The organism is Gilliamella sp. Choc5-1 (assembly GCF_001690595.1).
Lineage (GTDB): Bacteria > Pseudomonadota > Gammaproteobacteria > Enterobacterales > Orbaceae > Gilliamella > Gilliamella apicola_M.
Genome location: NZ_LZHH01000122.1, coordinates 1 through 57,671, shown reverse-complemented (window position 1 = coordinate 57,671; position 57,671 = coordinate 1). Strand labels below are relative to the sequence as shown.

Here is a 57,671-nt window from a genome sequence, read left to right as displayed (position 1 = left end):
CGGCTGTCTGCCCCAATAATAGGCTGTTCTCCCGCCGAATAAACATCTAACATTACAAGCGTATCGACTTGAGAAAGGACTTGTGCAAAATCATCAAATAGATCGCGAGTACGTGTATATCGATGGGGTTGAAATAACATTACAAGCCGTCGATCAGGCCAACCATTTTTTGCGGCCTGAATTGTTGCATTAACTTCACTAGGATGATGACCATAATCATCAACCACCATAATATCACCACCGTCAACATGAGGAAATACACCTAATACATCAAAACGTCGGTTAGTGCCAGCAAATTTAGCCAGTGCGTTGATAATTGATTCATCATCAATGCCATCTTCAGTTGCAGCAATAATTGCGGCTACCGAATTTAAGGCATTATGTTTTCCGGGCGCATTTAGTTTAATCTGCAAATCTGGGCAGTTTGGGCGACAAACGGTGTAATAACTGACTCCTTGTTTTTGACGATAATTTTTAATGACAACATCAGCTTCTTCACTAAACCCATACGTAATAATTTTACGTCCCACAATCGGTAATAATTCACGATTAATAGAATCGTCGTAACACATAATAGCTAAGCCATAAAATGGAAGATTACGTAAAAATGAAATAAATGTTTGTTTAAGATTATCAACACTTCCTTGATATGTATCCATATGGTCTGGCTCGATATTTGTTACAATAGAGGCCATTGGTTGCAAATGAAGAAATGATGCATCGCTTTCATCTGCTTCAGCAATAAAATAACGACTATTACCTAATCTAGCATGTGTTCCTGCCGCCTTAACTAAGCCACCATTGACAAATGTTGGATCAAGTTTGGCTTCGGCATAAATAGCAGTAACCATTGCGGTAGTGGTGGTTTTTCCATGTGTACCAGCAATAGCTATTCCATAACGAAAACGCATTAGTTCAGCCAACATTTCAGCTCGTTGAATCACAGGGATACGCGCTTCACGTGCTGCAATTACTTCAACGTTATCTTGTGAAATAGCCGAAGATATAACAACAACACTAGAGTTAAGCACATTTTCAGCAGCGTGACCAATAACAATTTTTGCACCTAATGTTTCAAGATGTTGAGTGACCGCATTTTCTGCAATGTCTGAACCACTGATTTTGTAACCTTCATTAGCTAGAACCTCAGCAATGCCTCCCATACCAGCGCCACCAATCCCCACAAAGTGAATATGTTTGACTCTCTTCATTTCAGGAATGATTGCTCTTAACTCCGCTAAATCCCTTGTATTCACTATTGGACTCCTAAATTCTTCTTTTTATTGTGTAGTGTAATGCCTTATATCATCATGGCTTATTTGTATTGCAATTATTTTTCTTAGCTTAAACAAATTATTGCCCTAGCCACACAGCAACCCTAAATTTTTGAGCAAAAAGCCACATAAAATTTATATCTAAAGCTTATTATTTTATCACTGAATCAAGGTTTTTCGCTACTTTTTCAGTGGAATTTACAATAGAAAGGCTTTTAGCTTTAATTGCCATTTCAAGTAATTTGTTGCGAGGTAAATTTAATAATAAATTTGATAGTGATTCAACGTTAAAATCTGGCTGTTCTATAATATGGGCAGCTCCTATATCTGATAGTGATTTTGCATTCCAAAACTGCTGGCGATCTTTATGCATAAATGGTACGAAAATAGCGCCGATACCAACAACCTCAATTTCACTAACAGTTAAAGCGCCACTTCGACAAATCACAATATCAGCCCAATTGTATGCATCAGTAACATTTGATATAAATTCAGTTACTTTATTATTTGTCATATCACAATTTTGATAAGACTGAATTACTGAATCTAACATTCCTTTACCTGTTTGATGCCACACCTCATATTTATTTGATAATTTTGTTATTACTTGCGGCACTATATCATTAATAATTTTGGCACCTTGGCTTCCCCCCATAACTAATATCCTGATTGGTCCATTACGGTTTTTAAATCTTTCTTCTGGTTTTGCCACAGTTAAAAGATCACTGCGTACAGGGTTACCAACTACTTCAGCCTTAGGAAAAGCGGTAGGAAATGCTTGCAAAACTTTAGTTGCAATTTTAGCTAGCCACTTGTTGGTTAAACCGGCTATACCATTTTGTTCATGCACTACAACCGGTATGCCAAGTGTTTTAGCTGCGATTCCTCCAGGACCAGAAACATATCCCCCCATGCCTAAAACAACATCAGGACGATATGCTTTTAAAATTTTTCTAGCTTGTAAAACAGCTTTTAGAATTTTATAAGGCGCTTTTAATAATGCCACCACACCTTTGCCTCGTAGCCCTGATATTTCGATAAAATCGATTTTAATACCATTTTCAGGAACTAGCTGTGCCTCCATTCGGTCAGCGGTACCTAACCATCTGACTTGCCAACCTTGCTTCATTAAATAATGTGCAACAGCAATACCGGGAAAGACGTGTCCGCCTGTTCCACCAGCCATAACTAACAACTTTTTCATTATTTTATTAACCTTATTCGTGCTTGTGCTTGTTGTTGTCTAAATTCAAAATCTATTCTGAGCAGTATTGCAACTGCAATACTGCTCAGAATAAGGCTTGAACCACCATAACTGATAAATGGTAATGTTAATCCTTTGGTTGGTAACATACCAGATGTAACACCAACGTTAACAAATGTTTGAAAGCCAAACCATATACCAATTTCACAGGCTAAATACCCCGAAAACAGTAAGCCCTCATTTAACGCTCTATAACCAATTGCAAGCGCTTTAAATGTCAGAAAGAAAAGCAGTGACAATAAAGCAACTACACCTATATATCCATATTCTTCAGAAATAATCGAAAAAATAAAATCGGTATGGCATTCAGGTAGGTAACCTAATTTTAGGATGGAATTACCCATACCTTGCCCGGTAATACCCCCATTACCAATTGCCATTAATGATGCAACTAATTGATAACCAGAACCTGTTGCATCTTGCCAAGGGTCAAGAAAGGTTAACAGTCGTGTTAAGCGGTAAGACTCATACAAAATCAAACAAATCACTGCTCCAACGCCCGTTAACAAAATAGCAATAAATTGCCACAATTGTGCGCCAGCAATAAATAAAATACCGATAGTTACCATAAATAAAACGATAACTGTACCTAAATCGGGTTGTTTAAGTAACAAAACTGAGAGTACTGCCATAACAACCATTGGTTTAAAAAAACCCCAAAAGCCATTTTTTACTTCTTCAAATTTACGTGATAAATAACCAGCTAAAAATAAAAATAAAGCTAACTTTGAAAGCTCTGCTGGTTGAAAATTAAACACACCTAGAGGTATCCAACGAGAAGCCCCATTAATTGAAGAACCAATACCAAGTACAACAACTAACATAATAATAGCAACAATCAGTAATGCAGAGCTAAACTGTTGCCAACGTTGCATCGGAATATACAGTGTAATAAACATTAAAAATAACGATAGTCCTAATTGAATAAGCTCCCGTTGTGTATAAAAAAAAGGATTGCTTTCATTAAATGACATTGAAGCTGATGTCACCATAATCAAACCAAATATCATTAAACCAAGCACAGTCCAAAGTAATTGGTTATCAAATGGTATATGTGGGTTAACTTGTTTTTTTAACCAAAAGAATGTCATTTTTTACCTCTTTGAGCATATTTTTTGGCTAATTTTGCAAATTGATTTCCTCGTTCAATATAATTTTTAAATTGATCTAAACTTGCACAAGCAGGGGAAAGTAATACTACATCATTTGATATTGCTTTTTGAGCAATGATTTGCATCGATTCAGCCATTGTTTCAGTTATTGTTGTTATATTAGGAGCTAATTTACCAAGCAAATAACGATCTCGCCCAAAACAGAAAACCTCAAGATTGTTATTTTGTAAGTAAGGTAATAGAGGAGAAAAATCAGCTGATTTGCCATCACCACCTAATAATAAGTATAGTTTACCGTGGCAAATAACACTTTTTAGCGCCGCTTCCGTACTACCTACATTGGTCGCTTTAGAATCATTAATCCACTTTACACCATTTTGCTCAAAAACCAGTTCAAAACGATGTGGCAAGCCTTGAAAGGAGGCTATTGTTGCTAAGCTTGATTGTCGTGGAATATTTAATTTATCTGCAATTGCTAAAGCAGCTAACGCATTAAGATAGTTATGACACCCAATTAGTTTTATCATTTTAGTATCTAACACGCTTTGTTTTTGTGCAATTAGGTGTTCATAATGGACATCTAAATGATAATCACCTTTATTCACACCGAATGAAACACATTTGCTTTGTTTATCAGTTGGAATAGTTAATTTATCATCATGGTTAATTACACAATATTTTGCATTATGATAAATACGTTGCTTAGCCTCGACATATTGCATTAAACCAAGAGGATACCGATCCATATGATCTTCTGAAATATTTAAAATTGTTGCAACAGTCGCCTGCAAACTATATGTTGTTTCTAGCTGGAAACTTGATAATTCAAGAACATATACATCATATTCCTGCTTTAAAAGGGATAATGCAGGTTCGCCTATATTTCCACCAACACCCACTTTAATACCGGATGATTTAATTATATCACCAACCAATGTTGTCACCGTTGTTTTACCATTAGCTCCAGTGATCGCAACAATTTTTTTATTTGGTTGCAGATTAACTTCACGACAAAAAAGTTCTATATCACCAATAATTTCGATACCTTTTTCAGCTGCTTTTTTCAATTCTGGAGTTGATAATGCAATGCCTGGGCTAGTGATAATTAAATCAGCTTTTAACAACCAATCAATATTTAAGTCACCTAAATGATAATTAACACGATTATCTAATTGCTCTAATCCTTGTGGTTTTAAACGAGTATCAATTACCTTTGGGATAACGTTTTGATCAAGAAAATAATCAACACAAGAAAGACCTGTAATGCCTAATCCAATAATTACAACATTTTTGCCCTGATAGCTAACCATGATTCAATCCTGATCTATGTTTAAATTAACGTAATTTTAGAGTTAATAATCCAATTAAAACTAACATTAATGAAATAATCCAAAAACGCACAATAACTCTAGGCTCTGGCCAACCTTTTAATTCATAGTGATGATGAATCGGTGCCATCTTAAATATCCTTTTACCTCGTAATTTATATGAGCCTACTTGTAAAATCACGGATAAAGTTTCGATAACAAAAATTCCACCCATAATTAGTAATAAAAATTCTTGTCGTAATAAAACAGCAATAATTCCAAACACACCACCTAAAGCTAATGAGCCAACATCCCCCATAAAAACCATAGCAGGATAGGTGTTAAACCATAAAAAACCAAGTCCAGCACCAATAATTGCGGTACAGACAATCATTAATTCGCCACTAAATTTGATATAAGGAATATGTAGGTAAGCTGCAAAATTAACATTACCTGTTGCCCAAGATACAAGCGCAAAACCAGCAGCAACAAAAACAGTTGGCATAATGGCAAGCCCATCAAGTCCATCAGTTAAATTAACGGCATTTCCAGCCCCAACAATCACAATGTAACTAAGTAGAATAAATAATAATCCTAATTGAGGCATAACATCTTTAAAAAATGGTAAAACGAGTACTGTTACCGTGCTATCTTTTCCGTAAACATAAAGGCCAAAAGCAACAATTAACGCAATAACCGATTGCCAAAAATACTTCCATTTTGCAATAAGGCCTGCACTATTTTTGCGGATTACCTTTAAATAATCATCAATAAAGCCAATAATGCCATAACCAATTAAAACAAATAAGGTTACCCAAACATAAGGATTACGAAGATCTGCCCATAAAAGTACCGATAATACGATAGATGCTAAAATAAGCACTCCTCCCATAGTGGGAGTTCCCTTTTTACTTAAATGTGATTCTGGTCCATCATGACGGATGACTTGCCCAATTTGCAATTTTTGCAACCTATCAATAACTTTCTGACCAAAAAATAAAGAAATTGCTAAAGAAGTTAATAACCCTAAAATAGCTCTTACAGTTAAATAAGAGATAACATTAAAAAAGGTAAAATGTTTCACTAAATATTCTGATATCCACACCAACATAATTTTAATCCTAACGCTTTATTGCTTAATTTGAATTTTTTCGATGATTTCTTCCATTTTTGCACTACGAGAACCTTTAACTAGCATAGTTAAAGTTGGGTGTTGACGTAATAACGTTAACAGAAAATTTGCTGCATCTTGTTTGTTATTAAAATGGTGACCCTCACCACTATACAGACTAATAAATTGACTTAATTTGCCAATACTTACTACACAATCAAGCTTTTCATCGCGAGCAAGTTCGCCTATTTGTCGATGATATTTTTCAGATTCAGGCCCTAGTTCCCCCATATCGCCAACGACCAAAACTCGATAGCCTGGCTGTTTTGCCAACACTTTTATTGCTGCCGACATTGAGCCAACATTAGCATTATAAGAATCATCCCAAATTAATTGGGTTTGATTTAATCTTATTGGGAATAATCGACCTTTTACTGGTTTTAAATTGGCTAAACCTTGCTGTATCTGATTAAATGTTGCACCAACAGAGAGTGCTAAAGCTGATGCTGCGATAGCATTTGAAACATTATGCTCACCAATTAAAGGTAATATAATAGGACATTCACCGTTTGGTGTATGTAATGTAAAAGTTGTATTTTCAGCATATTGAATGTTACTTGCGTAAAAATCGGCCGACAAGTTTGCCAACGAAAATGTCCAAACAGTCTTATTTGTTAACTGAGTAGACCATTTATCAGAACAACTATCCAAATTAATGATAGCAATACCATCTTTAGATAAACTTTCAAAAATCTCACCTTTAGCCACTGCCACGCCATCAAGTGAACCAAAGCCTTCTATATGTGCTTCAGCAATATTATTAATTAAAGCACTGTGTGGTTTAACAATATTTGTAGTATAGGCAATTTCACCGATATGATTTGCACCTAATTCTATTACGGCAAACTGATCTTGTTTAGTTAATCTCAACATTGTCAATGGCACGCCAATATCATTATTGAAATTACCTTGTGTATAGAGGGTTTGCCCGCAATTTTGTAAAATGGCAGCAGTCATTTCTTTAACTGATGTTTTACCTGATGAGCCTGTAAGTGCCACAATTTTTGCAGTACTTTGTTGGCGAACAAAATTCGCAATTTTCCCTAAAGCTAGGCGAGTATCTTTGACAACAATCTGCGGTATTGTTTTATTAAGTTTATGATCTACGATCACAGCTATAGCACCATCTTTAATAGACTGCACTGCAAAAGCATGTCCATCAAAATGATTACCAACAAGTGCAATAAATAAAGATTGTTTAGTAATCATTCGAGAATCGGTACAAATAGAGTTAATAACACTATTTTCGTCTTGAATATAATAAGAGTTACCATTCACTATTTCTTTTATTTGTTTAATTTTTACTGGAATCATGATTGATTCTCTACTCCTAGAAGTTTTTTCACTGTTTCTTGATCTGAATAGTGATATTTGATTTTACCAACTATTTGGTAGTCCTCATGTCCTTTACCTGCAATTAAAATTACATCATTTGGTTCTGCTTGATTCAATGTTTGTTTAATAGCTTCAACCCTATCGGTAATGATTTGTATGTTGCCAGTACGATGTAAACCTTGTTGAATATCATCAATGATCTTCATTTCATCTTCAGTGCGTGGATTATCATTAGTCAAAACAATTTTATCAGCAAATTGTTCTGCTACCTTTGCCATCAAAGGTCTTTTACCTGTATCCCTATCACCACCACAACCAAAAATCACCCATAGCGTTCCTTGGCAATGAATTCGGCTTGCTTGCAACGCTTTTTGTAAAGCATCTGGGGTATGAGCATAATCAACAATAACTGTTGGATTATCTTTTACATGTAAAACATCCATTCGTCCACAAATGGGAGTCAAAAAAGAGGCCATATTCACTACAGAAAAAAATGGATAGTTCAATGTTAAAAGTGTCGCTATAGCCAATAACAAATTAGAAACATTAAATTCACCTAATAACCGGCTATTGACAATAGCATTTCCCCAACTTGAATCTATATGAATTTTAGCACCTTTATCATGATATTCGATCATCGAAACTCCAACATAAGACTTGTTTAAAGACTTCAACTGGCGCAATGATTTAGGCTGGCATGATACTGCCGTTACATCTCGTAGTTTATCAATCCATCGTTTACCATATTTGTCATCATAATTAACAATTGATTTACCTGAGCTTAAAACTTGTTTTTCTTTTTCATCAGAACTAAATAACGACCATTTTGCTTTTGCATATTTACTCATTGTCTTATGGTAATCAAGATGATCGCGACTCAAATTGGTAAATACGGTAGCTGCACAATTTAGCCCTTTAACCCGATCCATGGCGAGTCCATGTGAGGAAATTTCCATCGTTACAACTTTGACCTGTTTCTCTACAAATTCAGCTAATAAAGTTTGCACATCTACTGCTGATAACGTTGTATTAACTGATGGCTCAAGTTCATTATAAATTCCATTACCAATAGTTCCCATTAGTGCTGTTTTTTTATTTAACAATGTTGTGCATTGAGCAATAAGCTGACTAACGGTTGTTTTTCCATTGGTTCCTGTTACCCCAATAACAGATAATTTTTTTGATGGAGAATGATAAAACTCATTAGCAATCACAGATAGGCGTTGTGAAAGCTGGAAAACACTAATTTGTGGAATTGCTGATTTATTATCGTGCTCAAGATACTTAATTGTTAAATTACTTGATTTTCGATTTGTTTCAACTATAACAGCAACCGCACCAGATGAAATGGCTTGAGGAATAAATTCTCGTCCATCAACCGTATGTCCTTTGATAGCAACAAACACATCACCTTTTTCTACTTTACGACTATCAATGCGTAAATGATTAAGCGGAAAGTCCTCTAATTTTAGTTGATTACTTCCGCCTAACAATTCAAACAATCTCTTAAAAGTGCTTATAGCTATCATTTCCTACCTATTAATAAATAATCATTTGACCATCAACTTGACGATCGGGTTTTACATTCATTGTTCTTAATACTCCGCCCATAATACGGCTAAAGACGGGGGCTGAAACCGAACCACCATAATATTGACCCGCTTTAGGATTATCAATCACAACTACAAGGGAGTATTTTGGTCCTGTTGCTGGTGCAATACCTGCGGTATACGCTAAATATTGGTTAACATATCTGCCACCAGCTAATTTTTTAGCTGTTCCTGTTTTAACACCTACGCTATACCCAGGAACTGATGCTTTGGTACCCCCCCCTGTTACAGCTACCGCTTCCATCAATTGCACAACTGTTTTAGCTACTTTTTCTGAAACCACACGTTCACCTTTAACAGGTTTGTTGACTTTTAAAATAGAAACAGGCCGATATATACCATAACTACCAATGGTCGCATAAGCTCTTGCCAATTGTAATGGAGTCACACTTAATCCATATCCAAACGCAAATGTTGCTCGTTCAATATCCGCCCATTTTCTGGTTCTATCTGCTGCAATAGAACCGCTCACTTCCCCACCTAGACCAAGCCCTATTGGTTGCCCCAATCCAAACCGGCTATAGAATTCTACCAGATCACCCTGCTGCATTTGCAAAGCGAGCTTACTTACGCCAACATTACTTGATTTTTCTAAGATACCAGCCAAATTTAATGTTTTTTGATATGACACATCTTTAATTTCATAGCGATTAACATAAAACGGTCTAGTATCGATAATAGTATTTAAGTTAGCAATTTTTTTTTCTAAAGCAGCCATTACAACTAGCGGTTTAACCGTAGAGCCTGGTTCAAACGCATCAGTAACTGCTCTATTTCTCAATAAATTATAATCAATTGATGAACGATTATTAGGATTATAAGATGGACTAGTTGCCATCGCTAAAATCTCACCAGTATGTACATCAATCAATACAGCTGTTCCACTGTCTGCTTTATTAAATTCAACAGCTTGATTAAGTTCACTATACACTAGCGATTGTAAACGCTCGTCTATACTTAATGTTAAGTCTGATGCCTTTTCGCTTTCCGTACGTTGCAATTCCTCAATTACACGACCTACTCGATCACGTCTTACAACTCTTTGCCCCGATTCACCTATTAACCATTTATTAAAACTTTTTTCAATACCTTCAGAACCTTTTTCAGTACCATTTTCATCAATATCTGTGAGCCCAATTAATTGGGCTATATTTTCTGCTGCTGGATAATAACGTTTAGATGTTTTCGCAAAGGATATCCCTGGCAATTTTAGTTTTTTTAAATAATCAGATATTGTTGGCGTTACTTGCTTAGATAAATAAACAAATCTCATTGATGGGTTGTTTAATTTTTGTTCTAGCGTTGACATTGGAATATTTAACGTTTGAGCTAATCCTTGCCATCTAATATCATCCGCTTTAACTCCACCTTTTTGTACAACAATTTTGGGATCTGCCCAAACGTCAAACATTGGCACACTTACGGCTAACGCACGCCCATTACGATCAGTAATCATTGCTCTTGGAGCATCCATTTCCTGATGACGAAGTGAACGTTTATTACCTTCAGCAATAAGTTTGTCAGGCTCAATAATTTGTAACAGTGCCATTCGAACAATAAGACAAATAATCGCAAAAATAATTAAACCATATATAATATAAAAACGATTGGGTGTAAAAAATTGCTTTTTACTGTTATTCAACTTATTGGCTTTAGTTGTTTTGGTAGCCTTTTTTATTTTGTTTTTCTTATGTTTAGTGACAGATTTCATTATTTACTCTTTATCACAACAACTGTTTCATTTTGTGGCGTTACATAAGACATGCCTAATTGATTCTTTGCTCTTTCTTCTACTCTTTTAGGATCAGCTAGGACATTTTCTTCAATAACTAGATTCCGCCATTCGCTTTCTAATACATCTTGTTCTAATAAAAGTTGCTCACGCTCAAATAACTGCTTACGAACCTGCTGAGTTGTTATTAATACCGCACCAGCTGAAATAACTATCATTACAAGTAATAATAATGAAAGTTTTTGATGACCAAATAAATCACTAATAATTAAGCCACATAAACTTCTATTTGGTCTTTTTTGAATCTCTTTATCAATATAGGTGTTATTTTGAAAATTATCATTGTATTGGTTGCTATTCATTTTTCCTTTCTGCTACCCTTAATATTGCACTTCGAGAGCGCGGGTTATTTTTGATTTCAATAGTATTTGGCTTGATTTTACTAATAGATTTTAATTTAGCACTACCATATTGTTTAATTTGCTGCTCTGTTAGTGGTAATCGAGCAGGTAAATTAGGACCTTTACTATGCTTACCAATAAATTGCTTTACAATTCTATCTTCTAGTGAATGAAAGCTGATAACCGCTAATCTTCCTTGACCTGCAAGTACGGATAAACTACTATTTAGTGCTTGCTCAACTTCTTCCAATTCGCTATTAATATAAATACGAATAGCCTGAAAACTACGTGTAGCAGGGTGCTTATTTTTATCTTTTCTTGGTGTTGCTCTTTCAATTAAATTAGCCAACTCTAAAGTACGGGTGATTGGCGAAACTTTATTTTGCTCCACGATCGATCGAGCAATACGTTTGGCAAATTTTTCTTCACCAAATGTTTTTAACACCCATGAAATATCATCTTCATCACTGCTAAGTAACCATTCGCTTGCTGTTAAACCTTTATGGTTATTCATGCGCATATCAAGCGGTCCATCTCGCATAAAAGAAAACCCTCTTTCAGGATCATCAAGTTGTGGGGATGAAACACCAAGATCTAACAAAAGTCCATCAATCTTACCTAATAGTTCAAAATTATTAATATATTGGTAAATATTTGAAAATTCGCCCCTAATAAAAGTAAATCGAGGATCTGTTATTTGTAAAGCAACTTGCTCAGCACGCTCATCACGATCAATCGCAATTAATCGACCTTGTGGACCAAGTTGTTCAAGTATTAAACGAGAATGACCGCCTCGCCCAAAGGTACCATCAACATAAATGCCATCTTTTTTTATATTTAGTGCGTTTACAGCTTCGTTTAATAAAACCGTTTTGTGTTGGTAATCCATCAATCTTTTACTCTTATTAAATAGTTAAATTTTTTAAATTATCTGATAAGTTTTCAATATCCGTTGGTAATGCGGCAATATCGTCTTTAATTTGTTGATACCAAATTACCTCATCCCAAATTTCGAATTTATTAGATTGACCAACAAACATTGTATTTTTTTCTAATTTAGCATAAGTACGTAACGTAGGTGGTAATAAAATTCGACCTGAATTATCCATTAAACACTCAGTTGCATAACCCAATAATAGTCTCTTAATTCTACGTTCAGCTTCTACAATCGTTGATAATGTCGCAAGTTGCTGCTCTATACATTTCCATTCAGATAAAGAGTAGAGAGTTAAGCAAGGATGGTATAAACCAATTGTGCAAACCATACCTTCAGATAAAGATTCACGGTAGCGAGTAGGAATAGCTAACCGCCCTTTATTATCTAAATTGATTGAAATTGCACCACTAAACATAAAAGAATTGTTATTTATAAATTTTTTGTCATTTTTTAATTAAAAAAATCAAAATGTTAATTAAAAGTTCATTTTCACCACTTACTCCCACTTTTTACCACAAAATCTCACAAAATAATAGGTTGTTAATTAATTATTTATAATGCATTGATTTTATTACCAAAATAAACAAAGTCTATAATAAAGTATAGCAGAGGGAATATATAAAAATTCCTCGTGTTGTTTACAGTAATTTGAGAAATGGCTGTAATAAATATTCATAAAAAAACAAAATTAACGCTCTATCACAAATAAACGATAGAGCGCTGATATCATAAAGAAAATAACCGTTACTAATTTGGCTAGGCGCGTTATGGTTTCCCAACCATTTATAGCGTACTAAATAAAGACCGATTAGAGTTTTTGTCTTTTTAAGTAGTAAAAATGAATTTTATAAAACCATCAGTTAGGGTATTAACTATCTGGTTAAATTCGAAAAATCTATTGAAAATAAATTAAGACGGTAAGCTAAAGGCGATAACAAAACCTTTCTGAGCGAAATACTGCAGGTTGATACTAAAGGTTTACCTTTACTTAAAAATCAAACTAAACGGCAAATTAGAGAATATTTATTCATGAGTAACATAGTGATTTTTTTATTTTTTTTACATAAACGTGGTGCGTTCCTGAAACTTTTTGACAAAATGGAGCAGCTTTTATTTGTTTAGATAAACAGCGTATCAGAATCGACCCTGTAAATAAATTTGTGTATTTACAGGATCAACATTAAAAGTATTTATTTAAACGAATAGGTTTTCGTACCTTTATTTGTTGCAACTTTAACTTCAAGAACTGAACATCCAATAATTGGTGTTACCCGTACACGTTGCCCGTATTTTAGTGTAACTCTATACTCTCTAGGTGACGTACCTATTCTACAATTTCCTTTATTGATTGTTACGCCGTTTATTGCAACCGAATTTTCCATAGAGGTAATATAAACATGTTGGCTATACATTCCAGCTAAGCTATTGTAGTAGTTTTGAACATTCACTTTTAATTGAACAGCAAAAGAATTGAATGTACTTCCAACTAATATTAGCAGTAATAATATCTTTTTCATCATTGTTTTCTTTTCATTTTATTTATAGATAGATTTAATAACGTTACTAATTGTGCCACCAATAGCAGCCGATACAACAAAACTAGTTATTACTCTAGCCGCTATATTTTGGTTTGTTGATAATGCATATTCATTGCATTTTTTCCCTACAACTTTTTGAGCTTCATAAATAGAAGAAACGGTTAATATAAGTCCAGAGGTAATACTAATAATTCTAAAAATAGACATTTTTATTTCCTTTAAATGTTATGTTTGTTAATTTTGTGAAAAATCTTAGCCGTATAATTAAAATGAGGAAGTGATTGTATAAAAGCATCCTCCTGAATTGTTTCAGAAATATTCAAATCAAACTTAAAAAAAGTTTTAATTTCTTTTACATGCTCAATAACGTCATACGCTATAACAAAAATATGTTTCTCCAATTCTCCTACTAGATACCAATGCCCCTTAAAATGAATGAGTTTATAAGGAGCAAAGTTATTACATACATCATTCTTCATTTTTATTGTAATTAACGATCTATCAATGATAGATCGAACAATGGTAAGAAAAGGAGCATACATACTTGGTTGTTCATCTAACGAATCAGTATAAATAATACATGGTGAATGATTTTTATTTGAAAGTAGAATATCAATAAACTTATGATCAAAAGCATGTTTAGGGAATAATTTATCAATATCAATTATTCGACTAAAATGTAATATGTCTCTATAAGTTTTTAATGAACCTTCAGAATACTTAGATAATTTAAAATATCCTTTTTTAACATCTTCAATTTCTATATCAGGAATCATCTTTATGCGATTATTGAAATCTCTACTTATCGTTCGTTTAGAAACGTTAAATTCATGAGCTAAATCTGTTACTGAAAGTATTTCCCCCAAGAAATAAACGCACTAATATCGTATAAATTCTCATACATAATGGATCATGTTCAGACATGTTATATTCCCTAAATTTGTGCCTCAATTCTTATTGATAATTTCCTTATTTAGATACTTTTGTCTCATATATGCGACAATTACACATGCAGGAACTGTGACCCTAAAAGCAGGAGAAGCAAAATCACTTGCTAGCCAAGATGCAGTTATTCCCCAACCTATTGGACCTGCTAAAAAACTCATCGCTGTGGTTAAGGAAGTATAAACAACAAAAGGAACTTTCATACCAAGTTGACTTAGTACCATAGCAAGAGTGCGAGTAGCAAAAGTATAGGCAGCAAAACCTGAAAGATTAATAGCTGATTGAATTGACATCAAAATTAACTCAGGAGTGGGATTCATTAAATCCATTTGCATATCTTTTGATACCTGATTAAGTTGTTCTGTTGTCATTTCTTTTAATGACTCTTCTAGCATTTTTAAAAGCAAATTCATTTCAATAACTTCTATTGAAGAATTTTCATTAAAATTCACTTTTTTCTTTTTACAAACATCAATTAAAATCTCGCGATAAGAAACACCTTTCCCCCCTCTAAATAGTTTTGTGACAAATGTATTAGCTCCATAGGTTTGTAGCTCAGCAGCAATACTTTCCCAATATCGGTTATGATTGGGATAATATCTTTTATACATCTCACATCCTGTTAATTCTTCTGTATATCGAGGTTTATTATCAGTAGGATCAACGGTTAAAATAGAAACCAACAATTCTAAATCGTCATTACTACAGTGTTTTAAAAAAGCAAGATCTGTGTCAGAACGGTAAATAGCCATTTTTCTCTCCTTAATATTGATATAATAAATATTCAGAGATAATTTAATGGATGTTATGGACAGGTTATGACCATTTAAAAAAATAATTAAAAATTTTTTTATTTCCAAAATAACAATAAAACATAACATGTATTATGTTGATTTTTAATAAAATTTATTAAGAATGAAAAAGTGAGAATATCAGCATTTCAATATAATTAATACTGAAATAAAGAAACACAAAAAAAGACATGCTTTAGATAAAATAGTGCTAAAATCCTTTCAAAGCTGACTAGTTTCAACAAAGTGTAAATAAGAGAAATAGCCTATCGTTCAAAAACAAGAATGGAATTGTTGCTTTGCAAACAGGGCTATTTGATAAGTGATAATTTATTTATTGGCATTGATGATTTTTCATGTGAGCTTTATGCCGGTATTTACCCTGATAAATCCCAATTTAGTGCAGCACAATTTTTACAAAACGATGTGTTAGCCCAGTGTCCTTATACCACTACATGTATTTATTCCGATAATGGACGTGAATATCAAGGCACCAGTGAACACCTATTTGTTAAAACGTGCCATAGCCATCGTATTAATCAAAAATTCACCAAGCTCACCTGCCCACAAACGAATGGGAAAGCCGAAAGAGTGATATGAACTTTGAATTGCTATGTACATAATCAGCATATATTTAACGATTCAAAAGATAGAAAACAAAAACTGAAACGCTTTATTAATTTTTATAATACTGTTAAACCACATAAAGCGATTTTTGGAAAAACGCCTTATGAGTTTTTAGAGGATTATTTTAACCATGAAGTGTAAACAACTCGGCGTTTTCCTACATACGTAAGCTGTACTATTGGCTATTTACTCAACTATTTGCTTTTTCAGGTAAATATTTTTGTAAAAAATATTCAGGAGTCTATACCGTCTGGAGATTAAAAAAATAATAATATTGAGACAAAATTTGAATTAAGGTTTGGCATTATCGCAAATATTCAACAATTTAAAGAATTGAAAACAAATATTAAGCCATTTTGGGAAAAACGGGTTATGCCCGTTCTAAGAATTATTTAATCATGAAATGTAAACAACTCGATGTTTTCCTACATGTTGTATCGCTAGATTATTTTTAACTGAGCTATCGGTCTGGAAAGCCTGTGTTTCTTGATGCTATAGCGAATAAAAATGTTTAAATCCTCTTTTACATTTATCATAGAGAATTTTCTACTTTCGGGTCGTATTATTTAGGGGATAGTTAAAAATAGAATAGTACGATTTGGTTTTTAAATGATCTTTGTAGGAAGATGGCGGAAGCGCAGAGATTCGAACTCTGGGAGGGTCGCCCCTCGCCGGTTTTCAAGACCGGTGCTTTCAACCGCTCAGCCACACTTCCGCAATGGCTGTGAATATTAAAGGAGACTTGCTTATTTGTAAATAGCTATTTTAAGATTTTTTATTGTTTGCTTTAAATTTCATCAAATTTTATGAGGATCAGGCAAGCGATGGTGCATTAGTCATCAAAATTAGTGTTGGTTTTTGATTAATTGAGTATAATATAACGCAAATTAAATAATATGCTTTAAAAAATGTTAGATCAGATAGAAACCGATGATAAAGGTTATTTAAATAATTGGCAGGATTGGACTGTTGAGTTGGTTCCTGAATTGGCCACCAAAGAAGGCATTGATTTAACCGATGCTCATTGGGAAGTTATCTTATTTGTTCGTGATTTTTACTTAGAATATAAAACCTCGCCGGCTATACGTGCGTTAGTTAAAGCGATGGAAAAGAAATTTGGTGCAGAAAAGGGCAATAGTCGTTATTTATATAAGTTATTTCCAGATGGTCCAGCCAAACAAGCAACTAAACTTGCTGGTTTACCAAAACCCGTTAAATGTATATAGATAAAGGATAATATTAAGCTAATGATAAGATGGAAGCTCCCTTTATTATTACTCGTCGTGTTTGGTTATCTGCAATATGCTTTATGGTGTGGTAAAAATAACGTGTACGATTATCGAGATAATGTCGAAATGTTAGTCAATTTGCGTGCTGATAATGAAAAATTAAAGGCTCGTAATGAGCAAATGTTTGCTGAAATTAATGATTTACAACGAGGTTATGAAGCAATAGAGGAGCGTGCACGTAGTCATTTAGGGATGGTTAAAGCTAATGAATCTTTCTATCGAATTATTATTGATTCGGATACAAAAAAACAATAATGCATAACGTAAATAATCTTAATAATATTATTGCTATTGTGCCGGCAGCAGGAATTGGTAGCCGTATGAATAGCCAAATTCCCAAGCAATACCTAAAAATCGGTTCAAAGACGATTTTAGAACATACGTTACATAAATTATTAACGCATCCTCAAATTACTCAAGTTATTGTTGTAATCAGTCCTGAAGATCATCTATTTAACACCCTTTCGATCGCCTTGCATGATAAGATTAAAATGACGTTAGGCGGTGAAACTCGTGCTGATTCTGTTTTAGCCGGATTAAAATTGCTGAATGATGAACAGTGGGCATTAGTTCATGATGCTGCAAGGCCTTGTGTTGATCATGATGATATTACGCGCTTGATTGAAACAGTAACAAATAAAAAGCAAGGTGGCATATTAGCTACTCGTATTAGTGATACGGTTAAGCGAGCTTATCAAGATAATGATACGGTTATTGATTATTCTCAAGACCGAACTTATTTATGGGGAGCTGCAACGCCTCAACTGTTTAATGTGGGCGAACTAAAAACATGTTTGCAACAAGCATTAAATGATCGTGCTGTTATTACTGACGAAGCTTCAGCCATTGAGTATTGTGGTGGTCATCCTTTATTGGTTGAGTGCCGCCGAGATAATATAAAAATAACTCGGCCTGAAGATTTAGCATTGGCTACTTTTTATTTAACTAAGCAGATTCCAAATAGGTAAAAGTATGAGAATAGGTCATGGATTTGATGTTCATAAGTTTGGTGGAGAGGGTCCTATAACTCTTGCTGGGGTAAAAATTCCTTATCAATATGGCCTTGTTGCTCACTCTGATGGTGATGTTGTGTTACATGCAATAACCGATGCTTTAATTGGCGCATTGGCATTAGGTGACATCGGTAAGCTATTTCCTGATACAGATCCTAAATATAAAGGTATAGATAGTCGAATATTATTGAAAGATGTGTATACCCTTGTTCAAGCTAAAGGTTATGAATTAGTTAATTTAGATACTACTATTATTGCCCAAGAACCTAAAATGCGACCGCATGTTGATCAAATGCGAGTTAATATAGCAGAAGATCTGAAAGTTCATTTTGATCAAATTAGTGTAAAGGCAACAACAACTGAACAATTAGGCTTTACTGGGCGTAAAGAAGGCATTGCTTGCCAAGCGGTAGTGTTATTAAGTAAAAAATCCGAAACAGTTTAAATTATACAATAGGCAATAATAGTGTTAGCACAACTTAATTATTTATATGGCAAACCGACCACTAAAGGACAATACAAGCAACAATACGAAGATTTTAATGTGACAGAAGATCTTGGCTTTGAGTTGACTGGTGAAGGCGAACATGTTTTAGTTTTTTTGCAAAAACGTGATTGTAATACCCTATTTGTGGCTGAACAGTTGGCTAAATATGTTGGTATTTCACCAAAGTTAGTGAGTTATGCAGGGTTGAAAGATCGTCATGCAGTAACTCAGCAGTGGTTTAGTTTACATATGCCTGGTCAACAAACACCTGACTTTTCGGCATTTGATTTAGCAGGTTGTGAAATATTAGACGTTACTCGGCATAATAAAAAATTAAAAATTGGTGCTTTAAAGGGTAATTATTTTAAAATTATTTTAAGAGATTTAAGTAATCAATCCGAAATCGCATCTAAATTAGCATTAATCAAACAACACGGCGTACCTAATTATTTTGGCGAACAGCGTTTTGGCCGTGATGGAAATAATGTTACTCAAGCCATAAGTTGGGCTAAAGGCGAAATTTCGGTAAAAGATCGCAAAAAACGCAGTTTTTATCTTTCAGCTGCACGAAGTGCAATTTTTAATGATATTGTCAGCCAACGAATTGCACAAAACTTACAGCAAACCGTGCTTGATGGCGATATATTACAATTAGCACAGCGCAATAGTTGGTTTGTTGCACAGAATGATGAATTAACACTGTTACAACAGCGCTTAGATATCGGTGAACTTAATATTACAGCACCTATGATCGGCGATTCCCCACTCGGTACTTTGTGTAAAGCACTAGAGTTTGAGCAAAAATGTTTAGAAACTTGGTCTGAATTTAATGATTTATTTAAAAAAGAGCGAGTAGAAACAGCAAGGCGATCCATATTGTTACGAGCACATCAGCTTAATTGGCAATGGTTAGATTGCTGCACTCTTGAGCTTGATTTTTATTTGTCATCAGGTTGTTATGCAACAAGTGTGATTCGTGAATTAATAATGGAAAATGAGTAGCCCAAATGCAAAGTTTAAAAATGCAATCCTTAATTAAATTCTTGCGTCAACAAGGCATAAAAGATGAGCGCGTTTTAAATGCTATTGCCTGTGTTCCTCGGGAACATTTTGTTGATGAAGCGCTTTCGCATCAAGCTTATGATAATCGTCCATTGCCAATTGGCAGTGGTCAGACCATTTCTCAACCTTATATTGTAGCAAAGATGACAGAGCTATTAAGATTAGAACCACACTCCAAAGTGCTTGAAATCGGCACAGGGTCAGGGTATCAAACTGCCGTTTTAGCTAAATTAGTTGAAAATGTCTGTTCAGTAGAACGAATAAAAAGCCTACAATGGAATACCAAGCGCCGTTTAAAGCAACTTGATATTCATAACATTGCAACGCGCCATGGTGATGGTTGGTTAGGTTGGCCTGAGCGTGGACCATTTGATGGCATCATTGTTACCGCCGCCGCATCTGAAGTACCACAAAGCCTATTAGAACAGCTAGCCGATAAAGGTCGATTAGTGATTCCAGTTGGTGAAGATAAACAAGCTTTACAACTAATTGAACGTGTTGGCGATAGCTTTGTAGCTAAAAATATGGGCGAGGTAATATTTGTACCTTTAGTTAAAGGCGATATAGAATAATGACTTCTCATCACAAATTAAATAGTTACTCATTTTAGCGGATAGTTTGGTTAACTTATTATTTTATTTATAAATTGAAAGAATAATGATTTACCTAACTGCCCACTAAAATAGTATAACTGATTATTTATAACTTTTATTAGTTTTTGCCTTAACTTCTTGCATTGACTGCAAAATTCGATGATAGTTATCTAACCTTGATTGAGCAATTTCACCATCTTGCACGGCTTTTTGTAGTAAACACCCTGGCGTATCAAAATGGTTACAATCACGAAAATGGCAACCGCCCAAATAATTATTAAACTCTTTAAAACCACTAATCACTTGCTGTGGCTCTAAGTGCCATAATCCGAATTCACGGATCCCTGGAGAATCAATAATATCACCACCGTTTGGTAAGTGATAAAGCCGAGAGGATGTGGTTGTATGTTGACCAAGTCCTGATATTTCTGAAATATCCCCTGTCATGGCTGATTGTGATTGATGCGGTAACAGCAAATTAATAATACTTGATTTACCCACACCAGACTGCCCAACTAAGATAGAAATCTTACCTTGTAAAATATCTTGTAATACCGCAATACCTTGTTGATGCAGGCATGAAACATACAACACTTGATAACCAATTTTAGTATAAATAGCTAACTGGCTTTCAACATTTGCTCGCTCGGCATCGTTTAATAAATCAATTTTATTTAAAACAATAATTGGTTTTATCTCTGTTGCTTGACAAGCAACTAAATAACGGTCAATAATATTAAGAGATAACTCTGGCAATACTGCCGATATAATCACAATTTGGTCCACATTTGCCGCAACGGGTTTAACGCCATCATAAAAATCAGGTCGAACCAATTCAGAATGTCTAGGATGAACCGCTTCAATCACACCATTGGTATTAGACTCTAAACTTTCACGCCACACCACTTTATCGCCAGTGACTAATGAAGGCAAAGTTCGACGAATACTACATCGATAAATATTGCCGGTATTATCTTCAACATCAGCCGATTTACCAAAACGACTAATAACCACGCCATCGCGCGGTGATGAAAAGTTAGATAAACTTTCATCTTGCTTTGTTGCTAACCGTTGTTGATGTTTAGCTGCCATGCGTCTTTTTTGATTATTGGATAATTGAATTTTTGCCATAGTACTCATTTTTTACTAAAACAGATTGCCAGTTATGCTACACTACTCAGTATCAAAAAGAAATTATCTATCACATATTATGACCAAACAAACACAAATTAATAGCAACAATCTAATTTGGATTGATCTTGAAATGACTGGCCTAGATCCTGCCGTTGATCGCATTATTGAAATTGCAACGATCGTCACCGATTCCGACCTTAATATCCTTGCTGAAGGACCTGTCATTGCCGTTCACCAATCTGATGAGCAATTAGCACTAATGGACGAATGGAACCAAAACACACATGGCAAATCAGGATTAATTGATCGTGTTCGCCAAAGTACCATCGGCGAACAACAAGCCGAATTACAAACCATTGAGTTTTTAAAACAATGGGTGCCAGAAAACAGCTCACCAATTTGTGGCAACACCATAGGGCAAGATCGACGCTTTTTATTTAACTATATGCCTAATTTAGAAAGCTATTTTCATTACCGCTATTTAGATGTCAGCACAATTAAAGAGCTAGCCAAACGTTGGAATCCCGAAATATTAAAAGGCATCAGCAAACAAAGCTCACACCAAGCACTTGAAGATATTCGTGATTCGATTGCTGAATTGGCTTATTATCGCCAACACTTTTTTAACATAACCATTTAACTCGTATGCAAATTTTATATACTATTTTATTGTATTTGCTACAACCCTTTGTCTGGCTAAGGCTACTCTGGCGTAGCCTTAAAGCGCCAGCTTACCGCAAACGTTGGCTTGAGCGTTATGGTTTTTGCAAAAACAAAGTCAAGCCCAACGGCATTTTAGTTCATGCTGTATCGGTAGGCGAAACCATCGCCGCAATACCACTTATCCAAGCACTTAAGCAACAGTATCCGCATTTACCCATTACTGTCACCACCATGACACCAACAGGATCTGAACGAGTCAAATCGTTACTTGGTGATAGTGTCAGCCATGTTTATTTACCTTATGATTTACCTTGTGCAATTCATCGGTTTCTAAAAACAGTACAACCAAAGTTAGTAATTATTATGGAAACCGAACTTTGGCCTAACATTATTAGCCAATGTCATAACAAAAACATCCCCCTAATTATTGCCAATGCTAGATTATCTGAGCGATCAGCCAACCGATACCGAAAACTCGGTTCAGCCATTAGCTACTTATTATCAAAAATCAGCACTATTGCCGCACAAAATAAGCAAGACGGCGAACGGTTTATATCATTAGGCTTACCGCCTGACCACTTAACCGTCACAGGCAGTATTAAATTTGATATTGAGTTAACCGAACAACAACAGCAAAAAATTGCTACGCTAAAACAGCAATGGCCATTAAATCGCCCAATATTTATTGCCGCAAGTACCCATAATGGTGAAGACGAAATTATTTTAACGGCCTTTCAACGGTTATTACTCAAACATCCTGATTTATTATTAATTATTGTTCCTCGTCACCCTGAGCGCTTTAAAACCGTCGAGAAATTAATTAATGATTGCGGATTAAATTATATAAACCGCAGTCACAATAATGCTCCAACGCAGCAAACACAAGTTATATTGGGCGACACAATGGGTGAACTGATAGAACTTTATGGCATTGCCAACATCGCCTTTATTGGGGGAAGCTTAGTAGAGCATGGCGGACATAACCCACTAGAGCCAGCACTCCATCACATCCCAATTATTAGTGGCAAACACTTTTTCAATTTTAAAGTGATTGGTGAACAACTCATTTCAGCGCAAGGAATGCAAGTTTGTCAAAGCTCGGCTGATGCACTTTATGCAACTATTGATGCATTGTTAAACAACCAACATAATCGCCAACAAATGGGTGAAAACGCCTATCAAGTATTAAAACAAAATCAAGGAGCATTAGGTCGGCTTCTTGCAATTATCAGCCGATATCTTAAAAATAAGGATTAATAGTGAACCAAAAAGAAGGGCTATTACTTGTAAACCTAGGTACTCCAAACGCCGCAACGCCTAAAGCCATAACGCAGTATTTAACTGAATTTCTGCTTGATAGGCATGTTGTTGATCTGCCTAAACTACTTTGGTATCCACTTTTAAAGTACCGTATAATCCCCAAACGGGTACCTTATATTATTAAGCATTACCAAAAAATCTGGATAGAGGGTAGCTCGCCATTATTGCATTATAGCCAATTATTATGTAACAAGTTACAGCAGCGTTTACCTAATGTGCAATGCGAATTAGCCATGACCTATGGTGAGCCCTCTATGCAATCGGCATTGAATAATCTTAGCTCATGTACCAAAATTACGGTATTACCTCTTTTTCCGCAATACTCAACCACCACAACACTTGCGGTAATAGATAAACTTAACCAACTCATCGCCCTAAATCAAATAACGGCTGAGGTTAACTACATTCGTCATTATGCTGATCATCCAAGTTATATCAATGCGCTTTATTTACAAATTAAGCAAGCTTTTGAAGATCAAGGCGAGCCTGAAATGCTCGTGCTGTCTTACCATGGTATTCCTGAACGTTATATTCACAAACGAAAAGATGATTATATAAAACACTGTAAACTAACCACCCAATTATTAATTGAAAAGTGCCAGAAAAATGACATAAACCTGCCGATTGAAATGGCTTACCAATCCAAATTTGGCAAAGGCAAATGGGTCGAACCCAATACCAGTGATGTATTAGAACAGCTAGCCAAGCAAGGCATAAAAAACGTGCACGTTATTTGTCCGGGTTTCTCGGTAGACTGTATTGAAACCCTTTATGAAATTGATGAAGAAAATCGAGAACTGTTTTTTAATGCAGGCGGAAAAACGTTTTATTATATTCCTGCATTAAATGATACGGATTTGCAGGTTGAGTTGGTAGTGGATTTATTGGTTAATAATTAGGGAGTAAGGTGTTCATAAGTTGGATTGCCCATGCTTTATTCATAGTAAGATATTGGCTTGGGCTTTTTTATATAGATAAATTTAGTGTTCAGTCATCTTTTTCATGTCTAAATTTTCTTTTATTTTTATTATAGATAATTTTCTACTTGTTGACTGTACTATTTTGAAGGGAGTTATTGTTCCATAAACCACCTTTAAGTACTGTAAAATTAATTAACGTTGATCATCAACAGTTACACCTGCTGGCGGAGTAAATTTAAATTTATCTAATGCGACTTTACCTAGTGTTTGTCGAGACAAGTCATAAAAACTACGTTGGCCATCTTCTTCTATAATAGTAAAGTTAGAAATCATACCTGTAGGTAATACCGAAATAATAAAGTCTTGATTAGACCCATCTGTTGGTTTTAGGGTAAACGAATCTTGTTTACGAGTGACATTATAAACATTCCAAATTGGGTTCTGACTGTCAGTAATTAGTAACATTAATCGGTTATCAATCGCTTTTTTCAAGTCCATTACACTAACTTGTTGAACTGCTGGTGTATATACCCACATATTCTTTCCATCAGAAATAATCGATGTTTCATCAGGTTCATTCATCGTCCAATTAAAATAGTAAGGTCTACTAACCCATAGATCGCCTTTACCTTCTTGTACTTGTTGATTATCGGCCGTTTTCACATCTTGCGAAAACCTTGCATAAAACCCGTCAATTTTATCTAAACGTTGTTGTAATACTTCTTTATCGCCAGCCCATGCAGATAAACTAACTAATGCTCCAATTAAAAGTAAAAACTTTTTCATAGCCAATCCTTATGTATTTCTTCTATAAAAATATGTTAAATATATTTTGATTACTATATAAGATTGAAATATTACCGTTTTTATTCTAGTGGGGAAAGATATTTTCTTTTCTTTTTTCACTTACAAAATAACAAGTATATAATAGGTTTTATTTTACAAATGCGGATAAATACCTGCCATGCCGAGTATGTCTTTTGAATTTACTACTGATGAATTTAAACCATTAGCAGCTAGAATGCGCCCACGTAATCTAGCTGAATATATAGGTCAATCTCATCTATTGGGGAAAGATAAACCGCTACCAAAAGCAATTGAAGCTGGAAATTTACACTCAATGATCCTTTGGGGGCCGCCAGGCACGGGCAAAACAACTTTAGCTGAAATTATTGCTCATCATGCTAATGCTAAAGTTGAACGAGTTTCTGCCGTTACATCTGGCATAAAAGATATTCGTGAAGCAATTGAACGTGCTAAAATTAATCAGCAAGCAGGGATCCGCACTATATTATTTGTTGACGAAGTTCATCGTTTTAATAAAAGTCAACAAGATGCGTTTTTACCTTATGTCGAAAACGGCACTGTTACGTTTATTGGAGCAACAACTGAAAATCCATCATTTGAATTAAATTCTGCATTATTATCTCGTGCAAGAATCTATTTGCTCAAATCATTAACCAACCATGACATTGAGCAAATTTTACAGCAGGCAATGGACGATCCTAACCGTGGTTATGGTAATAAAAACATCAATCTACCCGAAGAAACAAAAAAACAAATTGCAGAATTCGTTGGTGGCGATGCGAGGCGAGCACTCAATACTCTTGAACTATTAATTGACATGTCAGATGGGCATGAACTTACACCTAATTTACTCAAAGAAGTTATGGGAGAACGTAGTGCGAGATTCGATAATCAAGGCGATCGTTTTTACGATTTAATTTCCGCGGTACATAAATCAATACGTGGTTCCGCTCCTGATGCCGCTCTTTATTGGTATGCCAGAATTATCTCTGCTGGGGGGGATCCGCTTTATGTTGCACGTCGATTATTAGCCATTGCTTCGGAAGATGTTGGTAATGCCGATCCTAGAGCTATGCAAGTCGCGCTTGCGGCATGGGACTGCTTTACAAGAGTTGGTCCTGCTGAAGGTGAACGTGCAATTGCACAAGCAATCATCTATCTTGCTTGTGCACCAAAAAGTAATGCAGTTTACCTTGCATTTAAACAAGCAATGACTGATGCCAAATCAAAACCTGATTACGATGTTCCTGAGCATTTACGCAACGCTCCAACAAACTTAATGAAAAACTTAGGTTATGGCGCTGAGTATCGTTACGCCCACGATGAACCCAACGCTTTCGCAGCAGGTGAAAATTACTTCCCGCCAGAAATGGCTAATACAAAATATTATCGCCCAACAACTCGTGGTGCTGAAAAAAATTATACTGAAAAATTAGCATGGATAGAAGAACAAAACCTCTCAAGCTCTATTCAACGTTATAAGTCTAAAAAATAGAGGCTATGTTTATTTTTTATAAAAATATTCTGAAAGAATTTGATCTAATGAAATACTAAATCAATAATCTTCAACTAAAAATAAAAGAAGATAACAAAAATACTTGTAAAATAGAGAGTAGTATTTCTATGTACTAATTTGTGTACCCTACTTTCAAATCTTAAAAGAATGTTAAAAACTTTCAGGAAAGTATGTGTTTGAGTATAAAATATTAAATAATAAAGTACTATTTATCTAAAAATAGCAATCAAATTCTTGTACAAAAAGTACATTTTAACTCATGCAAATTTTTACTTTGTCGATAATCAGTTAAATGATATCGATAGCACGACGTTAACTTGCATAAGTTATTCTTATCATTTTTTATGAAAAATAAATTTTAACTATTAAAATCAATAACGTTTTATTTTAATTAATAAATTTGAACCATTGATTAATAATACTACATATAGTGACAAATTCAATTAATAGGTACTATATATTGTATATTTTGATAAATATCAATTATCATAACAAAAAATATATATTAATATTGGAAAGAAAGAATGAATAAATCAATACTCGTTACTAAAAGAAATGGAAAGAAAGAACCTATCAACCTTGATAAAATCCACAAAGTTATTACGTGGGCTGCTGAGGGGTTAGACAATGTCTCGGTATCGCAAGTTGAACTACGTTCTCATATTCAATTTTATGATGGCATTCGTACTTCCGATATTCATGAAACAATTATTCGAGCTGCTGCCGACCTTATTTCACAAGATGCGCCAGATTATCAATACTTAGCAGCTCGTTTGGCCGTTTTTCATTTACGTAAAAAAGCTTATGGTCAATTTACTCCACCATCACTTTATGATCATGTGAAAAAACTAGTTGATAGTGAGCGTTATGATAGGCATTTACTTGAAGATTATACTCAAGAAGATTTTGAACAGATGGACAAAATTATTGACCACTGGCGTGATATGTCGTTTTCGTACGCTGCGGTTAAACAACTTGAAGGTAAATACTTAGTACAAAACCGTGTTACAGGTGAAATATACGAAAGCGCACAGTTTTTATATATTTTAGTTGCGGCTTGTTTATTTGCCAACTATCCCAAAGAGACACGGCTTAACTATATCAAACGCTTTTATGATGCAGTTTCAACTTTCAAAATTTCGCTACCAACGCCAATTATGGCGGGGGTTCGTACTCCTACTCGACAGTTCAGTTCTTGCGTATTAATTGAATGTGATGATAGTTTAGATTCTATTAACGCCACAGCAAGCGCTATTGTTAAATATGTATCACAAAGGGCTGGAATTGGGGTTAATGCAGGGCGAATTCGTGCGTTAGGAAGCTCAATTCGTGGTGGTGAAGCTTTTCATACAGGCTGCATTCCATTTTATAAATATTTCCAAACAGCGGTTAAATCTTGTTCGCAAGGTGGTGTGCGAGGAGGAGCAGCAACTGTTTTCTATCCTCTTTGGCATTTAGAAGTTGAAAGTTTATTAGTATTACGTAACAACCGTGGCGTTGAAGAAAATCGTGTCCGTCATTTAGACTATGGCGTACAAATCAATAAATTAATGTATCAACGTTTAATCAAAAACGAAAATATTACTCTATTTAGCCCATCGGACGTTCCTGGACTTTATGATGCCTTCTTTGCCGATCAAGATAAGTTTGAAACGCTTTATCACCAATACGAACAAGATCCAAATATTCGTAAACGCGAAGTTAAAGCCGTTGAACTCTTTGCATTATTAATGCAAGAGCGAGCATCAACTGGACGTATTTATATCCAAAATGTCGATCACTGTAATACTCACAGCCCATTTAATGCACAATTAGCACCTGTTCATCAATCTAATTTATGTATGGAAATCGCACTGCCAACAAAACCGCTTAACAACGTTAATGATGAACATGGCGAAATTGCCCTTTGCACATTATCAGCCTTTAATTTAGGTAAAATAGAATCTCTAGATGACTTTGAAGAGTTAGCCGATTTAGCGGTACGCGCTCTTGATTCACTACTTGATTACCAAGATTACCCTGTACCTGCAGCTCGTCATTCTTCATTAAATCGTCGTACATTAGGTATTGGTGTTATTAACTATGCCTATTATTTAGCAAAACATGGGGTTAAATATTCCGATGGCAGCGCCAACAATTTAACTCACCGTACCTTTGAAGCCATGCAATACTATTTGCTAAAAGCATCGAATAATCTAGCTAAAGAAAAGGGAACCTGCCCATTATTTAGTCAAACCACATATTCGCAAGGTATTTTACCTATTGATACTTATAAAAAAGATTTAGATACCATTACTAAAGAGCCATTACACTATGACTGGGAATCACTACGAGCATCAATTAAAACCTATGGACTTCGTAATTCGACATTATCGGCATTAATGCCATCAGAAACTTCGTCACAAATTTCCAATGCAACAAATGGTATTGAACCACCACGTGGTTTTATTAGTGTAAAAGCATCAAAAGATGGTATTTTAAAACAAGTGGTTCCTGAGTATAACCATCTGAAAAATTTTTACGAATTACTTTGGCAAATTCCAAATAACACTGGTTATTTACAATTAGTAGGCATCATGCAGAAATTTATTGATCAATCAATTTCTGCTAATACTAATTATGATCCGGCTAAGTTCCCAAATAATAAAGTACCCATGAAACAGCTATTATCAGACTTATTGACTGCTTATAAATTTGGCGTAAAAACACTCTATTATCATAATACACGCGATGGCGCTGAAGATATTCAAGGTGATATTGTTCCAACAACCCATTCGGATGATGGCTGTGAAGGTGGCGCTTGCAAAATTTAACCTTGATTAAAACTAAATAGCTACACGCTAAAATTCAATTTTTTATCGGGGAAAACTAGTAATTTCCCCATTAAACTTGCCTTTTACACTGTCAAAAGGAAGCGGTAAAAGCAACAGTAAATGAGTAGGAGTTCTTTTATGAGTATGAATTACAGTACCTTTTCGCAAGTGCATAACGACCAGCTTAAAGAACCAATGTTCCTTGGACAATCAGTGAATGTTGCGCGTTATGATCAACAAAAATATGAGATGTTTGAAAAACTAATTGAAAAACAACTTTCCTTTTTTTGGCGCCCTGAAGAAGTTGATATCTCACAAGATCGCATCGATTATGCTGCGTTACCAGAACATGAAAAACATATATTTATCAGTAATTTAAAGTATCAAACGTTACTTGACTCAATTCAAGGTCGTAGCCCTAATGTGGCTTTACTGCCACTTATTTCAATACCTGAATTGGAAACATGGGTAGAAACTTGGTCGTTTTCTGAAACCATTCATTCTCGTTCATATACTCATATCATTCGTAATATCGTTAATGATCCATCTGTGGTTTTTGATGATATTGTCACTAATAAAGAAATTCAAAAACGTGCAGGTGACATTGCAGGTTATTATGATGATCTTATTAGCTATGCAAGTTACTATAATTTATTTGGTGAAGGTAAGCATAATATCAATAATCGCACTGTTTGCATTAATTTACGTGAACTTAAAAAGAAACTTTACTTATGTTTAATGAGTGTTAATGCACTTGAGGCTATTCGCTTCTATGTTAGTTTTGCCTGCTCATTTGCTTTTGCTGAACGAGAGCTCATGGAAGGGAATGCCAAAATTATTAAACTTATTGCCCGCGACGAAGCGCTGCATTTAACTGGCACTCAGTTTATGATCAACACACTACGTAGTGGTGAAGACGATCCCGAAATGGCTGAAATTGCCAAAGAGTGCGAACAAGATTGTTATAACTTATTTTTACAAGCCGCGAATCAAGAAAAACAATGGGCAGAATACCTGTTTGAGGGTGGATCAATGATTGGTTTAAATAAAGATATATTATGCCAATATGTCGAATACATCACTAATATCCGTATGCAAGCAGTCGGGCTAAAATTGCCGTTTGAAGCTAAATCCAATCCAATCCCATGGATTAATAACTGGCTTGTTTCTGATAATGTGCAAGTAGCACCTCAAGAAGCTGAAATGAGCTCATATTTAGTTGGCCAAATTGATGCTGAAATTAATGAAGATGATTTAAGTGATTTTAAATTATAATTTTATATTCAAACACATGCTTTTCCTGAAAGTTTTTTACAAAAGGAATAAATTATTTGTAGATAAAGTTATCTAATAACCACTTGTTGTTTTAGACAATAATTTGATTTTATAGATAAAAATAATTTTTAGTGCCTATTTTTTAATTTATTTACTTTGATGGTAACTACACATTGAAGCTTGTAAGATCTGCATCGTAAATGTTTTTTTTAAATAAAACCCACGTGGGCGAGTTAAAATAATTTGCCCATTTTCACCAATTGCTTCGGTAAGGGCTTTTCCGTTGGCGGCTTTAGGTCTAATTTGTAAATAAGTACCATATCGAGCAGTAATTTTTTCAACTTTGCCAAGCGTTACCATATCCATTAATTCTTCCCAGTCTTGTTTTAGCTGTTGTTCTTGTTCTTGATTTGGTTCCCATAAAATCGGTTTTCCAACTTTTCGCTCTACAAGAGGAATTGTTCTGTCACCTTCAATTGGAATCCAAAGTACCTTGGCAAGTTTGTATTTAACATGACTTGTTTCCCAAATAACGCCATGATTAGCCATTAATGGCGTAACACTGACAAACGTTGTTTCTAATGGCTTTCCTTGTTTATCAACAGGGATTGTTTTTAACTCTATACCTAGTTTAACAAAGTCTCGTTCGGCTTTACTGCCTGCATTTGCGCCTAAAAAAGTTTCGATGAGGTTACCAACCCAACCTTTTTGTTTGTTTAAATTAGCAGGTATGGGAATGTTTAAATATTGTGCTATTTCACCAAAGCTATAACCTGCAACTAACTCTGCCCGATTTAATAATTCTTGCTCGCTTGTTGGAATAGATAAAATCATTACAAAAAATCTGAATTAGTTATTAATAAAAAAACAGCCAAAAAATTTGGCTGTGAATATAAAAATCTATATCAATTAGCTTAACTTTTCAATCCAAGCAGCATAACTATTGATAAATAATGATAAAAATTCTTTGCTTTTTTCGGTAATATTGCCTTGTTCATCAAAGGCAGTACTTACTCCACCAAAATAAGCTTCCGGTTGCTGTAAGGTAGGCATATCAAGAAACACTAATGATTGACGTAATTGATGATTTGCACCAAATCCACCAATTGCGCCCGGAGAAACAGAAATAATAGCCGCTGCTTTTTTTGACCAAACACTTTTACCATAAGGACGTGAGCCTACATCTATGGCATTTTTAATAACAGCAGGTAAACCTCGATTGTATTCAGGTGTGACAAATATAGCACCTTGGCATTCAGCTATTTCTTGGCGAAAACGAGTATACGAGGCAGGAGGGGTATCAATATCAATATCTTCATTATATAAAGGTAGATCCCCAATTTGAATAATTTGTAACGAAAGTGATGGTGGTGCAATTTTCTGAAAAACTTTTGCCACTTTTAAGTTATAAGAGTCTTTACGTAAACTCCCAACTAATACAGCAATTTTTTTACTCATCTTAAATCTCCACGTAATTTTAATAAGAGGCATTGAATATACCTCTTATTATTGTCATTAATAATTAGTTATTAATGTCCTGATGAGTCGACTTTTCGGCCAGCTTCAAATAAGAACCATGCACGCTGTTCAGTTTGATCTATCCACTCTTCAATTAAACTTGCAGTTGCAGTATCGTTATATTTATCACAGATATCATGGGCAACACGCATACGTTCAGTGAGCCTTACATTATCTTGACAAAGTTCAGCAAGCATATCTGATGGTTCGACAAAATCAGCATTATTATCTTCAATGCTTTGTAATTTAGCAATATGACCAATTGAACGTAGTGTTGTGCCACCTAATTTACGTACTCGCTCTGCAATTGGATCTGTCATAGCAAATAACTCATCACCATGATCGTCTAACATCAAGTGGTAATCACGAAAGTGAGGGCCACTAACATGCCAGTGGAAGTTTTTAGTTTTTAAATATAAAGCAAATACATCTGCTAAAACAGAATTCATTGCTCCAGAAATATCTTTTGATGCCTGTTGACCTAAATCAGTTGGAAACAAAATCGCTGATTGTTGTAACTTTTTAGCAGAAGTCGTACTTTTAGCCATGATATATTCTCCTTTAAATTGAATAATAAATACCCGTATTGACAAAATTACGCCAACTTAATGTTAATGTCCAATGAAAAAAGTTATTTTTTTACTATTATTGCCATTACAGTAACCTATGACTTTTTTATTTTTTCATTATTTTTATTTAAAACATTTTCTTTCAAAATAAAAGAAAATATTTTAAATTGTGATCTAGTTAAAAGTTTTATTCTTTCTTAATTGATAATATTTTCTCGAACTTTAACAAAAACAGGAGGAAATATGATCGACGCTATCTCATTTGGTGCCGAATGGTTTATTGGTTTATTTCAAGAAGGTGGAAAAGTCTTTGTTGGGATGGTAACAGGTATTTTACCTTTGTTAATTTCACTACTTGTTGTAATGAACGCTGTAATTAAATTTATTGGGCAAGATCGTATTGAGCGTTTAGCTCAAGCATGTGCAGGTAACCCTATCTCTCGATATCTTTTATTACCATTAATTGGTACCTTTGTTTTTTGTAATCCAATGACCTTAAGCTTAGGGCGTTTTATGCCTGAGTTTTACAAACCAAGCTACTATGCGGCTGCTTCTTATAGTTGCCATTCAATGAATGGATTATTTCCACATGTTAACCCCGGTGAGCTATTTGTGTATTTAGGTATTGCTGCTGGTTTAACTAAATTAGGCCTGCCACTTGGCCCCCTTGCTGTGAGCTATTTTTTTGTTGGCTTAGTGACTAACTTTTTTAGAGGTTGGGTTACGGACTTTTGTACAGCCATTTTTGAAAGAAAAATGGGGATTAAATTAGAAAGAAAAGTTCATCTATAACAGTAATAAGGAATATAAAAATGGCTAAATTTATTCGAATTGAAAAAGGTGAAGCAGGTTGGGGTGGTCCATTAGAGCTTCCAGTAATTGAGGGTAAAAAGATTGTTTATATTGCAGCTGGTACTCGTCCAGCAATAGTTGATACCTTAGTTGAATTAACGGGGTGGCAAGCTATTGATGGTTTTAAAGAGGGTGAACCACCTAAAGATGAAATTGGTGTTGCCGTAATTGACTGTGGTGGTACGTTACGATGTGGTATTTATCCTAAAAATCGTATTCCAACTATCAATATTCACGCAACAGGTAAATCAGGACCTCTTGCTCAATATATTGTTGAGGATATTTATGTTTCTGCGGTTAAATCAAACAACATTAAGGTGGTTGAAAAAGAAAGTGATGTAATAACCGAAGTTCAATCAAATCATAAACAGCAGCAAGCCAATAACACATCATCTGAATATAAAGAATACGATACTAGTAAAAAAATCACTGAGCAAAGCGATGGGTTATTAGCAAAAATTGGTATTGGAATGGGATCTGGTGTTGCGGTCTTTTTTCAGGCTGGTCGAGACACCATAGATACTGTACTTAAAACAATATTACCATTTATGGCGTTTGTATCTGCAATTATTGGGATCATTATCGCATCAGGTTTGGGGAATTTTATCGCTCATGGCTTAGTTCCACTAGCAAACAATCCCATAGGGCTTGTTACCTTAGCTTTAATTTGTTCTTTTCCATTACTTTCACCATTTTTAGGGCCAGGAGCTGTTATTGCACAAGTTATTGGTACATTAGTTGGGGTGCAAATTGGTTTGGGTAATATTCCGCCTCAATTAGCATTACCTGCACTTTTTGCGATTAATGCTCAAGCTGCTTGCGATTTTATTCCTGTTGGTTTATCGCTTGCAGAAGCAAAACAAGATACGGTACGTGTTGGCGTTCCCTCTGTGCTTGTTGGGCGTTTTTTAACAGGTGCACCAACCGTGTTGCTTGCTTGGGCTATTTCGTTCTTTATTTACCAGTAATCATATTTTGTTTGCTAGCTAGTGTTTGCTAGGAACGAAAACCTTAAAACTATATAAATATTTAAGTAGGTTAAATAATGTCAAAAACTATTTATCAATCAAAAATTAATCATATTGGAGAGTTTGCTCAAGAAGCCTTAGCAGATGGTATGTTAATCCTATTTAAGGAGGGGGCTCCATCAGACTTAGCCGATTATTGCTTTATTCACAGTCATGATAATTTTCAACTAGAACTGTTGGCGGGGCAAACACTTCAATTAGGTAACCAAAGTTATCTCATCACTTCGGTTGGTGAAGTTGCTAATGCTAATTTTCGTCAATTAGGGCACATCACATTAAAGTTTGATGGTAGCCATCAGGCTGAGTTACCCGGAACGGTTCATCTAGATGGGCAATGCCCGATCCAACTTGCTATTGGTGATGAAATTAAAATTTTAAATTGATGAGGAATCTAAAAATGAAACAAGTCGCAGTCATTATTGGTGGGGGACAAACCCTAGGCGAATTTTTATGTAATGGTATTGCTGATGCAGGATATCATGTTGTTGTTGCTGATTTAAATATTGACAATGCTAATAAAGTCGCAGAAGCAATTAATCAAAAATATGGCGTTGGCACAGCCAAAGGTTTTGGTGTTGATGCTACAAACGAAGAAAGCGTGATGCAATTAGCTCGAGATGTTGATAGTGTATTTAAACGTGTTGATTTAATGGTGTATAGTGCCGGTGTTGCAAAAGCATCACCTATTACCGATTTTACATTGAGTGATTTTGAATTATCCGTCAATGTTAATCTAACAGGTTATTTTTTATGTGCGCGAGAGTTTTCTAAGTTAATGATTAAATACAATATTCAAGGTCGAATTATTCAAATTAATTCAAAATCAGGTAAAGTCGGTAGCAAACATAATTCGGGATATAGCGCTGCCAAATTTGGTGGGGTTGGATTAACACAATCTTTAGCTTTAGATCTCGCTGAATATGGTATTACTGTTAACTCGTTAATGCTTGGTAATTTGCTTAAATCACCTATGTTCCAATCATTATTACCTCAATATGCCAAAAAACTAGGTATTCCTGAAAGCCAAGTTGAACAGGTCTATATTGATAAAGTGCCACTAAAACGAGGTTGTGATTATCAAGATGTGCTTAATTTATTGTTATTTTATGCAAGTGATAAAGCTTCTTATTGCACTGGGCAATCAATTAACATTACAGGCGGACAAGTAATGTTCTAGTTAAAACAAAGTGCGAAAATTAATTTAAAATTTATCGCACTTTTTGCTTCTAACTTAAACTAACTGGAAAATCACACATATGACGACCACTCTAATAGCTATTGCTCTAATTGCTTGGTGCATTCAAATTATTTTTAGTTGGGTTCAAATTCGTCGTTTTAATCGAGCCTTTTTAGCAATGAAACAAGGAACTTATCTGGGGATTGGTCGTAATGAAACAACACGATTTAAGCCAAGAGTATTAATTGCAATTTCATTAGATGAACATCAAGTAGTTATTGATTCTGTATTAATGAAAGGTATTACTGTTTTTGCGTTACCAAAGCCAATTGCTCAACTGCATGGATTATCGGTTGCTAATATTATTCCTGAAAATATTTTCCCGAATGATTCTGCCTGCCAAAGCGCATTGATTGTGGCATTATCTGCAAAAAATAATAACTAGCAAACTTTTATTTTGAAAAATATTCCCTTTCATTATGAAATAATATATTTTAAAGTAAGATAGTTTATTATGCGTATCAATAATCATGGTGGATCTAATAATGAAAGTGAAACAACGACAAACAGCGATTTTGGAGTATTTGCAAAAAAATGGGCAAATTAGTGTTGAAGCGTTAGCAGAGCATTTTAAAACAACAGGTACAACAATTCGTAAAGATCTCACACAACTGCATGAAAGTGGTTTAGTTTTACGCACATATGGCGGTGCTATGCTCAACCGTGAGGTTGGAGATAGAGCCATTGATCACAAAACTTATATTAATACGGCACAAAAAAAAGCCATTGCAGAAGAAGCAGCTAAACTTATTCATGAGGGCGATTCTATCATTTTTGATGCAGGAAGCACAGTTGCACAGATGATCCCTATATTAGCAAGGTTTAATAACTTAACGATTATGACCAATAGTTTACACATGGTTAATGAGCTAGTAGCAAATGATAATGATCAAACCATTATTTTAACTGGTGGCACATTTCGTCGAAAATCAGCCTCTTTCCATAGTAATAATGCTTTAGCTATTGCAGCGTTTGAATCTTATACGTTTGATAAGTTATTTATGGGAGCCGATGGGGTGGATCTAGTCGGTGGAGTTACCACTTTTAACGAAAGTTATCATGGTAGTGTAGCTATGAGTAAAGCTGCTGCGAAATTAATTTTATTAGCAGACTCTTCAAAATTTGGTCGCCGTAGCCCAAATGTTGTGTGCGATTTAAGTGCTGTTGATACGATTATTACTGATGATAATTTAGATAATAAATATTATGATGCATTAACCCAAAAAGGAATTAATGTTATTAAAGTAAAAACTAACGAATGCGATTAGCGCAAATAAAATAGATTTTGTAGTTTATTTCATTAAATAAAAAGAAATGAATATTTTGCAACAAGAATTAGGTTACAGTAGAGCGATAAGCATTCTGTTATTAACGCAGTAGAATAATTATCGGATGGAGACTAGAGAGGACTTACCACGATGAAGAAATAACTGCACGTGTAAGCCCTTAAAATCAAACAATGTCAGATTTGCTTTAACTACTATTTCATTTAAATAATAGTGATTAGCCACTTATCAAAAGATTGGTGGTATTTAACACATGTAACTTAAAACAACAACCTTGCCCGAATTGTGCCAAGTACACATTTTAATTTTGCAAGTAATTCTTCAGCTTTACTTTGCTCAACTCTATCAATATCAATCACAACATAACCAATTTTAGCATCGGTTTGCAAATACTGTGCTGAAATATTTAACCCTTGCTCGGCAAATAGCGTATTAATTGCTGTTAAAACACCAGGTTGATTATGATGAATATTAATAAAACGGCTTGAGCCTTTAGTTGGAATAGGTAAAGAAGCCTCAGGAAAGTTAACGGCTGACAGCGTTGCGCCAGTATCCGAATATTTAGCTAGTTTTGTGGCAACTTCAATACCAATATTTTCTTGAGCTTCGCTAGTAGACCCACCAATGTGTGGGGTAATAATTACGTTATCAAATTGACACAATGGTGATTCAAATGGATCGTTATTACTAGCCGGTTCAGTTGGAAAAACATCAATAGCTGCGCCACTAAGTTTATTTGTGTTTAATGCTTTGGTTAATGCATCAAGATCGATAACTTTACCACGCGAAGCATTAATTAAAATTGCGCCTGATTTCATCGCATCAATTTCTTTATCGCTGATCATTTTGATAGTTGTTGCGTTTTCTGGTACATGCATAGAGACAATATCGCTTATAGCAAGTAATTCTTCCATTGTTGAAATTTGTTTAGCATTACCTAAAGGCAATTTTGTTTCGATATCGTAAAAATAGACATTCATCCCTAATGATTCGGCCAAAATACTTAGTTGACTACCAATATGCCCATAACCAATGATACCTAAATTTTTACCACGAGCCTCGTGCGAACCTGTGGCAATCTTATTCCATTTTCCTTGGTGTGCTTTAGCATTTGCTTCGGGTACTCGGCGCAATAGCAAAATAGCTTCAGCCAAAACAAGTTCAGCAACTGATCGAGTGTTTGAAAATGGCGCATTAAATACAGGAATACCTTTTACAGTGGCAGCATCAAGATCGACTTGATTCGTACCAATACAAAAACAACCAATGCCAGCAAGCTTTGGTGCTGAGTCGATGATCTCTTTGGTTAATTGCGTTCTTGAGCGGATACCAATAAAACGGACATCTTTTAAGGCTTGTTTTAGTTCTTCGGACGATAGTGCACTTTTTTGATATTCAATATTCGTAAAACCAGCGGATTTTAATACATCTATTGCACTAGGATGAACACCTTCAAGTAACAAAAACTTGTTTTCATCTTTGGTTAAAGTCTGAACAACCATTATTTCCTCTCTTTCCTTTTTTCAAAATGCGAATGGGTACTTATTGTTATACAACATGATAAGTTGATTCTAATTAGCTAATTTCAGCTCTTTTACACCAGAGCTACAGCCAACTAGAGTAATATCCGCCCCTTTATTAGCAAATAGGCCAACAGTAACCACCCCTGCAATGCTATTAATTCGATTTTCTAACTCTATTGCATTTGAAATGACAAGATCATGAACATCCAAAATAACATTACCATTATCAGTAATGACACCTTGACGATATATTGGTTTGCCTCCCAATTTAAATAATTCGCGAGCGACATAAGAACGCGCCATAGGGATCACTTCAACAGGTAATGGAAACGAACCTAAAACATCAACAACTTTTGATTCATCAACAATACAAACAAATTGCTTAGCAATGGCAGAAACAATTTTTTCACGCGTTAAAGCTGCACCACCGCCTTTAATCATTTGTAAATGGTGGTTTATTTCATCAGCACCATCGACATAAACATCTAAGTAATCGACTTCATTACAATCTAATACAGTAATACCATAGCTTTTTAATTTTTGTGTTGATGCTTCTGAGCTTGAAACAGTGCCTTTGATTTGATCTTTAATTGTTGCTAATGCATCAATAAAATGAGATGCCGTTGAGCCAGTGCCCACTCCGACATAAGAATCGGGTTTGATAAATTTTAATGCTGACCAACCTACAGCCTTTTTTAATTCGTCTTGAGTCATGGTACCGCCCTAATTTAAGGATAATTTTCTAAAAAAATAAAATTTTGAAAGAAAAATTATTGAAGATATGGCATAGTACCCAATTAGAAAATAAAAATCATCAGTATTTTAAGAAAATATATCAACTTTTTGATATATTTAAAACTTATTGCGATATCCAATTAGCTTGAACATTCAAGCAATAATCAAATCATAGTAAAGAGATTATGAAGCGTCCAGATTATAGAGCATTACAAGCGTTAGATGCAGTGATAAAAGAGCGAGGATTTGAGCGAGCAGCAGATAAACTGTGTATTACACAGCCAGCAGTATCGCAACGCATTAAGCAATTAGAAAGCTTTTTTGGTCAGCAATTGTTGGTAAGAACCATACCTCCGAAGGCAACTAAGCAAGGTGAACATTTACTTGGCTTATTACATCAAGTTGAATTACTTGAACAGCAATGGTTAGGTGATAACGAGCAAAATGCCACACCATTGTCTTTATCAATTGCGATTAATGCAGATTCTTTAGCAACTTGGTTTTTACCCGCATTAAAACCCGTTTTGAATAAAAATATCTTACGTTTTGATATTCAAGTCAAAGACGAAGAACATACTTTAGAATTATTGCGCTTAGGAACTGTAGTGGGTGCAATTAGCATCCAAGCTAACCCATTACCAGGTTGTCTGTCTGATTTATTAGGTGCTTTAGACTATATTTTTGTGGCTTCACCTGATTTTGCAAAAATATACTTTCCAAACGGTGTAAGTCGAGCTTCATTATTAAAAGCACCAGCGGTTGCATTTGATCATTTAGATGACATGCATCAAGCCTTTTTGCAAGAAAACTTCAACCTTACGCCTGGCAGTGTCATTTGCCATATTACCAGTTCATCTGAAGCATTTGTGCAACTCGCTAAGCAAGGTTCCGCTTGTTGTATGCTACCTAAATTGCAAATTGAACAAGAATTAAAAAGTGGCGAGCTAATTAATTTAACTGAAGGATTATATCAAAGACGAATGCTCTATTGGCATCGTTTTGCACCAGAAAGTAGTGTAATGCAAAATATCTCTGAGACTTTGATTAATTATGCGCAACATACATTATCACAACCGCAGATTTTAAATCACAAAAAATAGATAAATTAACTGATTTTTATACTGAAACACATGCTTTCCTGAAGCTTTTTAACAAAATAAAGTCTATATTTAAAGGCTGAAAATATGAGTCAATTAAAAAATGATCGTTATTTACGCGCTTTGCAATGTTTGCCTGTTGATTACACACCAATTTGGATGATGCGCCAAGCTGGTCGTTATTTACCTGAGTATCGTCAATTAAGATCAAAAGCGGGTGATTTTATGACAATGTGTCAAACGCCAGAATTAGCTTGTGAAGTCACCTTACAACCATTACAACGATTCGAGCTTGATGCGGCTATTATTTTTTCGGATATTTTAACTATTCCTGATGCTATGGGGCTTGGCTTATATTTTGAAGCTGGTGAAGGTCCTAAGTTTACACAATCGATCACTTGCATGTCCGATATTGAGCAATTACCGATTCCCGATCCAGAGCAATCACTTAGCTATGTAATGGATGCAATTCGTTTAACCAAAAAAGAACTTAATGGCAAAGTCCCATTAATTGGATTTTCAGGCAGCCCATGGACATTAGCCACCTACATGATCGAAGGGGGCAGTAGCAAAGCATTCACCAAAATTAAAAAGATGCTTTATAGTGAGCCCAAAGCGTTGCATCAACTACTTGAAAAACTCGCAAACAGTATCGCATTATATTTAAATGCACAAATTCAAGCTGGAGCTCAATCTATTATGATTTTTGATACTTGGGGAGGCGTATTAAGCCATCAAAGTTATCAAACATTTTCGCTGCATTATATGCAATTAATCTTATCAAAATTAAAACGTGGCCATAAAAGTCAAGATATCACTTCATATGTACCTGTTACGTTTTTTACAAAAGGTGGGGGATTATGGTTAGATAGCATTGTCAATACAGGTTGTGATGCCATTGGTGTTGATTGGACAGTTAATTTAAGTGCTATTACTCAAAAAGGACACATTGCGGTACAAGGAAACTTAGATCCATCGGTTTTATATGCCGACAAACTTACAATAGAATCTAATGTAGAGAGTGTTTTGAGTGAATTTGGTATTTATAATGGCCATATCTTTAATTTAGGTCATGGTATCCATCAAGATATTCCTATCGAACATGTGCAATATTTAATTGAAGCAGTGCATCAACAATCAAAAAGGTTTCATCAATGATTAAAAACCCCATTCAATTAAGAATAGAAAAATTACCACAATGGCAACAACGTTTATTTATGGCTTGCCTATGTGAACGAATGTACCCTAATTTTTTGTTTTATTGCCAGCAGCAACAAAATGATGAAGTGCCTAAAAGCTATAAAAAAATACTGGACTTAGTTTGGGAGTCATTATTGGTTGAAGATGCTAAAATCAATTTTGATTTACAGCTTGAAAAATTAGAAGCGATTATTCCCACGGTAACTAACGATAGCCCTTATATGGTTTACCCTGCTATTGATGCATGTCACGCGCTTAGCGAAATTTTACACTCCTATTTAAGTGGCGAAATTGCCGAACATAGCACTAAAGTAAGTAGTATATCCGCCACCACAGTTGCTGAATTTGAAATGACCAAAAATAATGTTTCACTAACCGAAGATGAACAACAAGTTTTACCTAGTGTAATTGATGAATTTGATTTACAGTGGGAATTGTTTCGCTTATTGCGTGATAAAAACAACGAACAAAATGAATTAATAAAAAGTTTAAAAGATGAAATTCGAGTAACGAAAACAAGTAATATTGGTGTTTTTTTAGGCGATTAAGCGGCTTAAAGTATAATTTTTTTATTTTTTATTAAATTTTTCTTTAATATTAGGCAAATATAGACTACATTTAACAGTAATGTAATCTAAATAACGTTTACAGTAACGATGCTAAATGTTAAGTTTAGCTCCGTTTATAATGTTAACTTTAACAATAAAATAACATGTAAGGATATCCCCCATGAATAAAACAGAACTTGTCGACGCTATTGCTAGCAAAGCTGATATTACTAAAGTAGCTGCTAAAACAGCGTTGGAAGCTACATTAGCAGCTATTACTGAATCATTAAAAGCTGGTGAACCAGTTCAATTAGTTGGTTTTGGTACATTCAAAGTTAATGAGCGTAAAGCACGTACTGGCCGTAATCCAAAAACGGGTAAAGAAATTAAAATTGCAGCAAGCAAAGTACCAGCATTCGTATCTGGTAAAAGTTTAAAAGAAGCAATCAAATAAGTTGTGTTTCTTTCTGTCGATGATTTTTGATGGAACACTTAAGGGCATAAGGCGGCGTCTTATGCCTTTTTTATTGTACTAAAATAAAAGGTGTTATAAAAAAATAGATACCTACCTAGTTACCATATTGATTTTCTAACTCATTGGCTATATTCAAACTTGATTGCCATTAACCATGTTAAGTCGTTATTTCTATTAATTTGGCTTGTAATATGCTAGTTAAATCGTGAGGTGATATTTCAATTTCTAGGCCTCTTTTGCCACCAGATACAAACATAGTGTTGTACTGAATAGCACTTAAATCTATAAGTGTTGGGAGCGTTTGTTTTTGGCCTAAAGGGCTAATTCCCCCAATTAAATATCCGGTTACTTTTTGTGCTAAATTAGGTTCTGCCAAATCTGCCTTTTTGCAGTTTAATGCTTTTGCCACACTTTTAAGATCTAAATAACCATCAACGGGTAACACACAAATAGCTAGAGTTTTAGAGTTACCGTTCAAACATACAACTAACGTTTTAAAAACTTGAGCTGCAGTAATATTTAAGCTTGGATCAAGCTTATCGACAGCTTCTTGCCCATAGTGGGTTTGGTTTGGATCGTGTTTATATTGGTGGATATTAAATTTCATTTTTAAATTTTTAAGTAAATCAATTGCTGGAGTCATAGCTTTTATCCAATAGATTTAGTTAAATCAAAATAGTATATGGTAAATAATATCCTTACCAAAATAGAGTTGGCAAGGATATGAATAACAATTAAAGAATTAATTTGTGGTCTTCTTTATTTTTATCATCATTGTTAGGTGGTGCTGCTGAGTTAGAGGTACTATTTGCTAGCATATAAAGACGATAGAAAAAGCTAGTAACAAAAATATCAAAAAAGATACTACAGAAAGAAAAGAGCGTATCAAGGATAAAATTGTCATTATCAAACGCAATAGCTAATTGAGCAAAAACCATCACAAATGCTAGGCAGATTAATACCATCAAAATAGCTGGGCGCCACTGTGTTTTTGATAACTGAATGCTTAATGAAAGTGAGTCAAGAATATTGTTTTGACTAGGTTCAACTAGCGAAGCAAAAAAGAAGTTACAAAAGATAATTAAAATTAAGATTGGAATCAGTAGTACTAAAAAAATTAATATAAAAATAAGTTCTTTAGGTAAAAGCAAATTTAAACTAATAAGCACTATAGATAACATAAATGAGATAAAAAATATAAAGACACCAATGATAAGATAAAAAAGAATAATTTTTAATGTATTTGATAACGCTTTAGACAGTAATAGATTTAAATTAAGTTTATCGCTGATATAAAAGTTAGAAATTGTTGCTATACTAATTGCTTTTAAAATAATGCTAATTAGTAATGTCAGCATCACGAATAAAATATAGTTAGTTAAATTTCGTGAAAAATAGATTTGTTCAGCTAGATTTTGTTTGTCAAAGAAAGAATTAAAAAACGCATGAATTAAAGCTAGTGTTAGACTAACAAGAACAAATTGCGTAATACGATTACGAATAAAATTGCGAGTTTGTGTAAAAGTTAAAGGAAAAGAGATTTTTTTTTGCATTTATATGTAAGTTCCTTATATGTGGTAACTGGTTTAGTTACCACTATTATTTTTGAATGATTAAATTCGTAAATTAAGCTTGCAATAATGAAATATCCGCAACTTTTAAGAATAAATTTTGTAATTTTTCTAAAAGTGCTAATCGGTTTAATTTGATTTGTTCATTATCAACCATCACCATCACCGACTCAAAAAAGGCATCAATAGGTGTTTTAAGCGAAGATAATTCGACTAAAGCATCTTGGTAATGCCCATTATTAAAATAAGGGACTAGTTTGTCGGTTAAAATGGCAACTTGTTTAGCTAAATCACCTTCTGCGCCATCCTCTAATAAAGCTGCATTGACTTTTTGGGGAATAACTATCTCAGCTTTAGATTTCGATAAAATATTTGATACACGTTTATTAGCTTCGGCTAATGACGAGGCTTCGGGCAAGGTTCTAAAGTGAGTTACTGCCTTAACGCGTGCATCAAAATCAGCGGGTTTAGTTGGATTAAGTGCTAAAACTGCTTGAATCGTATCAATTGCAAAGCCTTGTTCTTGATACCAAGCTCGAAAACGACCCTGCATAAAATTAACAATATCGTCAACTACGTTTTTATTATTAAGCTTATCGCCATATAATGAAGCTGCATAACCTGCCAGTTCAACAAGATCTAAAGGCAGTGCCTTTTCAACAATAGTACGTAAAACACCAATAGCAGCGCGACGCAATGCAAAAGGATCTTTATCACCTTTAGGATGCTGACCAATACCAAAAATGCCGGCTAAAGTATCCAATTTTTCAGCGATAGAAACTGAACAAGAAACAGCAGTACTTGGTAATTCATCACCGGCAAAACGCGGTTTATATTGTTCTTCAATGGCGGTTGCAACTTCAATACTTTCGCCATCTTTAAGGGCCAAATAACGCCCCATAATACCTTGTGTTTCAGGGAATTCAAAAACAGTATTAGTCACTAAATCGCATTTTGTTAATTTGCCCGCTCGTTTGGCTTGCTCAACATCAGCACCAATTTTATCGGCAATAAAGCCAGATAACGATTCAATGCGAATTGCTTTATCCTTAACTGTTCCAAGTTGTTGTTGAAATAAAACTGTTTCAAGACGAGACAAACGGTCTTCTAAACGTTGTTTTAAATCAGTTTGATAAAAGAATTCAGCATCGGCAAGGCGAGGGCGAACCACTTTCTCATTACCTGAAATTACAACTTGAGGATCTTTTGACTCAATATTAGCCACAAAAATAAAGTTTGGTAATAATTTGCCTTGTTTGTCATAAACAGGAAAGTATTTTTGATCGCCTTTCATGGTATAAACCAATGATTCAGCAGGAACCTCTAAAAATCGCTCCTCAAATTTAGCAGTTAACACAACAGGCCATTCAACTAGAGAGGAAACTTCTTCAAGCAAATTATCTGTTAAATCTGCTTTACCATTTAATTTTGCAGCTTCTTCTTCAGCTTGTTGTTTAATAATAGATTTACGTTTATCGTAGTCAGCAATTACCTTACCACGTTGTTCCAAAATTTCAGGATACTGGTCTGCATTATCAATAGTGAACTCTTGCTCACCCATAAAACGATGGCCACGAATAATACGATCTGATTTAATCTCTAAAATCGTACCAGGCACAAGTTCATCACCATACAACATGGTAACAGTATGACATGGACGAATAAATTCAACTTGGCGAGCCGCCCAACGCATTGGTTTAGGGATAGGTAATTTGCTTAATGCGGTTTTAACCATATCACATAACAAATTAACAACTGGCTGACCTTTTTGATTTTGAGTATAAGAAAGCCATTCACCTTTATCAGTTTGTATACGTTCAGCCTGATCAACTGTAATACCACAACCACGAGCCCAACCTTCAGCAGCTTTAGTTGCATTGCCATTGGCATCAAAGGCTGCGCTGACCGCAGGACCACGTTTAACTATTTGGCTATCGGGTTGCGTATTATTCAAATTTAAAACTTTTAATGCTAAACGACGGGGCGATGCATACCAAAGCACCTCGCCATGTTCTAAATTGGCATTATCAAGTTGCTGTATAAAATTAGCCGCAAAGCTTTCTGCTAACGTGCGGAGTGATTTTGGTGGTAACTCTTCGGTACCAATTTCCACTAAAAATGTTTTTTGCATAATTTTCTAATTCCTACTTTGATGCACTTTCGTTAGATTGTGAATTTTGGCACATAGGGAAGCCAAGAGCTTCGCGAGATGCGTAATAGGCTTCTGCCACCATTTTGGTTAATGTTCTGATGCGCAAAATATAACGTTGTCGCTCAGTTACTGAAATTGCTTTACGAGCATCAAGTAAATTAAAACAGTGAGCCGCTTTTAAGATGCGTTCATAAGCAGGTAGTGGTAGTGGTTTTTCTAACTCAAGCAAAAACTTGGCTTCTTTTTCGTGTTGTTCAAAACAATAAAATAAAAATTCAACATTGGCGTATTCAAAATTATAAGTGGACTGCTCAACTTCGTTTTGATGAAACACATCGCCATAAGTTGTTTTACCAAATGCACCATCACTCCAAACCAAATCATAAACACTATCCACGCCTTGAATATACATTGCTAAGCGTTCAAGTCCATAAGTGATTTCACCAGTAACTGGCTTACATTCAAGCCCACCAACTTGTTGAAAGTAAGTAAATTGGGTTACTTCCATACCATTTAACCAAACTTCCCAACCAAGCCCCCAAGCACCAAGGGTTGGGTTTTCCCAATTATCTTCAACAAAACGGATATCATTAACAGTTGGATCAAGACCTAATTGTTTTAACGAACCTAAATAAAGCTCTTGAATATTATCAGGAGAAGGCTTTAAGATAACTTGAAATTGATAATAATGCTGAAGCCTGTTTGGGTTCTCACCATAGCGACCATCGGTTGGGCGGCGTGATGGTTGAACATAAGCAGCATTAATTGGCTCAGGCCCCAAGGCTCGTAAACAAGTCATAGGATGAGAAGTCCCCGCGCCAACTTCCATATCTAAAGGCTGAATCACGGTGCATCCTTGATTAGCCCAGTAATCTTGTAACGTAAGAATTAACCCTTGAAAGGTTTTGACATTAAACTTTTGCATGATGTTATCTTTATGGTTGAATTGGTTTTTCGATAATTTAAATAGTGCTATATATTATACTTTTTATCAATACTTGTGAAATGCCTAATTGTATAGTGTTTAATATATTGCCTAATTCGCTTATTTATTAAAAACAGTCATATTTATATGTAGTTGTGTAATTAAAAACTTACTTTTCTTCAAATAATGATAAAGCAGAAATAGTAATAAGTACTTCAATAAAAAGGTGGTATGAATAATAAAAAAAGAAACAAAAAAATTCTAAACTTTTAATTAGCGACTATAGTCTTGTTAAATTATATGAAAAATCATCTAAAAACAAAGTATTAGATTTTGATTGTTATTTTAATTATAAAGTGTAAATAATTTGGCTATTTCCAATATTTTTCTTTTTGTGGATATTAGATCTCTCCCAATAATAGAGTCCTCTTAAGTTGATGTAAAAAAACGAGTAACATTGTATTTAATGCTGTTTTGATAATGTAAAAACAATATAAGAGGAAATTATACTTTAAACTAATAAGAAAATATTATGTTTTTAAAATTTATGTGTTAACGTAAAGTAAACAGAAAAACACCTTTGACTATTTTACATTCAATTTGTGTTGATTTTGTTTTGATAGTTCAAAAAAAATGAGCGATAATAAAGGCTAAAGATCTTTATTATAACTGATCAAGTAATTAAAGAGATTTTAGTTTATAAAAAATTAACTTTAATAATCTATATGCTGATTATTAATAATAAATAATTGAGAAATAAATATGAAACAAAATATAAAGGATTATCTGAGCTTTTTTACAAAATATTATTTTTTTAATAATATCCATTCTCGATTGACTTTGGGTTTAAATAAGGATTTCTTAGGTATATCTTCTGTATTTAATACTCAAAGAAAAATCACAAAAATAAGTTTTTTTTCTGCTATTTTTGCATTAAATAGTTTTAATGTAGTTAATGCAGCGATTTCATCCTCAACAATCAATGCAATTCAAGGAACTAAACCTCTATTTTTTGCGACCGATATTACAATAAATAAACTTGGATTTAGTTATGATGGAAACGATTATAGTGAAACACATAACAATATAACAAGTGGTAGCACTAAGTATTTTGATGAAAATACTAAACTTGGTAATTTTATTATAAAGAGTTATTTTACACCTAGAGCAGCACTAAATGACCCTAATGGCGATTATTTTGATTCTGATGGTGATGCTTTTGATCCAATTACACCAATTACAGTTAATCTAACACATGTTTGGAAAGATAGTGATGGTAAAATTATTGATCAAGCCGATTATAATGATATTGCATGCAGTCATAATAAGTACAAAATGCCTTTACAATTAGAAATTACAGCAAGCGATATTAAAGTTAAAACAGAATTTGGTATTCCTGACGAAAGTAATCCAGTAAGTAATATTAATACATCATCTGAAACGAAACCGATAACCAAAACATATCAAATCGCGGTTGCTAAAACATGTTTTGCTAAACCAAATGGAATTAATTTAGATCCAACAAATCAATGGCGTTCAGTTAAGAGTAATAACGGTGGAATTGAAGATGTATGGAATCTAACGGGAGCAGGGAAAGATAAACCGAATCAAGCTGTAGGTGGCGGACATACTGATGATTATGTAATAAACCAAGGCTATAAAGTTAAACCTACTGTGTCACGTAAGCATTTTCCAACAACTGGCTTTCCTGGTGCACAATTCCAACTTGTCATGGGTGGAATACAGCAAGATTATGACTTTACCACAAATAGTAATCTAGCAGAGATTGATAGGGAGGGGATTGTTACTTTAAAAGGCCCAGTTAAAGAGGTCACTATTTCTGCAAAGCTAAAGTCAGACAGTAACATTCATTATGATTATAAGTTTACATTAGATCTATGGGTTGAACCTCAGTCTGGATATGTAGCTAATCAAGCAGAAGCAAACTTAAAATGCACAAGCCCTATGCAATTATTAAAGCGCAAAGATTTAAATAACGCTTCAAATTTTGCAAGCGATAATTTAGATAGATATCAAGATCGTGTATATAATGTATTTACACGAGGTATTGGTTTAGGTGTTTTAGGCGAGTGGGGAAGAGTGCTAAATACAAGTTATGGAAGTATACCGGCTACTTATCCACAATCAAAATGGAATTTTGGTTGGTATTTCACAGATGAAGAACACACATTCATTGATAATAATAATCAACCCATTATTGAAGGAATCGTGGTTGCTACTCATGATGGCATGATATCATTTCCAAGTGCATGGGGACGTGATGAACCTAAATGGGCTGTTTGTGGTAAACATTTATAGTTAACTCTTGTTTAACTAGTAAGAAAGGTATTTGAAGAGCCTTTTAAAAATCTTCATCATTCTGATAAAAAGGACTTTTCTTGGTTTTTTATAATGACAAAGAAAAGTTCTAACGCTTTCGTTATATGTAATAACCTGATTTAATTTATCCTAATGTAGGAAATATAAGGGGGTGGTATAATTTATAATGAAAACAATCTTCTAAAAACTCATAAAGTATTCTATTAAATTACTTTATACGGTTTTAATCGTATCATAAAAGTTAGTAAAGCAGTTAAAATTTGTTTTTATATGTATTCATTACAGTAGCATCTTAAATTACTGTAATGAAATAGAGTAATTCCTATAATTAAGTATAGGAATTAGAAAAATATTTGATTATTTAATTGTAAATAACTGAGAATTAAATATGAAACAATATAATAGAAGATGTCATCTACGTTTTTTAACAAAATATCATTTTTTAAATAGATTCAACTCTCAATTTGTTTCGCATTTGAATAAGAATTGTGAATATACATTTTGGGTATTAGATACTAAAAATAAAATTGCAAAAATAGGTCTTTTTTCTACTATTTTTGCATTAAATAGTTTTAATGTAGCTAATGCAGCAATTTCATCCTCAACAATCAATGCAATTCAAGGCACTAAACCTGTATTTTTTTTGACCGATACTACAATAAATAAACTTGGATTTAGCTATAACGGAAACGATTATAGTGAAATATATGGCAATATAACAAGTGGTAGCGCAAAGTATTTTGATAAGAATACTAAACTTGGTAATTTTATTATAAAAAGTTATTTTACACCTAGAACAGCAAGTGACCCTAATGGCGATTATTTTGATTTTGATGGTGATGCTTTTGATCCAATTACACCAATTACAGTTAATCTAACTCATGTTTGGAAAGATAATGACGGTAAAATTATTGCCCAAGCCGATTATGATGATATTGCATGCAGTCATAATAAGTACAAAATGCCTTTACAATTAGAAATTATAGCAAAGGATATTAAAGTTAAAACAACACATGGTGACCCTAACGAAAGTGATCCTGTAAGTAGCATTAAAACTTCATCCCAAGAAAAACCAATAACCAAAACATATAAGATAATGATTGCTAAGGCCTGTTTTGCAAAACCAAATGCAACAAAGTTAGATTCAGGCACTCAATGGCGTTCAGTTAGAAATGATAGAACTGAAAATGATGCTCAATGGAATCTAACAGAACTTGGTTTAGGCGGTATAAATAAAGATAAACCGAATCCAGCTGTTGGTGGTGGACATACTGATGATTATGTAATAAACCAAGGTTTTAAAGTTGAACCTACTGTATCACGTAAGCATTTTCCAACAACTGGCTTTTCAGGTGCGCAGTTCCAACTTGTTATGAGTGGAATGCAAAACGATTATAATTTTACAAGTAATAATAGCCTTGTAGAGGTTGATAGGGAGGGAATTGTTACTTTAAAGGACCCAGTCAAAGAGGCCACTATTACAGCAACATTAAAATCAGATGCTAATATCCGTGATAATTATACATTTACATTAGGTTTATGGGTTGAGCCTCAGCCTGGATATGTAGCTAATCAAGCAGATGCAAGATTAAAATGCACAAGCCCTATGCAATTATTAGAACGTAAAGATTTAAATAGTGCTTCAAGTTTTGCAAGTGGGAATTTAGATAGTTATCAAGGCCGTGTATATAATGTATTTACACGAGGTATTGGTTTAGGCGTTTTTGGCGAATGGGGCAGAACACTTAAAGCTACACATTATGGTTATGGACCTACTTATCCAAAATCAAATTGGGATTATGCTTGGTATTTCACGAGTGAATCGCACCAGACCACGATTAATCACCAGCCAATTACAGAAGGAATAGTAATTTCTAGTCATGATGGCATGATATCATTTCCAAATGCGTGGGGGCTTCATGAAATTAAAAGGGCTGTTTGTGGTAAAAAAATTTACTAATGCCTGATAAGTAAAGGCTTCTTTTTTAACGTTATAATAAAAAAGTAGCCCTTACTTGTTTTGTAAAACACTAAATAATATTAAACATTAGGATTTTTGAATTTCGCTGATAATTATAAAGTTGTTTCTTTTTAATTGGTAAATCATCCACTTCAGCAGGGCTAAAGCCTTTTTCGCGAAACCAATGAATGCTACGTGTAGTTAAGACAAAAATTGTTTTAAGTCCTAACTGCTTTGCTTGTTCTATTAACTTTTCAATAAGAATATTTCCTCGAGATGAGTTTTGATAATTTGGATGAATAGCCACACATGCCATTTCGCCCATTTTTTCTTCTAGGTAAGGGTAAAGTGCAGCACAACCTATGGTCATGTTATCGCGTTCAATAATAGTAAATTTATCAATTTCCATCTCTAATTGTTCACGTGAACGTTTAACTAAAATACCTTGTTCTTCAAGTGGCCGAATAAGTTCTAATATTCCACCGATATCGTTAATTTTTGCCGAACGAACTTGTTCAGAGTGTTCCATTGCAACTTGTGTTCCAATTCCATCACGAGAAAATAATTCTTGTAAAATCGAACCATCAACCAAATAACTTACCAAATGGCTTCGCCTAACACCATTACGGCATGCTTTTGAAGCTGCTCGCAAAAAACGTACCTCACTGGATAAATGCTTATCTTGCTGTTCTTTTTGTTTAATATAATTATCAGCATCAACAGGATAAAGGTCGGTGATGACATGGCCATATTCATCTAACACACCTTGCTCCGCACAAAAACCAATCAATTTATCGGCTTTTAAGCGAATAGCTACTTCAGCGGCAACATCTTCAGAAGCTAAATTAAAACTTTCGCCTGTAACTGAAACACCAACAGGGCCTAACAATACAATAGAATCTCGTTCTAATTGTTGTTCTATGGACTCTTTATTAATACGCCGAATTTTTCCTGTATGGCAATAATCAACACCATCATCAACCCCCAAAGGTTGTGCAATGACGAAATTACCACTTACAACACTGATATGTGCACCTTGTAATGGGGTATTATTTAAACTCATTGATAAACTTGCTGTAATATTGAGTTGTAACAATCCAGTGACCTGTTTAACAATATCTAAAGTGCTTGCATCAGTAATTCTAGTATTTTTATGATATTTAGGTTGGATTTTATGGTTTATAAGAGATTCATCAATTTGATTACGTGCACCATGAACAATAACCAGTTTAATACCAAGGCTATATAGCAGTCCAATGTCATTGATGATACTTGAATAATTATTACTTTTTAAAACAGCACCAGTGAGTAATATAACAAATATTTCACCATGATGTGCATTGATATAAGGTACTGAATGCCGTAATCCTTCAACTAATTCCGTCGTTCGCTCTTTCATTTTGCACCCTTTTAAAATGAATATTTATTCATATTTTATATATTTTTATTTATTTTGGATTTGAACGCAAGATGTTTTTATAAAAATTTATTAAATAATCAATAGTTATTGCAAGTCATATACAGCTTATCCTTTTGTTTGTTGTTTTCTTTAGTGTTAAGTAAGGTTAGTACATTAAAGGCAGATAAATTTCTCATAAAAACTTAGCTGATTAAATTTTTATTATAAATAACTTATTTAATAAATAATGGTTTTTTTGGTTTATAATTTTTTTTAATAAAAAAACGTGATCTGCTTCAAATTTTGAGTATACTATGCGTCTCATAAAACCCTAGTTTTTTTGAGGATGTTAGTTTGAGTACAGATAAACTTGTGGATTCCTATTCCCCCGCACAAATGACACAAATTGCCGAAGACATTGGCAACTACAAAGTAAATAAACACCCATGTAGCACGATTTTATCTGCAATTCTTGCAGGTGTTTTTATCTCTATTGCTTTTGTTTTTTATATTACCGTTACAACTGGCACAGCAACCGTTGCCTTCGGTTTGGCTAAATTAGTTGGAGGTATTTGCTTTTCATTAGGCTTAATGTTAGTTGTTTGCTGTGGCGCTGATCTTTTTACTTCAACCGTCTTGACTATCTTACCAAGAATGACGCATAAAGTAACTTGGTTAAAAATGTTCCGTAATTGGATTTTGGTCTATATTGGTAACTTTATTGGTGCTATACTGTTTGTAATGATGATTTGGCTTTCGGGTCAGTATATGGTAGCTAACGGACAGTGGGGATTGAATGTATTGCAAACTGCCGATCACAAGTTACATCATACTTTTGTTGAAGCGGTATTCCTTGGTTTTTTAGCTAACTTAATGGTTTGCTTGGCTGCATGGTTAAGTTATGCTGGCCGTAGCTTACTTGATAAAATGTTAATCATGGTTCTTCCTGTTGCTATGTTTGTTGCTAGTGGCTTTGAACATAGCATTGCTAATATGTTTATGATACCAATGGGTATTGTGATTAATAATTTTGCTTCCCCTGAATTTTGGCAAGCGGTTAATGTAGCGCCAGATACATTTAAAGATTTAACTGTAACGCATTTTATATTCAACAATTTAATTCCAGTTACAATCGGGAATATTTTAGGTGGTTTAGCGGTCGCGCTACCTTATTGGGCTTTATATTTACGTAAGCCACATTGATTTTATGATATTTGCCCTAACATATATGAGGGTAAATAGATATTTTTGTAAACCTGAGGTGAAAATTATGAGTAATTTAAACGAAGTACAAGCAGTTGCTTGGAAAGGATTTAAAGATGGTGATTGGCAAAATAGTGTCAATGTCCGCGATTTTATTCAAAAGAACTACACGCCATACGAGGGCGATGAGTCTTTCTTAGCTGGCGCGACAGAAGCTACTACTAAGTTATGGGATAAAGTAATGGAAGGCATTAAAGTTGAAAATGCAACCCATGCTCCTGTGGATTTTGATACAAGTGTTATTTCAACAATTACTGCTCATGATGCAGGTTATATCGAAAAAGATTTAGAAAAAATTGTTGGTTTACAAACTGAAAAACCACTAAAACGTGCAATTATTCCGTTTGGTGGTATCAAAATGATCGAAAATTCTTGTAAAGCTTATAACAGAACGCTTGATCCTTTAGTCAAAAAAATCTTCACTGAATATCGTAAAACTCATAACCAAGGTGTTTTCGATATCTATACTCCTGATATCCTTCGTTGTCGTAAATCTGGTGTTATCACTGGTCTTCCTGATGCTTACGGTCGTGGTCGTATCATTGGTGATTACCGTCGTGTGGCACTTTACGGTATTGATTATTTGATGCAAGACAAATTTGCACAGTTCAATTCATTACAAGCTGATTTTGAAAATGGTGTTGATTTAGCAATGACTATGCAACGTCGTGAAGAAATCGCTGAGCAACATCGTGCACTTGGTCAAATTAAAGAAATGGCTGCTAAATACGGCTTTGATATTTCTGGACCTGCAAAAACAGCACAAGAAGCTGTTCAATGGACATATTTTGGTTATTTAGCTGCGGTTAAATCACAAAATGGTGCGGCAATGTCTTTAGGTCGTACTTCAACTTTCTTTGATATCTATTTCCAACGTGATCTTGCCGCTGGTTTAATTACTGAAAAAGAAGCACAAGAAATTGTTGACCATTTTGTTATGAAGTTACGTATGGTTCGTTTCTTGCGTACACCAGAATATGATGAATTATTCTCTGGTGACCCAATTTGGGCAACTGAATCTATCGCTGGCATGGGTGTTGACGGTCGTACATTAGTAACTAAGACTTCTTTCCGTTTCTTAAATACTTTATATACAATGGGTCCATCACCAGAACCTAACATGACAATCCTTTGGTCTGAAAAATTACCAAGTGGATTTAAAGAGTTCGCATCAAAAGTATCTATCGATACATCATCATTACAATATGAAAATGATGATTTAATGCGTCCTGACTTTAATAATGATGACTATGCTATTGCATGTTGTGTAAGCCCAATGATTGTTGGTAAACAAATGCAATTCTTTGGTGCACGTGCAAACCTTGCTAAAACTCTACTATACGCAATCAACGGCGGTGTGGATGAAAAATTAAAAATGCAAGTTGGCCCTAAAGAGACTCCAATCACTGATGAATATTTAGATTTTGATACAGTGTTTGCTCGTTTAGACCACTTTATGGATTGGTTAGCAAAACAATACGTAACAGCATTAAATGCAATTCACTATATGCACGATAAATACAGCTATGAAGCATCATTAATGGCGCTTCATGATCGTGATGTTATTCGTACTATGGCATGTGGTATTGCTGGCCTTTCAGTTGCAGCTGACTCTCTTTCTGCGATTAAGTATGCAAAAGTAAAAGCAATTCGTGATGAAGATGGTTTAGCTACTGACTTTGAAATTGAAGGTGAATACCCACAATTTGGTAATAATGATCCACGAGTTGATGATATTGCTGTTGATTTAGTTGAACGTTTTATGAAGAAAATTCAAAAACTTAAAACTTATCGTAATGCAACACCTACACAATCTGTATTAACCATTACATCAAACGTTGTTTATGGTAAGAAAACAGGTAATACTCCAGACGGACGTCGTGCTGGTGCGCCATTTGGACCAGGTGCTAACCCAATGCACGGTCGTGACCAAAAAGGTGCGGTAGCTTCATTAACATCTGTTGCTAAACTTCCATTTGCTTATGCTAAAGATGGTATTTCTTATACTTTCTCTATCGTTCCAAATGCTTTAGGTAAAGATGATGATGTGCGTAAACGCAACTTAGCTGGTTTAATGGATGGTTATTTCCATCACGAAGCTACAGTAGAAGGTGGTCAACATCTAAATGTTAATGTATTAAATCGTGATACATTATTAGATGCGATGGAACATCCTGAAAAATATCCACAATTAACTATTCGTGTTTCAGGATATGCAGTGCGTTTCAACTCATTAACTAAAGAACAACAAAATGACGTAATTAACCGTACATTTACCCAATCAATGTAAGTGCGACAAGGGCGTGCTTATGGCACCTAACTTATTGATTTTATTCAATAAAGTTAGGTGGGCTATTAAAGTGAACAACTTTAATTAGCTACCCTTCACAATATCTGAGTAGGACGTTACACATGTCCGAAAGGATATTGTGTAACCTATATTCGGTAAAGAATAATTTTTTAGTCTGTGAGAGACAAATCTCATATATTTAAAGAACTAATTCTTTGGACAATTCAATTAATCATATCTGATATTCTGGAATTTCCAAGGTATTCAATAAGAAATTATTGAATTGACCAAGGAAACGAAAGAACCCATCAGCATATAGTTTAAGCTAGAATTGACCTATTGTGAAGTTAAATAAGTGCACAAGCTGTTATTATCATTGTTGGCATATTTTATAGGCACTATGTTATATAAAATATGAGTCAACCTGTTATATGACTAACAGTAGCCTAGGGATAGTGCGAGATTGGCAACGGTCTGGTATGGAGCTTCCTGACAATGTACCCCCTTGAGGAATAGCAAGGTTAATGCGTATCGTGAGGTAACATTAAGTAATGGCAAGTAGCATGTCATGAGGGGCTAGGCTAAATAGAAAGATGAACGTAAGTGAATTGCTGATAAACGTCGTGAATTGTAAAGAGCTTAAGCTACTGACAAGCTCTAACCAAAAAGGTATATAGTGGGATATCTCTTTTTACATTGGGGATACGTCATCATAAACACTATCGGCGAACAGGCAGCATCTTAACTATTTATGTGATAATAATGGA

Annotated in this window: 55 protein-coding genes and 1 tRNA gene (1 of these 56 running past the window's edge); 28 read left to right on the top strand and 28 right to left on the bottom strand. The window is 34.5% G+C overall.

What is annotated here, in order from left to right; translation table 11 throughout:
- The 15 genes from murC to A9G35_RS11715 form a co-directional block, all read right to left on the bottom strand.
- Positions 1-1,256, bottom strand: partial view of a UDP-N-acetylmuramate--L-alanine ligase gene (gene murC, locus A9G35_RS11785; protein WP_065637031.1) — the 5' portion only. Its footprint begins 193 nt before the window's first position; 1,256 of the gene's 1,449 nt are visible here — the first part of the coding sequence; its start codon is at positions 1,254-1,256; its stop codon lies beyond the left edge, outside the window.
- Positions 1,257-1,425: 169 nt separating this feature from the next.
- The gene (gene murG, locus A9G35_RS11780) at positions 1,426-2,478 is read right to left on the bottom strand and encodes an undecaprenyldiphospho-muramoylpentapeptide beta-N-acetylglucosaminyltransferase (RefSeq protein WP_065637030.1); all 1,053 of its coding nucleotides are present in this window, start codon (positions 2,476-2,478) and stop codon (positions 1,426-1,428) included.
- Positions 2,478-3,629 (bottom strand): cell division protein FtsW, encoded by a 1,152-nt coding sequence (ftsW, locus tag A9G35_RS11775; RefSeq protein ID WP_065637029.1) that lies wholly within the window; start codon positions 3,627-3,629, stop codon positions 2,478-2,480. The genes murG and ftsW overlap by 1 nt, the downstream gene beginning before the upstream one ends.
- On the bottom strand, positions 3,626-4,960 hold the full coding sequence (murD, locus tag A9G35_RS11770; protein ID WP_065637028.1) for a UDP-N-acetylmuramoyl-L-alanine--D-glutamate ligase: 1,335 nt from the start codon (positions 4,958-4,960) through the stop codon (positions 3,626-3,628). Before murD ends, ftsW begins: the two co-directional genes overlap by 4 nt.
- A gap of 25 nt (positions 4,961-4,985) precedes the next feature.
- Complete coding sequence (gene mraY / locus A9G35_RS11765) at positions 4,986-6,068, bottom strand: phospho-N-acetylmuramoyl-pentapeptide-transferase (RefSeq protein ID WP_065637027.1); 1,083 nt, start codon at positions 6,066-6,068, stop codon at positions 4,986-4,988.
- Positions 6,069-6,086: 18 nt separating this feature from the next.
- On the bottom strand, positions 6,087-7,442 hold the full coding sequence (murF, locus tag A9G35_RS11760) for a UDP-N-acetylmuramoyl-tripeptide--D-alanyl-D-alanine ligase (protein WP_065637026.1): 1,356 nt from the start codon (positions 7,440-7,442) through the stop codon (positions 6,087-6,089).
- Positions 7,439-8,992 carry a UDP-N-acetylmuramoyl-L-alanyl-D-glutamate--2,6-diaminopimelate ligase gene (gene murE, locus A9G35_RS11755; protein ID WP_081300216.1) on the bottom strand — a complete coding sequence of 518 codons (1,554 nt, stop codon included), beginning with the start codon at positions 8,990-8,992 and terminating at the stop codon, positions 7,439-7,441. The genes murF and murE overlap by 4 nt, the downstream gene beginning before the upstream one ends.
- A 10-nt stretch (positions 8,993-9,002) precedes the next feature.
- Positions 9,003-10,751 (bottom strand): peptidoglycan glycosyltransferase FtsI, encoded by a 1,749-nt coding sequence (ftsI, locus tag A9G35_RS11750; RefSeq protein ID WP_065637067.1) that lies wholly within the window; start codon positions 10,749-10,751, stop codon positions 9,003-9,005.
- A 32-nt stretch (positions 10,752-10,783) separates the two neighbouring features.
- Positions 10,784-11,167, bottom strand: coding sequence for a cell division protein FtsL (gene ftsL / locus A9G35_RS11745; protein WP_081300215.1), 384 nt, complete (start codon positions 11,165-11,167; stop codon positions 10,784-10,786).
- Complete coding sequence (rsmH, locus tag A9G35_RS11740) at positions 11,160-12,095, bottom strand: 16S rRNA (cytosine(1402)-N(4))-methyltransferase RsmH (protein WP_065637024.1); 936 nt, start codon at positions 12,093-12,095, stop codon at positions 11,160-11,162. Before rsmH ends, ftsL begins: the two co-directional genes overlap by 8 nt.
- Positions 12,096-12,111: 16 nt before the next feature.
- On the bottom strand, positions 12,112-12,558 hold the full coding sequence (gene mraZ / locus A9G35_RS11735; protein ID WP_065637023.1) for a division/cell wall cluster transcriptional repressor MraZ: 447 nt from the start codon (positions 12,556-12,558) through the stop codon (positions 12,112-12,114).
- 775 nt (positions 12,559-13,333) lie between these two features.
- The gene (locus tag A9G35_RS11730; RefSeq protein ID WP_141673876.1) at positions 13,334-13,663 is read right to left on the bottom strand and encodes a hypothetical protein; all 330 of its coding nucleotides are present in this window, start codon (positions 13,661-13,663) and stop codon (positions 13,334-13,336) included.
- A 15-nt stretch (positions 13,664-13,678) separates the two neighbouring features.
- Positions 13,679-13,888: a hypothetical protein gene (locus tag A9G35_RS11725; protein WP_065637021.1), complete on the bottom strand. Its 210-nt coding sequence runs from the start codon at positions 13,886-13,888 to the stop codon at positions 13,679-13,681.
- An 11-nt stretch (positions 13,889-13,899) separates the two neighbouring features.
- Complete coding sequence (locus A9G35_RS11720; RefSeq protein ID WP_065637020.1) at positions 13,900-14,547, bottom strand: hypothetical protein; 648 nt, start codon at positions 14,545-14,547, stop codon at positions 13,900-13,902.
- A gap of 81 nt (positions 14,548-14,628) precedes the next feature.
- Positions 14,629-15,378, bottom strand: coding sequence for a DUF3944 domain-containing protein (locus tag A9G35_RS11715; protein ID WP_065589441.1), 750 nt, complete (start codon positions 15,376-15,378; stop codon positions 14,629-14,631).
- Between the two features lie 324 nt (positions 15,379-15,702).
- Here A9G35_RS11715 and A9G35_RS13585 point away from each other — a divergent pair, with 324 nt between their 5' ends.
- The gene (locus A9G35_RS13585; RefSeq protein ID WP_065637019.1) at positions 15,703-16,017 is read left to right on the top strand and encodes a DDE-type integrase/transposase/recombinase; all 315 of its coding nucleotides are present in this window, start codon (positions 15,703-15,705) and stop codon (positions 16,015-16,017) included.
- Between the two features lie 3 nt (positions 16,018-16,020).
- Positions 16,021-16,185: an integrase core domain-containing protein gene (locus tag A9G35_RS14225; protein WP_218057279.1), complete on the top strand. Its 165-nt coding sequence runs from the start codon at positions 16,021-16,023 to the stop codon at positions 16,183-16,185.
- A gap of 486 nt (positions 16,186-16,671) precedes the next feature.
- On the opposite strand, the gene A9G35_RS11705 is transcribed toward A9G35_RS14225, so the two are convergent.
- Positions 16,672-16,759, bottom strand: a tRNA-Ser gene (locus A9G35_RS11705).
- Between the two features lie 193 nt (positions 16,760-16,952).
- Between A9G35_RS11705 and A9G35_RS11700 the strand changes: the two genes are divergently transcribed.
- From A9G35_RS11700 to A9G35_RS11675, 6 genes are read left to right on the top strand one after another with little or no spacing between them, the layout of a single operon-like run.
- Positions 16,953-17,270: a TusE/DsrC/DsvC family sulfur relay protein gene (locus tag A9G35_RS11700; RefSeq protein WP_065637018.1), complete on the top strand. Its 318-nt coding sequence runs from the start codon at positions 16,953-16,955 to the stop codon at positions 17,268-17,270.
- Between the two features lie 21 nt (positions 17,271-17,291).
- Positions 17,292-17,588 (top strand): cell division protein FtsB, encoded by a 297-nt coding sequence (ftsB, locus tag A9G35_RS11695; RefSeq protein ID WP_065637017.1) that lies wholly within the window; start codon positions 17,292-17,294, stop codon positions 17,586-17,588.
- Positions 17,588-18,301 (top strand): 2-C-methyl-D-erythritol 4-phosphate cytidylyltransferase, encoded by a 714-nt coding sequence (gene ispD / locus A9G35_RS11690; RefSeq protein ID WP_065637016.1) that lies wholly within the window; start codon positions 17,588-17,590, stop codon positions 18,299-18,301. The genes ftsB and ispD overlap by 1 nt, the downstream gene beginning before the upstream one ends.
- Positions 18,302-18,305: 4 nt before the next feature.
- Entirely contained in the window at positions 18,306-18,791 is a 486-nt protein-coding gene (gene ispF, locus A9G35_RS11685) for a 2-C-methyl-D-erythritol 2,4-cyclodiphosphate synthase (RefSeq protein ID WP_065611148.1), read from the top strand.
- An 18-nt stretch (positions 18,792-18,809) separates the two neighbouring features.
- Positions 18,810-19,835, top strand: coding sequence for a tRNA pseudouridine(13) synthase TruD (gene truD, locus A9G35_RS11680; RefSeq protein WP_065637015.1), 1,026 nt, complete (start codon positions 18,810-18,812; stop codon positions 19,833-19,835).
- Between the two features lie 5 nt (positions 19,836-19,840).
- On the top strand, positions 19,841-20,467 hold the full coding sequence (locus A9G35_RS11675) for a protein-L-isoaspartate(D-aspartate) O-methyltransferase (protein ID WP_065637014.1): 627 nt from the start codon (positions 19,841-19,843) through the stop codon (positions 20,465-20,467).
- A gap of 123 nt (positions 20,468-20,590) precedes the next feature.
- Here the strand turns inward: A9G35_RS11675 and rsgA are convergent, their stop codons facing one another.
- Entirely contained in the window at positions 20,591-21,619 is a 1,029-nt protein-coding gene (gene rsgA / locus A9G35_RS11670; protein WP_065637013.1) for a small ribosomal subunit biogenesis GTPase RsgA, read from the bottom strand.
- Positions 21,620-21,698: 79 nt separating this feature from the next.
- On the opposite strand from rsgA, the gene orn reads away from it, so the two are divergent.
- The 3 genes from orn to hemH are packed head-to-tail and all read left to right on the top strand — an operon-like array spanning position 21,699 to position 24,504.
- A complete protein-coding gene (gene orn / locus A9G35_RS11665) occupies positions 21,699-22,262 on the top strand; it encodes an oligoribonuclease (RefSeq protein WP_065637012.1) in 564 nt (187 codons plus the stop codon).
- Between the two features lie 5 nt (positions 22,263-22,267).
- Positions 22,268-23,542, top strand: coding sequence for a lipid IV(A) 3-deoxy-D-manno-octulosonic acid transferase (waaA, locus tag A9G35_RS11660; RefSeq protein ID WP_065637011.1), 1,275 nt, complete (start codon positions 22,268-22,270; stop codon positions 23,540-23,542).
- Between the two features lie 2 nt (positions 23,543-23,544).
- Positions 23,545-24,504 carry a ferrochelatase gene (gene hemH, locus A9G35_RS11655; protein WP_176701431.1) on the top strand — a complete coding sequence of 320 codons (960 nt, stop codon included), beginning with the start codon at positions 23,545-23,547 and terminating at the stop codon, positions 24,502-24,504.
- Between the two features lie 213 nt (positions 24,505-24,717).
- Here hemH and lolA read toward each other — a convergent pair whose 3' ends face one another.
- Positions 24,718-25,311 carry an outer membrane lipoprotein chaperone LolA gene (lolA, locus tag A9G35_RS11650; RefSeq protein WP_034913659.1) on the bottom strand — a complete coding sequence of 198 codons (594 nt, stop codon included), beginning with the start codon at positions 25,309-25,311 and terminating at the stop codon, positions 24,718-24,720.
- Between the two features lie 178 nt (positions 25,312-25,489).
- Here lolA and A9G35_RS11645 point away from each other — a divergent pair, with 178 nt between their 5' ends.
- The 3 genes from A9G35_RS11645 to nrdB all read left to right on the top strand — a co-directional run bounded on the left by A9G35_RS11645 (position 25,490) and on the right by nrdB (position 30,936).
- Entirely contained in the window at positions 25,490-26,827 is a 1,338-nt protein-coding gene (locus A9G35_RS11645) for a replication-associated recombination protein A (RefSeq protein ID WP_065637009.1), read from the top strand.
- Positions 26,828-27,372: 545 nt separating this feature from the next.
- Positions 27,373-29,661, top strand: coding sequence for a class 1a ribonucleoside-diphosphate reductase subunit alpha (nrdA, locus tag A9G35_RS11640; RefSeq protein WP_065637008.1), 2,289 nt, complete (start codon positions 27,373-27,375; stop codon positions 29,659-29,661).
- Positions 29,662-29,805: 144 nt separating this feature from the next.
- Positions 29,806-30,936, top strand: coding sequence for a class Ia ribonucleoside-diphosphate reductase subunit beta (gene nrdB, locus A9G35_RS11635; protein ID WP_065637065.1), 1,131 nt, complete (start codon positions 29,806-29,808; stop codon positions 30,934-30,936).
- Positions 30,937-31,083: 147 nt separating this feature from the next.
- Here the strand turns inward: nrdB and mutH are convergent, their stop codons facing one another.
- The 3 genes from mutH to A9G35_RS11620 form a co-directional block, all read right to left on the bottom strand.
- Positions 31,084-31,770: a DNA mismatch repair endonuclease MutH gene (gene mutH / locus A9G35_RS11630; RefSeq protein ID WP_065637007.1), complete on the bottom strand. Its 687-nt coding sequence runs from the start codon at positions 31,768-31,770 to the stop codon at positions 31,084-31,086.
- A 75-nt stretch (positions 31,771-31,845) separates the two neighbouring features.
- On the bottom strand, positions 31,846-32,394 hold the full coding sequence (locus A9G35_RS11625) for an NADPH-dependent FMN reductase (protein WP_065637006.1): 549 nt from the start codon (positions 32,392-32,394) through the stop codon (positions 31,846-31,848).
- Positions 32,395-32,465: 71 nt separating this feature from the next.
- Positions 32,466-33,002: a Dps family protein gene (locus A9G35_RS11620; protein WP_065637005.1), complete on the bottom strand. Its 537-nt coding sequence runs from the start codon at positions 33,000-33,002 to the stop codon at positions 32,466-32,468.
- Positions 33,003-33,266: 264 nt separating this feature from the next.
- Here A9G35_RS11620 and srlA point away from each other — a divergent pair, with 264 nt between their 5' ends.
- The 6 genes from srlA to srlR all read left to right on the top strand — a co-directional run bounded on the left by srlA (position 33,267) and on the right by srlR (position 37,408).
- Positions 33,267-33,815 (top strand): PTS glucitol/sorbitol transporter subunit IIC, encoded by a 549-nt coding sequence (gene srlA / locus A9G35_RS11615; RefSeq protein ID WP_065637004.1) that lies wholly within the window; start codon positions 33,267-33,269, stop codon positions 33,813-33,815.
- Positions 33,816-33,835: 20 nt separating this feature from the next.
- Positions 33,836-34,843: a PTS glucitol/sorbitol transporter subunit IIB gene (gene srlE / locus A9G35_RS11610; protein WP_065637003.1), complete on the top strand. Its 1,008-nt coding sequence runs from the start codon at positions 33,836-33,838 to the stop codon at positions 34,841-34,843.
- 77 nt (positions 34,844-34,920) lie between these two features.
- Positions 34,921-35,286 (top strand): PTS glucitol/sorbitol transporter subunit IIA, encoded by a 366-nt coding sequence (locus A9G35_RS11605; protein ID WP_065637002.1) that lies wholly within the window; start codon positions 34,921-34,923, stop codon positions 35,284-35,286.
- Between the two features lie 14 nt (positions 35,287-35,300).
- Positions 35,301-36,080 carry a sorbitol-6-phosphate dehydrogenase gene (gene srlD / locus A9G35_RS11600; protein WP_065637001.1) on the top strand — a complete coding sequence of 260 codons (780 nt, stop codon included), beginning with the start codon at positions 35,301-35,303 and terminating at the stop codon, positions 36,078-36,080.
- 79 nt (positions 36,081-36,159) lie between these two features.
- Complete coding sequence (gene gutM / locus A9G35_RS11595; RefSeq protein WP_065637000.1) at positions 36,160-36,525, top strand: transcriptional regulator GutM; 366 nt, start codon at positions 36,160-36,162, stop codon at positions 36,523-36,525.
- Positions 36,526-36,625: 100 nt separating this feature from the next.
- Entirely contained in the window at positions 36,626-37,408 is a 783-nt protein-coding gene (gene srlR, locus A9G35_RS11590; protein ID WP_065636999.1) for a glucitol operon DNA-binding transcriptional repressor SrlR, read from the top strand.
- Between the two features lie 278 nt (positions 37,409-37,686).
- On the opposite strand, the gene serA is transcribed toward srlR, so the two are convergent.
- Together serA and rpiA are read right to left on the bottom strand one after the other, a co-directional pair.
- Entirely contained in the window at positions 37,687-38,928 is a 1,242-nt protein-coding gene (gene serA / locus A9G35_RS11585) for a phosphoglycerate dehydrogenase (RefSeq protein ID WP_065636998.1), read from the bottom strand.
- Between the two features lie 69 nt (positions 38,929-38,997).
- A complete protein-coding gene (rpiA, locus tag A9G35_RS11580; RefSeq protein ID WP_065636997.1) occupies positions 38,998-39,663 on the bottom strand; it encodes a ribose-5-phosphate isomerase RpiA in 666 nt (221 codons plus the stop codon).
- 206 nt (positions 39,664-39,869) lie between these two features.
- On the opposite strand from rpiA, the gene A9G35_RS11575 reads away from it, so the two are divergent.
- The 4 genes from A9G35_RS11575 (at position 39,870) to A9G35_RS11560 (ending at position 42,983) form a co-directional block, all read left to right on the top strand.
- Entirely contained in the window at positions 39,870-40,784 is a 915-nt protein-coding gene (locus A9G35_RS11575; protein WP_065636996.1) for a LysR family transcriptional regulator ArgP, read from the top strand.
- A gap of 84 nt (positions 40,785-40,868) precedes the next feature.
- Positions 40,869-41,939 (top strand): uroporphyrinogen decarboxylase, encoded by a 1,071-nt coding sequence (gene hemE / locus A9G35_RS11570; protein ID WP_065636995.1) that lies wholly within the window; start codon positions 40,869-40,871, stop codon positions 41,937-41,939.
- Complete coding sequence (locus A9G35_RS11565; RefSeq protein ID WP_065636994.1) at positions 41,936-42,529, top strand: YjaG family protein; 594 nt, start codon at positions 41,936-41,938, stop codon at positions 42,527-42,529. Before hemE ends, A9G35_RS11565 begins: the two co-directional genes overlap by 4 nt.
- Positions 42,530-42,710: 181 nt before the next feature.
- Complete coding sequence (locus tag A9G35_RS11560; RefSeq protein ID WP_065636993.1) at positions 42,711-42,983, top strand: HU family DNA-binding protein; 273 nt, start codon at positions 42,711-42,713, stop codon at positions 42,981-42,983.
- 178 nt (positions 42,984-43,161) lie between these two features.
- Here A9G35_RS11560 and ybaK read toward each other — a convergent pair whose 3' ends face one another.
- The 4 genes from ybaK to glyQ form a co-directional block, all read right to left on the bottom strand.
- Positions 43,162-43,647 carry a Cys-tRNA(Pro) deacylase gene (ybaK, locus tag A9G35_RS11555; protein ID WP_065636992.1) on the bottom strand — a complete coding sequence of 162 codons (486 nt, stop codon included), beginning with the start codon at positions 43,645-43,647 and terminating at the stop codon, positions 43,162-43,164.
- Positions 43,648-43,738: 91 nt separating this feature from the next.
- A complete protein-coding gene (locus A9G35_RS11550) occupies positions 43,739-44,557 on the bottom strand; it encodes a hypothetical protein (RefSeq protein ID WP_065636991.1) in 819 nt (272 codons plus the stop codon).
- Between the two features lie 73 nt (positions 44,558-44,630).
- Positions 44,631-46,709 (bottom strand): glycine--tRNA ligase subunit beta, encoded by a 2,079-nt coding sequence (gene glyS / locus A9G35_RS11545; protein WP_065636990.1) that lies wholly within the window; start codon positions 46,707-46,709, stop codon positions 44,631-44,633.
- Between the two features lie 10 nt (positions 46,710-46,719).
- Positions 46,720-47,652 carry a glycine--tRNA ligase subunit alpha gene (gene glyQ, locus A9G35_RS11540; protein ID WP_034912362.1) on the bottom strand — a complete coding sequence of 311 codons (933 nt, stop codon included), beginning with the start codon at positions 47,650-47,652 and terminating at the stop codon, positions 46,720-46,722.
- Between the two features lie 762 nt (positions 47,653-48,414).
- On the opposite strand from glyQ, the gene A9G35_RS11535 reads away from it, so the two are divergent.
- Together A9G35_RS11535 and A9G35_RS11530 are read left to right on the top strand one after the other, a co-directional pair.
- A complete protein-coding gene (locus A9G35_RS11535; protein WP_065636989.1) occupies positions 48,415-49,971 on the top strand; it encodes a hypothetical protein in 1,557 nt (518 codons plus the stop codon).
- Between the two features lie 496 nt (positions 49,972-50,467).
- Complete coding sequence (locus tag A9G35_RS11530) at positions 50,468-51,952, top strand: hypothetical protein (RefSeq protein ID WP_141673875.1); 1,485 nt, start codon at positions 50,468-50,470, stop codon at positions 51,950-51,952.
- 70 nt (positions 51,953-52,022) lie between these two features.
- Here the strand turns inward: A9G35_RS11530 and argA are convergent, their stop codons facing one another.
- Entirely contained in the window at positions 52,023-53,351 is a 1,329-nt protein-coding gene (gene argA, locus A9G35_RS11525; protein ID WP_065636987.1) for an amino-acid N-acetyltransferase, read from the bottom strand.
- A gap of 354 nt (positions 53,352-53,705) precedes the next feature.
- Between argA and focA the strand changes: the two genes are divergently transcribed.
- Both focA and pflB read left to right on the top strand, forming a co-directional pair.
- Positions 53,706-54,554, top strand: coding sequence for a formate transporter FocA (gene focA, locus A9G35_RS11520; RefSeq protein WP_218057276.1), 849 nt, complete (start codon positions 53,706-53,708; stop codon positions 54,552-54,554).
- Between the two features lie 67 nt (positions 54,555-54,621).
- Positions 54,622-56,904 carry a formate C-acetyltransferase gene (gene pflB / locus A9G35_RS11515; RefSeq protein ID WP_065636986.1) on the top strand — a complete coding sequence of 761 codons (2,283 nt, stop codon included), beginning with the start codon at positions 54,622-54,624 and terminating at the stop codon, positions 56,902-56,904.
- The last annotated feature ends 767 nt before the right edge of the window (positions 56,905-57,671 follow it).

What these genes read in the sequence shown, in the direction of transcription:
- srlE (WP_065637003.1), top strand. Translation starts at nt 33,836, where the DNA reads ATGGCTAAATTTATTCGAATTGAAAAAGGTGAAGCAGGTTGGGGTGGT.
- A9G35_RS11725 (WP_065637021.1), bottom strand. Translation starts at nt 13,888, where the DNA reads ATGTCTATTTTTAGAATTATTAGTATTACCTCTGGACTTATATTAACC.
- pflB (WP_065636986.1), top strand. Translation starts at nt 54,622, where the DNA reads ATGAGTAATTTAAACGAAGTACAAGCAGTTGCTTGGAAAGGATTTAAA.
- A9G35_RS11675 (WP_065637014.1), top strand. Translation starts at nt 19,841, where the DNA reads ATGCAAAGTTTAAAAATGCAATCCTTAATTAAATTCTTGCGTCAACAA.
- ispF (WP_065611148.1), top strand. Translation starts at nt 18,306, where the DNA reads ATGAGAATAGGTCATGGATTTGATGTTCATAAGTTTGGTGGAGAGGGT.
- A9G35_RS11535 (WP_065636989.1), top strand. Translation starts at nt 48,415, where the DNA reads ATGAAACAAAATATAAAGGATTATCTGAGCTTTTTTACAAAATATTAT.
- A9G35_RS11550 (WP_065636991.1), bottom strand. Translation starts at nt 44,557, where the DNA reads ATGCAAAAAAAAATCTCTTTTCCTTTAACTTTTACACAAACTCGCAAT.
- mraY (WP_065637027.1), bottom strand. Translation starts at nt 6,068, where the DNA reads ATGTTGGTGTGGATATCAGAATATTTAGTGAAACATTTTACCTTTTTT.
- A9G35_RS11645 (WP_065637009.1), top strand. Translation starts at nt 25,490, where the DNA reads ATGCCGAGTATGTCTTTTGAATTTACTACTGATGAATTTAAACCATTA.
- A9G35_RS11605 (WP_065637002.1), top strand. Translation starts at nt 34,921, where the DNA reads ATGTCAAAAACTATTTATCAATCAAAAATTAATCATATTGGAGAGTTT.
- A9G35_RS11575 (WP_065636996.1), top strand. Translation starts at nt 39,870, where the DNA reads ATGAAGCGTCCAGATTATAGAGCATTACAAGCGTTAGATGCAGTGATA.
- rsmH (WP_065637024.1), bottom strand. Translation starts at nt 12,095, where the DNA reads ATGGATTACCAACACAAAACGGTTTTATTAAACGAAGCTGTAAACGCA.
- orn (WP_065637012.1), top strand. Translation starts at nt 21,699, where the DNA reads ATGACCAAACAAACACAAATTAATAGCAACAATCTAATTTGGATTGAT.
- murD (WP_065637028.1), bottom strand. Translation starts at nt 4,960, where the DNA reads ATGGTTAGCTATCAGGGCAAAAATGTTGTAATTATTGGATTAGGCATT.
- serA (WP_065636998.1), bottom strand. Translation starts at nt 38,928, where the DNA reads ATGGTTGTTCAGACTTTAACCAAAGATGAAAACAAGTTTTTGTTACTT.
- murF (WP_065637026.1), bottom strand. Translation starts at nt 7,442, where the DNA reads ATGATTCCAGTAAAAATTAAACAAATAAAAGAAATAGTGAATGGTAAC.
- glyQ (WP_034912362.1), bottom strand. Translation starts at nt 47,652, where the DNA reads ATGCAAAAGTTTAATGTCAAAACCTTTCAAGGGTTAATTCTTACGTTA.
- ispD (WP_065637016.1), top strand. Translation starts at nt 17,588, where the DNA reads ATGCATAACGTAAATAATCTTAATAATATTATTGCTATTGTGCCGGCA.
- A9G35_RS11560 (WP_065636993.1), top strand. Translation starts at nt 42,711, where the DNA reads ATGAATAAAACAGAACTTGTCGACGCTATTGCTAGCAAAGCTGATATT.
- nrdB (WP_065637065.1), top strand. Translation starts at nt 29,806, where the DNA reads ATGAATTACAGTACCTTTTCGCAAGTGCATAACGACCAGCTTAAAGAA.
- murE (WP_081300216.1), bottom strand. Translation starts at nt 8,992, where the DNA reads ATGATAGCTATAAGCACTTTTAAGAGATTGTTTGAATTGTTAGGCGGA.
- A9G35_RS11730 (WP_141673876.1), bottom strand. Translation starts at nt 13,663, where the DNA reads ATGATGAAAAAGATATTATTACTGCTAATATTAGTTGGAAGTACATTC.
- gutM (WP_065637000.1), top strand. Translation starts at nt 36,160, where the DNA reads ATGACGACCACTCTAATAGCTATTGCTCTAATTGCTTGGTGCATTCAA.
- waaA (WP_065637011.1), top strand. Translation starts at nt 22,268, where the DNA reads ATGCAAATTTTATATACTATTTTATTGTATTTGCTACAACCCTTTGTC.
- nrdA (WP_065637008.1), top strand. Translation starts at nt 27,373, where the DNA reads ATGAATAAATCAATACTCGTTACTAAAAGAAATGGAAAGAAAGAACCT.
- lolA (WP_034913659.1), bottom strand. Translation starts at nt 25,311, where the DNA reads ATGAAAAAGTTTTTACTTTTAATTGGAGCATTAGTTAGTTTATCTGCA.
- A9G35_RS11625 (WP_065637006.1), bottom strand. Translation starts at nt 32,394, where the DNA reads ATGAGTAAAAAAATTGCTGTATTAGTTGGGAGTTTACGTAAAGACTCT.
- argA (WP_065636987.1), bottom strand. Translation starts at nt 53,351, where the DNA reads ATGAAAGAGCGAACGACGGAATTAGTTGAAGGATTACGGCATTCAGTA.
- srlR (WP_065636999.1), top strand. Translation starts at nt 36,626, where the DNA reads ATGAAAGTGAAACAACGACAAACAGCGATTTTGGAGTATTTGCAAAAA.
- ftsW (WP_065637029.1), bottom strand. Translation starts at nt 3,629, where the DNA reads ATGACATTCTTTTGGTTAAAAAAACAAGTTAACCCACATATACCATTT.
- murG (WP_065637030.1), bottom strand. Translation starts at nt 2,478, where the DNA reads ATGAAAAAGTTGTTAGTTATGGCTGGTGGAACAGGCGGACACGTCTTT.
- mraZ (WP_065637023.1), bottom strand. Translation starts at nt 12,558, where the DNA reads ATGTTTAGTGGTGCAATTTCAATCAATTTAGATAATAAAGGGCGGTTA.
- A9G35_RS13585 (WP_065637019.1), top strand. Translation starts at nt 15,703, where the DNA reads ATGGAATTGTTGCTTTGCAAACAGGGCTATTTGATAAGTGATAATTTA.
- A9G35_RS11715 (WP_065589441.1), bottom strand. Translation starts at nt 15,378, where the DNA reads ATGGCTATTTACCGTTCTGACACAGATCTTGCTTTTTTAAAACACTGT.
- hemE (WP_065636995.1), top strand. Translation starts at nt 40,869, where the DNA reads ATGAGTCAATTAAAAAATGATCGTTATTTACGCGCTTTGCAATGTTTG.
- ftsL (WP_081300215.1), bottom strand. Translation starts at nt 11,167, where the DNA reads ATGAATAGCAACCAATACAATGATAATTTTCAAAATAACACCTATATT.
- rpiA (WP_065636997.1), bottom strand. Translation starts at nt 39,663, where the DNA reads ATGACTCAAGACGAATTAAAAAAGGCTGTAGGTTGGTCAGCATTAAAA.
- mutH (WP_065637007.1), bottom strand. Translation starts at nt 31,770, where the DNA reads ATGATTTTATCTATTCCAACAAGCGAGCAAGAATTATTAAATCGGGCA.
- A9G35_RS11620 (WP_065637005.1), bottom strand. Translation starts at nt 33,002, where the DNA reads ATGGCTAAAAGTACGACTTCTGCTAAAAAGTTACAACAATCAGCGATT.
- A9G35_RS11700 (WP_065637018.1), top strand. Translation starts at nt 16,953, where the DNA reads ATGTTAGATCAGATAGAAACCGATGATAAAGGTTATTTAAATAATTGG.
- ftsB (WP_065637017.1), top strand. Translation starts at nt 17,292, where the DNA reads ATGATAAGATGGAAGCTCCCTTTATTATTACTCGTCGTGTTTGGTTAT.
- rsgA (WP_065637013.1), bottom strand. Translation starts at nt 21,619, where the DNA reads ATGGCAAAAATTCAATTATCCAATAATCAAAAAAGACGCATGGCAGCT.
- srlD (WP_065637001.1), top strand. Translation starts at nt 35,301, where the DNA reads ATGAAACAAGTCGCAGTCATTATTGGTGGGGGACAAACCCTAGGCGAA.
- ybaK (WP_065636992.1), bottom strand. Translation starts at nt 43,647, where the DNA reads ATGACTCCAGCAATTGATTTACTTAAAAATTTAAAAATGAAATTTAAT.
- srlA (WP_065637004.1), top strand. Translation starts at nt 33,267, where the DNA reads ATGATCGACGCTATCTCATTTGGTGCCGAATGGTTTATTGGTTTATTT.
- A9G35_RS11565 (WP_065636994.1), top strand. Translation starts at nt 41,936, where the DNA reads ATGATTAAAAACCCCATTCAATTAAGAATAGAAAAATTACCACAATGG.